The sequence below is a fragment of the Budvicia aquatica DSM 5075 = ATCC 35567 genome (assembly GCF_000427805.1).
GTDB lineage: Bacteria > Pseudomonadota > Gammaproteobacteria > Enterobacterales > Enterobacteriaceae > Budvicia > Budvicia aquatica.
The window spans coordinates 115,343-173,013 of record NZ_ATYS01000002.1 but is presented as its reverse complement, the minus strand read 5'-3'; the positions used below and the strand labels follow the sequence as shown (position 1 = coordinate 173,013).

Genomic DNA, 57,671 nt, shown 5'->3' with positions numbered 1-57,671 from the left:
GTTAGCAATGTTAAAACTCATTAGCTTAAAACTCCTTGTTTTGGATTATTTGATGACGGGTTGTTGGTAGGACCAAACTGGCTCACCTTATAGAAAGGCACTTCGCCTAAGCCGGAGACGTTAACCAAGGCCGAACCACCCTCTAATGGAATGCGGACGTTATTCACCGTTCCCGCGATTTCCACCGGAACATTTTCTTCCCCTATGTCGGTAACCACGCTAATGGTGTACTCACCGGGCGCAAGACCCAGCTCTTTCGGATTAATAGTGAAGTCCACGCTTCCTGATTCTTGTTTACCCAGTTCAATCTTATGCTGCACGCCGGCAGAATCTTTGACTGTGACGGTAACCACGTTGGCACTCTGGCCCAGCGTTAAACGACCATTAATTTCTTGGTCCTCAACCTGAATGGTATCGGTCTGAACCATCACTGACTGACCAACTAATCCGGCGGTTGATAACACTTGAAGGTTATCCATCAGCACTGAATTGTTTTGCATCAGCTTAGACATAGTTTCCATTGACTGGACCTGAGTCATTTGAGCTAGCTGCCCGACATACTCGGTCCCGTCGGTTGGATTTAGCGGATCCTGATTCTGGATCTGTGCAACAAGTAATGTCATAAACAGGTTGTTGAGTTCACCCGCACCGTTATTCTGAACACCCGCGCGCTCATTGCCTGAACCACTATAGTTGCGCGTGTTGTCGACATTAAGATCCATTACCCTTCTCCTAATTTAAGTAAGCTTTGCTGCATACTTTTCACACTGTTTAAAACTTCAACGTTAGTTTCAAAGCTACGTGAAGCCGACATCATATCGGCCATCTCTTCTACTACGCTGATGTCCGGGTAATACACATACCCTGCTTGGTCGGCCATCGGATGACCGGGTTCGAAGCGTTGTACCGCGCCACCGGTCTCTATCACATCCAACACCTGAACGCTGGCGCCGGCAGGGCGACCGTTGGTCATCAGTTGGCTATTTTCATAAACGGCAGAAAATACCGGACGACGGGCTTTATACACCGCACCTTCTGTTTCTGCCGGAGACTCAGCATTGGCCAGGTTACTGGCAATGGTATTGAGTCGAATGGTTTGAGCCGTCATGGCCGAACCAGATACCCGATAAATCGAGGAAAAGGACATTATTACTTCCCTTCAATCGCTTTTTTTAACCCACCCAATTTCATATTGAGAAAAGTTAAGCTGGTTTGATAGTCCAGGCTGTTTTCTGAAAAGGCAGCCTGTTCAACGTTTAACGCTACTGTATTGCCATCCTGAGACGGCTGGTGAGGTATGCGATACATCACTTCCGGAGAACTCCGCATGCCTGATGAAAATTTTGTACGTTGCATTTCTGCGGCAAAATTTATATCTTTAGCCTGAAAGTTGGGCGTATCCACATTGGCCAAATTCGTAGACAGTAACTCAGCCCTGACAAGACGAAGTTGTACTGCCGACGGATGAACACCCAATGCTTTATCAAAACTTATACCCATTTTTGTCTCTTCCTGAAGATGTTGTTATGCAAGGACTGCCATATATAAAGCAATATGTGTGCCACTTTTATAACGCCATGAATAATAGGAACTATATGTATAAGTTATCCCTAAAGCGGAAATCTCTTTTCCTCCCTACTAGGAAAAGCACCAATGGCGGAAATCGTTTCCTTTTCCTGCTATTGTCCAGCGTCAGTGTCGCGCTTTTTTTAGCCAGCATGATGTCACCGGCCTCAGCTGCACCGGCACAAACCACCGCGCGTAAACAGGTTTACAATAAGGCCGTTGAACAGGCTCAGTCTGATATTGAGCAAATAGCCCGCCGCAATAGCTGGCAGGGCCACAACTCCAAGGTGAACGTTTTTATTCCTAATGAAGTGAGTCAGAATCAAGCCTGCCAGCGGCCATTGACCGCGTCATTACCTGCTGGGAATAAGCTGGACTTAGCCCGCCTGCGCTACGATATTCGCTGTGATGATGCGAAAAGTTGGGAAGTTGCGGTAACCGTTAAGCCGGACATTTACCTTCCGGTGCTGGTGGCAAAAAATACCATTGAGCGCGGTGAAAAGATCACGGCTAGCGATATAGAAATGAAAAAGCGCAATATCTCTAATTCCCGCAATGGCCATATTAGTAATCCGGATGAAGCCGTTGGCCTGACCGCTAAGCGCCGTATTCGTCCTTTACAGCAAATTACGCCTTCACAGCTTGAGCAACCTATTTTGGTGACGCGTGGACAAAAAGTGATCATGATTGCCTCGCAGGATGGTATTGAAGCTCGCACTATGGGCGAGGCAATGAAGGCCGGGCGCAAAGGTGACTTGATTAATGTGAAGAACATTAATAGTAAAAAGGTCGTCACTGCGGTAGTTGATGATATTGGCGTGGTAAGAATGCTCTACGCCCCGGGTCAGTAAATACCGACTATAATTAGGTTATCGGGCGCCTCATTTGAGCGCTTTTAGCTAAAATAAATTTTTTAATCAAAAAGCGTAAAAAAGATTAAAGTTTTAGCTCCTTCGTGCCGCTTAGATTGAGTATGAAGGAAATCTTCCCTATCGAGCGGATGGTTTCAGGAAAAGTTTCGATTCATATGTGCGACGCAAGGCATGCGAGATTAGTGATAAACAGTACGTTAAGTACGCCGGACATCACCCACAGCCGAAACAAAACGCATAGTGCTTATGCGCTATGAGAACGCTTTATAGATATTAAGAAGCGCGTTAAGTTGCAGAACAACACATGAAGTGAAATTGATTGGTCACCGGTTTTCCGGCTGAGTATTCACAACATTTAGTGCAACACGTGGTCAAAACTATGCGAAATAGCTCCAGAGGAAGAGTAATGAAAATTAGCCATGCTCAAATGAATCATCAGCCTTTGACAACAACGCAAAGCCAGCAATCTCAGGCCAGCGCTGCAGTTACGTCAAAGAAAGAAGCATCAGCAACCAATGAGCCGCTATCAGAGGCGCTGAAAAGTGCGCAACAACAGTTGGCAGCGCTGCCGGATGTAGACATGCAGAAAGTGGCTGAAATAAAAGCCGCTATTCAAAACGGACAAATTGAAATTGATGCGGACCAGATCGCTGCAGCAATGCAAAAGTACTATCGGGGATAATAAAAAGTGAATACGTTGCAGGCACAGGTAAGGGAAATACTGTCGGAGATCCAAAAGGATCGCAAATATTATATTAAGCTTATTCATTTGCTCAAGCAGCAGCGCACGATGATCATCGAGCGCAAAGTAGAAGCCATGGAAGAGCTTAACCAGAATATGGCGAAGATCTATCAACTGCTCTCTGAATCAGCCAAAAAACGTATTGCCGCGCTAAAAGATATGTGTATTCCGCCTCATGCTGAAGGAATGCGTTTTCTATTCTCCCGCTTACCGGCCAATCATCATATTCAGGCCAAAGCATTATGGGAAGACTTAGAACAGCGGGTTCTTGAATGCAAAGAGCTGAATGAACGCAATGCTAACCTGCTGACGATGCAGCAAGAGATCCTAAATTCAATTCTGGGCAATGAGCCGGATTTGATCTATCAGCGTTAATCTAACGTTGATTACCTGCCGTTAATCAATAATAAAATCAATTTAAACGGTTTAGCCGGGTATATACCCGGCTTAGGTATAGGGTAAAAATCAATCATTAACTATCAGGCCTAAAACCTGGCGTTTAGCATGACTCCGCTGTTATTTCATGTTTTACAGTACCATTCTGCTCATTCATTTCTGAAAATCCCAATCTTGTTTTATAAAAATCACTTCAATAAGAACAAACGTTTGCATTACACTGCTATCACCAGTGCCATATAAGATTGGCCTATGTATGTTTTAAAGGTGACACAATGAAAAAATTACTTTTGGTTTGCGCATGTGCAACTCTTTTAATGACAACCAATGCCAGCGCTATCAGTATTCACGGTCAGGCCGGTGAAAATTATACTAATGTCCAGGTGGGAATCGGCACGGAATCCACCGGGTTGGCAGCAACGGCAAATTGGGCCCGTAGCGATCATGACGGCGACGTTGTTGGCTTAGGTTTAGGCGTCAATCTTCCGATAGGTCCGATGATGGCGACAGTGGGCGGTAAAGCACTGTACCTCAGCCCGGATCGGGGTGATGACGGCTATGCCGCAGCCGTCGGTGGTGGCCTTAGATGGCCAGTAACCTCAAATATCTCCCTGTATGGTGAAGGCTATTATGCGCCAGAATCACTGACCAGTGGCGTTCATGACTACTACGAAGCCGCCGGTGGCGTACGCTTAAGCGTTATTCGCCCTATCAGCGTGGATGCCGGCTACCGTTATATCAAGCTGTCCGGTAAAGAGGGTAACAGAGATAACGTGGTGGCCGATGGCCCTTATCTCGGTGCCAGCGTAAGCTTCTAAAATATTCATTTATCCTATGCCGGAGCGATAACGGTTCCGGCATATTGATTTTATTATCATATCCCTATTTGCTGATTTTCTTACTTTCTGCCATTATTTTCAGTAAATTAGGGATATGATTCAGATAGCTGTTTCTTCGTCCCCCCCATAATTCAGGATAAGTGAATATGAAAATCAAGCATCTCGCGTTTGCTCTGCTGATGTTACAGCCGCTTAGTTATGCTTACGCAACGACCTCTATTGCCGATGAAATTGCCGTTTTGAAAGACAGTGCTCAGGAAGGTGATGCAGAAAGCCAATACGATCTTGCGGTTATTTATTACACCGGCAATGTAGCACCACAGGATTACAAACAGGCATTCAGTCTGTTTACCCAATCGGCTGAACAGGGATTTGCTCAAGCGCAGCACGCTCTCGGCGCAATGTATGAAAAAGGCAACGGCGTACAACAGGATAATAAACAGGCCTGGGCCTGGTATTCAGTCGCTGCATTAAGTGGCAGAGAAAATATTGCCATGGACTTGAGTTCGCTGGAGAAGAAATTATCACCGGCAGAGCTAAAACAGGCTCAAGAACTGGCTAAGCAGTACCACGATAAATACCGCAAGAAATAGTCAATACCATTACGCTGTGGGTTGAATAACCAAGCAACCCACACCACAACGTCTGTTCAGGCATCTGATATTTTTAAAGGAAGAAAGATATGCCTCAGTCGGGTAAAAAAATCACCTTATCGCTAAGCAAAATAGCCACAGCGCTGTTATTCACTTTGTCCGTTATTCATTCTGCAAATGTACAGTCAGCCATCAAGGAAGTGCCTGAAACACCAGAAGAACAGGCTGACCGTCTAAATAACATTGCACAGACTGTTAAAGAGTATCAGATCAATGTGAATGAGAAATTTATCTACCAGGGTGACGTGCCTGAAGCGCCTAACTTGCAGGTAAAAAGTATTGTTTACCGGGATTACTCTTCCGCTAATCCAAACCAGTATGTGTATATGAATAGTTACGGTAATAGAGCACTATATCAATTACCGGCAATAACCGTTTTACCCTTAAGCCAAACAGAGAAAAGCGATTACCCTGCGCGCATCAGCCGTTATATATTGGAAAAAGATGCTGAAAACTCAAGAATCCGTAAGTATTACGGCGATAAATATGATGATTATTATCAGCAAAAAATTAAATTTGTGAAAAAAATCATCGACAGCGACAGCTGCGACACCGTGATAAGTGCAGATGCCTACAGTTTCGGTGAACACTACTTTTCAGCCACCTGCGGTGATAGAAGTGAAATAAAGCAGACCATTGATGAGATTAATCAAAACAAGCCTATCGATAAAACCATCAAAAAAACCTATATCACCGTACCCGAAGAAACCCTGAAAAAATTACGTAGCGGGCAACCAGCTGAAATATCGACCGACAAGGCAGAGTAAATGCTGAATTTCTTTACCCGCTGAGTTAATCAATCAACCTCGCCGCTCAATAATGGCTTGAATATCATCATCCTGGCCGCTCTCGGCCAGATATTGAGTCACTTCATTAATCCATACTGACTCATCGGCCAGTATCGCCCGACTTTTGGTCACCGGCATCAATATAGGACGGTCGTCAAACGCCGCCATAACCACCTGATTAAGATGTTCAACCGGGATCGATTTGTGCTTTGGCCTGGGGGAAAACAGCGAATCTACTATCTGCTTTTGTCGCTCTTGATCCATGGCGTAATGCAATTCATTGACCGATGAGATCACAATAAATTCCGCGGCAATATGTTCCAGCATCGCCGCTCGCAAACGATAATGCCCGTCCATAATCAGATAGGCATCGAAACAACGTAAATACCAGACAAACACCGGTGGCAACGTCCCTTCCCGCGCTTTCTTCCTCCACCATTTTAATCGGCCTGAATATTCATCCACCGGATGAAGGGCGATAACACCGCCGTTCCAATCCCACCAATCTACCCACTGCACAGCTCGGTGGCTAAAAGTATCGAGCAACCCTGCGCCGTAAATAGCCCAGCGTGGAAAATGGCTATCTGTCGGGCCCCGGTCTTTGAATATCCATTGGTCAATGGGATTATGATGCAATCTATCACGGGCACGATATTGTTCAGTCGGATGCGGGTAAAGAGCGGTTAACAGCCAGTGACCTGAATAGAGAAAAGTCGAATCAGACTGAGCGGCCCGATCGGCAAAAAATCGGCACCACGACTTCAATTTTTCTTCTTCAGCCAAATGAATACGAAATTGAATATCTTCTGAGGTTATAGGGGGAATAACGGGCAACTCGGTATTGGTTTGACGTTGCGGATTGATTACCCAGATACCTTCATACCCCAGCGCCGGCGTGGCCCAAAGTAAGGTGTTATCGCCGTTAACCAGCTTAATGCGACCGTTATTACCGCTGATAATCTGTATTGATGGCCTGATGTCGGGCGGTGAGCTGACATTCAGCATTAATCCGGCAACAGAGCCGTCAACATGTTGAATATCTTTCCAATAAATATCTCGCATAACCCTACCTTTGCCATTGGCCGAAAAGATTATTGCTGAATATCGTTGAAATAACTACCCGCAAATAGCCTTCTGCTTTTATTTTGGCTCAGCGACCGCGCAGCCAGCACTGCGTTGACATGGCATCGGTGATTTTTTGCTGCTGACGTTCCTGTTCGGTCGCAATTTCTGCCTGCTGATCTTCCAGCACTAACTCAACCGTTTTTTCCCGGCAGGCTTCTTTAACCAAGTTGGTCTGCAAGGTTTGAGCCTGTTTATCGGCCATGGCAAACTCTTGCTGCTGCCAGTTGATCAGATGACGAAGGTGCGTTTTGTAGTGTGACTGGTTATGCATCAGCGCAGCAGTATCGCCCGACTGAATCTGGCTGCCTTCGTTCAACGAGGTCAATGCATCAATATTATTTTGATAACGCTGGCATAGCTGCTTTTGCTGGGAAAGCTGGCCGGTTAGCTCGGAAACAGATCGATTACGCATCTGTTTAAGCAGTTGGAGCGTTTTTATCGTTTGGTCCATAGCGGACTGATTCCTGAATTAAGCTTCAATATATTAAGTGGCATCTATTTCACCGCCCCGACGGTTCCCTTTGTCCTTTGCCCTGAATAAATCAGGCACAAAGATCTGGCCGAAAGTCTCGTTCAGCAGGCCAGAAATGATTTAACCTAGCCCACTGCGCTGATATTTCCCAACGCCTGTATAACATCGTTAAGCGGGGCTGCCTCATCCGTTTCCTGACAAAGAAAGCTATTAATTGCCGGATTAAGATTAACCGCCCGATCGGCAGCCGGATCGGCACCGGGAACGTATCCGCCCAGCGGAATCAACGGTTTTATTCCCATATAGGTTGAATAAAGCTGTTTCAACGTTCGGGCTGATTTCTGATGATCTTTTTCAGTAATTTGGCTCATGCAACGGCTTATCGACTGGCCGATGTCAATGGCCGGATAGTGGCCGGCCTCAGCCAGCTTCCGCGACAGCACGATATGGCCATCAAGTACTGCACGAGCACAGTCAACAATCGGATCCTGCTGGTCATCGCCCTCAGCCAAAACGGTATAAATTGCCGTCATTGAGCCAGAGCTATCACTGTTACCGGCACTTTCAACCAGCTTAGGAATAATACCAAAAGCTGACGGCGGATAACCTTTGGTTGCAGGAGGTTCGCCAAGAGATAGCGCTATCTCTCGCTGAGCCATGGCATAACGGGTTAATGAATCAACCAGCAGCAAAACATCCTTACCTTTGTCACGAAAATAAGCGGCAATGGTGTGACAAAGCTCAGTGGCTTTAATCCGCATCAGCGGTGATTCATCGGCCGGTGCGGCAATAACAATTGATTTCGCCATACCTTCGGCCTTTAGCGAGTGGTCAATAAACTCTTTAACTTCCCTTCCTCGCTCACCGATAAGCCCGACTATCACCACCTCAGCCTGAGTCTGGCGGGTAATCATGCCTAACAGTACGCTTTTACCTACGCCACTGCCGGCCATCAAACCAACGCGTTGCCCCTTGCCAATGGTCAGCAATCCGTTGATTGCTTTAACGCCAACGTCCAGAGGTTCAATCACCGGTTGTCGCGTTAGCGGGTGAATTTGAGTCGGTTGAGTTGCCAGTGGCGTATCGCCTCCGAGCTTACCTTTATTATCTATTGGCTCGCCTAAACCATTAACGACTCGCCCCAGCCAGCTATCGCCAATCTGGATATCCTGCTCTTTTTCACAGGGAAACACTCTGGCACCGGCAATCAGGCCAACCGGTGACTTAAATGGCATCAGGAAAGTGACATCACGGTCGAAACCCACCACCTGCGCATCAATCAGAGTATGGTCAGAGCCTTCAACCCGGCATCGCTGGCCGATAGCTAAACGGCAGCCGACTGATTCCAGCAAAATGCCGTTAACCCGCACTAATCGACCGGCAACCCGGGCAAGATTAATGCCTTCAATGGATTTCAGCGCTTTTTCCAGCGAAGAGAAATCAGTCATTGGTTATCTCCGGTTTATGATCCGCATCTGATGGCAGCAAGTTATCTTTCAGCACGTCCATACATTGATCTAAACGATGCTGGCAGCCAATATCAATTTCGGTAGTATCCGTTGCCACACGGCATTCACCGTGTTCCATTGCAGGATCCGGCGTCAGCCCCCATTCGCGCACCTTTTCAGGCTCTGCATCATTCAGGCGGGCGTACTCTTCCGGATTAACGAATACTTTAATCTGCTTTGGCATTTCCGGTAGCGCAGACAGCGCTTCTTCAACCAAGGCTAAAAGCTGAGTCGGTTGCAGAGCTAATTCACAGCGAATGACCTGCCGTGTGACTTTATCAACCAGCTGTAGCAGCTCAGCCCGGCGCTGAACTTCGTAGTTATCTAAGAAAGCCTCAAGTTGCTGAGTCATGGCATTTAATGGATCGGCAGCCAGTTCAAACACGGCTCGCCCCTCAATCAGTCCCTCTTTCTTACCCTTACTTAGCCCTTCTTCAAACCCGAGACGCAGGCCTTCCTGATAGCCTTCGTCTTTGCCTTGATTAACGCCCTGCTCAAAACCTTTATCCAGTCCTTCTTGAAAACCGTTCATTAACTGTTGCTGATATTCAGCCGGCTCCAGCGTCTGGATCTCATTAGATGACGACATTTCCCAGCGTTTACGCAAAGGCGGAAACTGGTGCACGCGGTACTTACCGGTATTCCGGCTAGTATGCTTACTTAACAAACTTAATTTATCGCGGCTATCATCCATCTCTTCCATTACTCCATCGTCTGCTCAGAGAATAGCTGAATCTGGATTTCGCCTTCTTCTGCCAGCTCCCGCACTGTGGCCATAATATCTTTACGCACCTGATCGATACGACTGACCGGCACCGGACCTAAGCGGGTGGTATTTAACTGCAACTGTTGAACCTGACGTTTTGGCATCACATTATAAATTGACTGACGAAGTACCGGCTCGGTACCTTTCAAGGCAACGGCCCAGTCTTCCATTGGAATTTCATCCAACAGGCGCTGAATGGTAGCTTCAGTCTGACGGCTAAGAATAAAGAACTCATACATTTCGTCCTTCAATTCATCAACCACGTTTTCATCCCGCTCCCGCAGTTGGTCTAACAAATGCTGCTGGTTATTCGGAATCCGGTTAACAATATTGGCAGCCTGCTTAATGCCTTTAACCTTCGAGCCATGTTCGGATAATACCGCGACACCACGTTCAATAAGGCGGTCAAGTTCATCTACCACGTCACGATTCACATCATCTAACTTGGCGATGCGATACAGGATCTCATCCTGACGCTCACCTTCAATAAACGACAGTACCGTAGCCGCTACGTCCGGCGGTAAAAAGGCTAAGAATACCGCCTGAAGCTGCAAGTGTTCTTGGTCAATAAGCGCCGCTAGCTGACGAGTATCAACCCACTGTAAACGCGCCATGCGATGGCGAATTTCATCGCCATAAATACCGTTGATAACGCTGGTGGCAATTTCGCCGCCTAAGGCTTTATCCAGAATGCTTTGCAAATAAGAACGTGATGCACCGTTGATGCCACTCTGTTCACGATAATCCTGAAAAAAGTTATTCATTGCTTGGCGGGCCTGAGTGACTTTAATTCCATGCAAGCGGGCCATGGTTTCACTCAGGCGAATCACCTCTTCGCGAGATAGCTTTTTCATTACCGTTGCAGCGGCTTCTTCCCCGACGCTAAGCAGTAAGATAGCCGCCTGCTCCAGACGATTACGCGTATTATTCGCGCCGTTGGCTGGTTTACTACTCTTGCTTGGTGTTTGTGTTGCTTCGGTCATTGCTGTTAATCCACTGTTTAATTACTTCCGCTACCCGGTCAGTCTCGCTTTGAGCCAATAATTGTAAATATTCGACTTTAGTTTCTAGACCAGAGCTGAGCGGAGGAAGATTGTCTTCGCCCTGGAAGGTCGAACGCGGAAGTTCAAGACCTTTGCCTGAATCATGCCCTTCTTCGTCATCGCCCTCATCACGGCCAGACAGAACCGGCTTGGTCGGCACCTTACTTTCTTTGTTCGTCAGTCGCTTAATCAACGGATTCAGACCAAAGAACAAGAACAACAGCGCTAATAAACCGATACCACCCATCTCAACCCAACGCATAATCATCGGGTCTTGCCACAGCGGAATCTCTTCATCTTCAAAAGGTACCGGAGCCGTGAAGGCCATCATATTTAACGTCAGAGAATCACCACGGGCGTGATCGATACCGGCGGCGTCTTCAACCAGCTTGTTCAGTTTCGCCAGTTGCTCATCATTCCAGTCCGCCAAAGCCGGAGCATCTTTGTTCAAAATAATGGCGACGGTCATTTTCTCTAATTTGAAACCCGGATGATTGATGCTCCGGATATCTCGGTCGTAAAGAAACTGACGCTGAGCCTGACTGCGCACCGGTTGTTGATCCGCAGGCCGATCGTCCGCTGGCTCATTATTCGGATTGGCATTAGCATTGGCGTTAGGCTGCTGCCCTGCCGGGCGATTGCTCAACGCACCGGGAACGCCTTGAGCAAGATCGCTGGTGGCATTCTCTTGCTGAACATTCTCGCTACCAATACGAGGTTCCCCCAAATAACGCTCCTGAGTTTCACTGATGTCACTTAAGTTGAGCTGTGGCATCACGCTCACCCGGTAGTTATTACTGCCTACCAGAGAAACCAGAATATGAGAAACGTTCTTCTCAATATCATTTTGCAGTCGGGTTGTAATATCAGTCCGATTTTTTAGACTGGATAGTCCTAAATTATTCGACTGGTAGCTTCCTGACAGCAGGCTACCTTCCTGATCGACAACCTGAACATTATTGGTTTTTAACCCCGGAACGCTGCCGGAAACTAAGTGAATAATCGCGGCAATCTGCTCGTCTTTAAGCGTTTGCCCGTACCTAAGGCGCACCACAACCGATGCCGTACTCTCAGGTTTGTTATTCACGACGAAGGAGCTGCTTTCGCTCAAGCCCAAATGAACCCGGGCCTGAGAGATAGGATCCAACGCCATAATGCTCTGGGCCAGTTCACCTTCCAGGCTACGCTTATAGCGTACATTCTGGATAAACTGGCTGCTGCCTAACAGCGACTCTTTATCCATCAGTTCAAAACCTGATGGAATAATGACCTGAATTCCTTTAGCGGCCAGCGCCATACGGGCTTTAGCCAGCTTATCTTCAGCGACCAAAATCTGGCCACCGTTAGGATCGATACGATAACTAATTGATTCTCCACCAAGGACTTCAACTACTTGTGCAACCGGGACGTTCTCCTGAGCACCAAACAGAGCAACATAGCCCTGAGTACTGCGCCATAAAGAAAATACAATCATCCCGGTAATCACTGCCGCAGCGATGCCACCGATAAGAATGCCCTGATTCTTACTTAGCTTTGTGGATAACAATTTTTGTTTAAGTTTTTCTAGCACAGCCGTTTGCCCTACAGCGAGATATTCATCACTTGATCAAGTGCATTAGTTAATTTATTGCGAACTTCCAACATGGCAGAGAACGCAATACTGGCTTTCTGACTTTCAACCATGGTTCCCATGAGGTCGTCACTGGTTCCCATATCGATGGCGGTCTGCATCTCACTCGCTTTATGCTGCAGGCCGTCAACATGATTGATGGCGTTGTTAAACACCTGCGAAAATGCAACGTTGCTCCCTTGTCCGCTGGCTGAGATAGGATTAGCCGTCGGCGTTAGCGAACTACCGGACATCGCTGACATCCGCTGCATTTCCTGCATCACCTGAAGTTGAGAACGTTGAATTCCCACTGAATCAATTTTGTCCATACTTAGTTACTTCCTTCTAATAGATAGCGGCCTAGTTTCTGACTTAAGCCATTGGAAATCGGGTTTATGAAAAGCATTCGACATCAATGCCCTGCTCACGCATAGACGCTAAACGATAACGTAGTGCCCGCGGCGTTATGCCAAGAAACTTGGCTGTCTTGGATTTGTTACCCTGATGACGTTTTAATAAATCGACAATGTACTGATATTCAGCAATTCGTCCGCGCACTTTAAGGTGGCGAGCTGGTTCATTGGTCGGTTGGGAAATCATCTGGGGTTCAATGGCATCAGATACGGCATCAAGCACTTTATCCAGCCCAAGGTCTTGAGCATGAATAACACCGTTATTGCTCATAATTATGCCGCGCTGAATCACGTTTTCTAATTCACGTACGTTGCCCGGCCACTCGTACATCTGTAATGCACGTTGCGCATCTTCCGATAAGCCAACGCTATTAGAAGTGAACATGCCGTACTTACGAATAAAGCGGTTAGCTAAAGGAAGGATGTCTTCACTACGTTCACGCAGTGGAGCAATATGGATAGGTACAACAGAAAGACGATAAAACAGATCTTGTCTGAATCGTCCCTCTTCTATTTCAAGTTCTAAATTCTTATTGGTGGAAGCGATCAGACGTATATTTAACGGGATCTTTTTATGGCTGCCTAAGCGCTCAACTTCTTGCTCTTGTAATACTCGCAATAATTTGGCTTGCAACGCTAATGGCATGTCACCAATTTCATCAAGTAATAATGTTCCGCCATTAGCCTGCTCGAATTTACCGGGAACGCTGGTTACGGCACCGGTGAAGGCACCTTTTTCATAACCAAATAGCATGGCTTCCAGCATACTTTCAGGAATAGCAGCACAATTAAGGCCCACATAAGGGGCACCACTGTCCTGAAATGCATAATGATGGATGTATTTAGCAACACACTCTTTACCCGTTCCAGTTTCGCCAGTGATCAATACAGGAACATTATATTTTGCAACTCGTTTAGCTAAAGAGAATAAGCTAACGCTAGAGGGTGCGCTTGCAACAAAGTTCGTTTCATTATTAGAAACACCTGAATTTAGATTCATAATTGTCTGCCCAACTCCAAACCGAATAATTCGATTCTATTAATTAGCCGACTTAAATATGAAAAAAATAAAAAAAGTATTTATCAATTTAAAAACAGTGATTAACTTTTCATTAACTTATTCTTTTCAATTTCGAAGCATTATAAAATGATGCGCTCAATGCTCGTCAGCAACTCTTTAATTAAATATTGTTGGCAGTATACGGATCTAAATCTTGTTGTATCGCTTTATTTGAATATTAAAAAATAAATCTTTATTTATCATATAATTAATAAATAAATAATATTTTTATCCGGAAATTAATAATTGATTAATAAGTCCCTAACCATTGATTAGAGACCAAACAGAGAGTCTAATTGCAACACTTATAAATAAGGGCGAAGTCATGGTACTCTCTTCCATTATCTTCGTTACACAAGAGAAGCGGCACACAAGTTTTAAAACTTAAATCTTTTTTCGCTTTTTCTTGAAAATTTTTATATTTGACTTTTAACACACTATAAAAGCTCAGGTGAACTCTGCTACTGCCGTGAAGAATTCAGTAATTGATACGAATTTAAGCAGGTGATGGCGCAACGAGCAATTGGATACAGAGATGCTAAATAAACGGCAGAAGAGTAGAATTTTTCATATTCATAACTTGCCTAAGATAATGACGTTGGAAGTGAATAAATTAGGTCGACCTTATCATAAGGTCCCTAAAATATTCACCGGCAACTTTGATATTTTAGATGCAAAGATTAGCACCTATTTTCTGAAAAAATATCGTGTCAACGTTGCGCTTGATGATATTAACTTCCAAATGGACTGTGAGCATAAGCACGCTCAAATATTTACTACCCCCTACGGCAATATCGCATTTGATATAGACCGGATGCTATTGCTACATATCCTTAATGATTATTATGGATTAGGTAAAGATAACGTCCAGATACACCCGGATGTTCAAACACCGGTAACAAAAACAGAAGAACGTCTTAAAAATAAACTAGGCCTGGAGTTGTCATCTCTGGTTCTGCATCCCGGTATTTTTGGTCAGGAATTGGAGATCAAGAACGACTACTCCTCCATTATTAATAAATGGTCATATAAAATCACGCTTTCGCTAGAAGGTTATGGCGAAGGTAAATTCCATATTCTTCTTGATAACCAGCATGTCGATCGCTTACTCGCGACGCTGCGTAATCCAAATGAAAACGAGCGTAAAGAGACTGAAAGCCTCTCTGGTGAACAGTTTGAACGCATGATTAACTGTTTGCCGATTCGCCTGGTTGGTCGTCTTTCAAGTTCTCAGCTCACCGTCGCTGAACTCATGACATTAAAAGCCGGAGATATCGTACCGGTGTCACTCCCTAACCGCTTCCCGCTACTGGTCGGAAAAGAACAGCTGTTTAACGCTGTGATTGCCGAAGACCGGGGAAAATTATTCTTTTCTGAATTTAACGAAAATATCAACGAGACAAAACATGATTGATAATCACGACGACAGCCATAACGACTTAGATTTTAACTTCAATCTCGATGATGACATGCTCGCATCAGATGAAGATTCACTATTAGCCGCCGCAGCTCCGGCCACGATGGATGCCGCACAGACTGAAAAGAAACGCAATATGTCTCTGTTCAGCCGAATCCCGGTCACCATGACGCTGGAAGTTGCCTCAGTGGAAATCTCACTGGCAGAGCTGATGTCTATCTCCGGAGATTCAGTGATTGAACTGGATAAACTCGCCGGTGAGCCTTTGGATATTAAAGTCAACGGCATCCTGTTTGGTAAAGCAGAAGTCGTGGTACTTAACGACAAATATGGTTTACGCATTATTGAGTTCAACAACAAAAATCTGGGCGATCTGACACTATGATATCCACAGCATCAGCCTCACTGGTGGAGGCTTTTCCCCGACCATTGTTACGTCAAAACCGTCTCCGGTTAGGGTTGATATTGTTATCGCTGCTTATCGCAGTGCTGTTCTCGCCAAAGCTTTTAGCTGCCGGTGGAGATCTGACGCTGTTTACCAGCAATACCACCGAGAACGGGCAAGAGTTTAACGTCAAGATTCAGATTTTAATTCTGATGACCCTGCTTGGCCTACTGCCAATCATGGTTTTGATGATGACCTGTTTTACCCGTTTTATTATTGTGCTGGCTATTCTGCGTCAAGCCTTAGGCCTGCAGCAAAGCCCGCCCAATAAGATCTTAACCGGTATAGCACTGGCGTTAACCCTATTAGTTATGCGCCCGGTATGGGATCAGGTATATACCACTGCGCTGGAACCTTTTCAGAATGATGAGATCACCCTGAATCAGGCGCTAAGTAACGCATCATCACCGTTAAAGCAATTTATGCTGGCACAAACCAGCACTAAAGCCATTGAACAAATAATGGATATCGCTAAAGCCACTGGCGAAGCGAAAGATCAGGATCTGACCATTATTATTCCGGCATTTGTGCTCAGTGAGCTGAAAACAGCATTCCAGATAGGGTTTATGATTTATATCCCCTTCTTAGTTATCGATATGATCGTCGCCAGCGTACTGATGGCGATGGGTATGATGATGCTATCACCGCTGATTGTTTCGCTACCGTTTAAATTAATGCTGTTCGTGTTATGTGACGGATGGGCATTAACGGTAGGCACACTCACCTCAAGCATACAGGGCATGTAGCTATGATGACGATTGATCTAGCTTCAGACATTGTTTCACGCGGTATTTATTTAATATTAATTATCTGCGCCGTGGCCATTATACCTAGCCTGCTGGTCGGCCTGTGCGTCAGTATTTTTCAGGCTGCAACTCAAATTAATGAACAAACGCTAAGCTTTTTACCGCGTTTGGTTATGACGCTGGTGGTATTAATCTTTGGCGGAAAATGGATGTGGCTCAAGTTGACTGACTTTACGGTTGATATGTTCCATCAAGCCGCCGGTTACATAGGATAACGCAGTATGGGCATCGATATTAACGCATTGATTACACCTATGTTAGCCATTTGGCTTCCGTTTGTGCGTATCTTATCGTTTTTCCATTTTTGCCCTATTTTCGATCAGAGCTCATTTCCGGTTAAGGCCAAAGTCTGTCTGGCCATGTTTTTATCCATCGTGATGACACCGATGATTGCCAGCAACGTCGTGCTTAATGACCTGATCTCTGTACGTAGCCTGTTATTAATCAGCGAACAAATTCTATGGGGGCTGATTTTTGGTTCCCTAGTGCAGTTGGTGTTTGTTGCGCTGCAAACTGCCGGCCATATTCTTTCTTTTAATATGGGTCTGGGTATGGCTGTGATGAACGATCCGGGCAGCGGCGCGTCGACAACGGTGATCTCTCAGCTGATTTTTATATTTACCGCCCTGCTGTTTTTATCAATGGACGGACACCTGCTGTTTATCACTATTTTATTTAAAGGTTTTAGCTATTGGCCTATCGGTCAGGCAATTAACGACCTGTCGCTGAAAACGCTGGGGCTAGGACTGGGCTGGGTTATCTCGTCAGCGGTGTTACTGGCGTTGCCAACCACACTGATTATGTTAATTGTTCAGGGTGTCTTTGGCCTGCTTAACCGCGTATCGCCGACGCTTAATCTGTTTTCGCTGGGTTTTCCTATCAGCATGCTGTTTGGATTACTGTGTCTGATGCTGCTGTCTACTAACATTCCAGACCATTATCTAAATCTCACTAATACGGTGTTGGATCAACTCGATAAGCTGAGGGTTCAGTAATGTCAGGGCAAAGCAGCAGCGGCGAAAAGTCGGAAAAACCTACCGCAGGGAAACTGCGTAAGGCGAGAAATAAAGGGGATATCCCCCGTTCAAAAGACGTCACGATGGCTGCGGGCCTGGTCGTCTCTTTGATGACCATCAGCAGCTTCTTCCCGTATTACGGCAAGCTGGTTGAAGAGTCATTTGAGGCGGTGGGCGTTATGGCCGGTAAGCTGGATGACAATGAGGCAATGGCGCTATTTCTAATGACTAACGTCATGATCATTATTAAATTTTTAGCCACCTTGGTTCCCATTCCGGTGGCGTGTTTTATTGCCACGCTGGTACCGGGCGGCTGGTTATTTACCCCTAATAAATTAATTCCGGACTTTAAAAAACTCAATCCTATCAGCGGGATTAAGCGATTAGTTTCAGCCAGCCATTTGACCGACGTTCTGAAAATGTTAGTCAAGTGTGGCGTTTTACTTTACCTGCTATATGTCATGATCCGCGGTTCTATCGGCGAGATGATGCTGCTTCAGGGGCTACACCTTAATGACGCAATCAAAAAGGGATTGGGCGATTACTACAGCATCATGGTCTATTTTATTATCACCATCGCCGTATTTGCCTTTATTGATATTCCTTTAAGTAAGCACCTGTTTACTAAAAAAATGAAAATGACCAAGCAGGAAGTTAAAGAAGAATACAAAAATAGTGAAGGTAAGCCAGAGGTTAAAGGCCGAATTCGTCAGCTGCAGCGCCAGTTTGCTATGGGCCAGATTAACAAAACCGTGCCCGGTGCCGACGTTATTATTACCAACCCGACGCACTTTGCCGTGGCATTAAAATATGCGCCGGATAAAGCGATGGCCCCTTATGTGGTGGCTAAAGGCGTTGATGAAGTGGCGCTCTATATACGAGAAGTCGCCCGAGCAAATCAGATTGAAATTGTTGAATTGCCCCCGTTAGCCCGGGCGATTTATCACACTACGCGCATTAACCAACAGATTCCGGCACAGCTTTACCGCGCCATTGCCTACGTACTGACTTACGTATTGCAACTGAAATCATGGCGGGCAGGCCAGGCGGCTGATAAACCTAAATTAAACACCCAAATATCTATCCCCAATGAGGTATTGAAGCAGTATGAGTAAGTTTTCCTTAAAAGGCGTATTTTCAACGCTAAGAGCAGGACATATTGGCGTGCCAATTTTGCTGCTGTGCGTATTGGCAATGGTTATTCTGCCACTACCTCCAATCGTGCTGGACGTACTCTTTACCTTTAATATCGTCTTAGCTATTTTGGTGTTATTAGTCAGCGTCAACAGTAAGCGACCGCTGGACTTCGCCATTTTCCCGACCATATTGCTGATCACCACGCTGATGCGTTTAACCCTAAACGTGGCATCAACCCGAGTGGTATTACTTAACGGTCATGAAGGGGTCGGCGCAGCCGGTAAGGTTATCGAAGCCTTTGGTCAGGTTGTTATCGGTGGTAACTTTGTCGTCGGCTTCGTGGTGTTCGTCATTCTGATGATCATCAACTTTGTGGTTGTGACTAAAGGTGCCGAGCGGATTTCAGAAGTATCGGCTCGCTTTACGCTTGATGCCCTACCGGGCAAGCAAATGGCGATCGATGCTGATTTAAATGCCGGACTAATTAATCAGGATCAGGCAAGAATCCGCCGTAAAGACGTTTCTAACGAAGCCGATTTCTATGGTGCAATGGACGGAGCCTCTAAGTTCGTTCGTGGTGATGCTATCGCCGGCATCATGATTCTGGTGATCAACGTCATCGGTGGTATTTTAATTGGTATCTTTAAACATAATTTAGATGCCAGCACCGCATTTGAACAATATGTTCTGTTAACCATCGGTGACGGCCTGGTAGGCCAGATTCCGTCGCTGTTACTGTCAACTGCGGCGGCTATTATTGTTACCCGCGTCAGCGACAGCGGCGATATGTCTGATGAGATCAAATCTCAACTTTTGGCATCACCAACCTTACTGTATACCGCCGCTTTGGTTATGTTTATTCTGGCCATTGTTCCGGGCATGCCTCATATGGCCTTCCTTACCTTTACCGGCGTACTGGTCTTTGTCGCCTGGAAGAGAAGTAAAGCGATAGAAAAGCCGGCGCCGGAAGAAGATATTGCGGCAGTCAGCAGTGCCATGGTTGAAGATACCGCCCAAACGGTAAGCTGGGATACTATTCCGGTGGTTGAGCCTATTGGCCTGAACTTGGGTTATAAACTGGTGACGCTGGTCGATCAATCTAAAGGCAATCCGTTGACTCAGCGGATACGCGGGGTACGCCAGGTAATTTCTGAAACCTGCGGCGTATTACTGCCTGAAGTTCGAATCCGCGAGAATTTCCGCCTTAAGCCGGCGCAATACGCTATTCATATTAATAGCGTTAAGGTTGCTACCGGCGAAGTTCATGCCGATAAACTGATGGCGATCCCGTCAACAGAAACCTATGGCGAGATTGACGGTGTGTTAGATAACGATCCGGCTTATGGCATGCCGGTTACTTGGATTACTCCGGAACAAAAGCCTAAGGCATTAAACCTGGGCTATCAGGTTGTTGACTGCGCCAGCGTGGTAGCAACTCACGTCAATAAAGTGGCCCGCCAGTGTTTGCCGGATCTGTTTAATTATGATGACATCACTCACCTGCACGAACGCCTGTCATCGATTGCACCTAAGCTGGCTGAAGACTTATCCTCTGCCCTTAACTTTAGCCAGTTACTGCGCATTTATCGTCAGCTATTGGTGGAACAGGTTTCACTTAAAGATATTGTAACTATCAGCTCTACGCTGTTAGAAAGCTCAAGCGTAACCAAAGATCCTATTCTGTTGGCTTCTGACGTTCGCTATGCCTTACGTCGCGCTATTGTTTATGGGCTCAATCAGGACCGTAAAAAACTGGCCACCTATACTATCGACAATACGCTGGAAAACATGCTGCTTAGCTCCTTAAATCAGGCTCAACAATCGAGCAAGGTGGCGTTGGACAGCTTCCCGGTCGATCCTAATATTCTAACGCAACTCCAGACCAATATGCCGGTGATCAAAGAGCATATGAAAGCACAGGGCTGTGAGCCTATTCTGCTAGTAACACCGCAGTTGAGACCATTACTGGCGCGCTATGCTCGCCTGTTCGCCCCGGGCCTTCACGTGCTGTCTTATAACGAAGTACCGGATGAAAGCGAACTGAATATCGTTGGCTCTCTGGCCTAATTTGCATTTAGTGATGCCATTATTATAATGGCATCACTATTTACTTTTTTATTTCACCCGCGCCTTCCCTGCCAATCAAACCCCCGAATACATTCCCCCGATAAAAAGCCACTTTCTGCCATGATAATTTCGGTGTGAATGGGTACTATCGTCCCCTACCGGTCTTGCATATAAATGATCAAATAAGGTGAACAATGATGATAGGTCCGTTAATTAACGGTGCCGCCATTATGATTGGTGGTGGATTGGGTTTACTGCTTGCGCCCTTTATTCCAAAACGCCTACAGGAGGGTTTACCTTCCGCTTTTGCCATGGTTTCTATTGCCATGGGCATTACTTTAATTATTAAAGTTCAGCAACTTCCGGTAGTCGCACTGGCGATAATCCTTGGCGTAGCGATAGGTGAGCTGTGCTATATGGAAAATGGCGTGCAAAAATTTGGTGGTTTTGTTCAACGCACGCTGGCCCGGGTTGTTCCGCCACGTAAGCATGGTTTATCGGCCGAACTCTACAACCAGAATTTTACCGCACTTATCGTTTTATTCTGTGCCAGCGGCACCGGTATTGTCGGTTCACTGACCGAAGGTATGACCGGTGATTACCAACTGCTGGTAGTAAAGTCTGCTCTGGATATTTTTACTGCCCTGATTTTCGCTATTTCGCTAGGGGCGGCCGTCATGTCTATCGCCATTCCCCAGTTTATTATTCAGGCCCTGCTGTTTTTATCTGCCCGATTAATTATGCCTTATATGACCGAGGTATCACTGGGCGATTTCTCAGCCTGTGGCGGCCTGATTATGGTCGCCGTCGGACTAAGAATTGCCCAAATCAAGATCTTTGCCGTGGTTAACTTCCTGCCGGCCTTAGTGATTGTCATTCCACTGTCGCTGTTTTGGCACAGGTTAATCGGCTAGCTGGCCTATAACTGGTCTATAAGTAGTTAGCCGGCCATATCGTCGGCAATTCTTTTAGCTAATGCCTCTCTGTGCTGCTGAAAAGCACGGGTCGATTGTCTAACCTGAGCAACAATCTCCGGTTCAGCCTTAGCCGGAGATCCGCAGGTAAACGGCGGGGCAGGATCGTACTCCAGAGACAGCTGAACTTTCTTAGCACTTTCAGCGCCGAAAAGTTCGCCACACAGGGTAAGGGCAAAATCAATGCCGGAAGTAACGCCTGCGCCGGTAATCCGGTTGCGATCGATGACGACTCGCTGATTAACCGGCTCAATGCCAAAGTAGGCCAGCTGGCTCAGTGAAAGCCAGTGGCAGGTTGCCCGATAGCCTGTCAGCACCCCCGCAGCAGCCAGAACCAACGACCCGGTACATACTGAAGTAACATAGTCAGCCTGCTCCGCCTGCTGTTTCAGAAACGTCAGTGTGTCGGCATCTTCCATCAGAGTGACCTGTCCCGGCCCGCCCGGCACAAATAAAATATCAGCCTGCGGACAATCAGCCATAGTGACAGAGGGAAGTATTCTTAACCCGCCGGCATCCTCAACCGGATCCAGTGTTTTCCATACTAGATGAACAGTCAGCTGTTTAAAACGAGAAAAAACCTCCAGCGGGCCGGTAAGATCTAACTGCGTCAGCTGTGGGTAAACAAGCATAACCAGATTCATGATGGATCTCCTGAAATACTCTAGCGCTCAATGCCGAATCAATTAAATTACAGAAGAATATAAAACCAGTCCATGACTATAAAATAATTTCCATACCGTTATCAGGGAGATTGGATCAGGCGAATAATCTACTTCCCCACATCTCTAATAGCCTCTACAATGACCCCTTCTCAACGGGGTGCTGCTAAGCTGAGAATGTGTTTATGTTATATAAACCTTACCCGTCGAACCTGATCCGGTTAATACCGGCGAAGGGATTTGAGAGTGAATCTGATTGAGGATCGGTATTCCCGTTCTTTGTTGAACATTCAACCTGCTCAAAGACCTTTGCCCACTGTTTAGGAGCGCAAAGTGTTTAAACAATTCATTGCTGTGGTATTGGTGTTAATCACGTCACCTATGCTGATTAATGCAGCTAGTGCAAAACCTACCCTGACCGTCTATACCTATGACTCTTTTGCCTCTGACTGGGGTCCCGGTCCAAAGATAAAACAGGCTTTTGAAGCTCAATGTGAGTGCGAGCTAAAATTTGTTGCGCTGGCTGACGGTGTATCGCTGCTCAACCGTTTACGCATGGAAGGCAAAAATAGCAGTGCCGATCTGGTATTAGGTTTAGATAATAATCTGCTTACCGCAGCGGAAAAAACCGGCCTGTTTGTACCACATAATATTGATATAGCCACTCGCTCACTCACACTACCGGGCGGCTGGAACAATTCCACCTTTATTCCTTACGACTATGGTTATTTTGCCTTTGTCTACAATAATGAGTCGCTAAAAAACCCGCCTAAAAGCCTGCATGAGCTGATTGAAAGCCCGGAATCCTGGAAGGTGATTTATCAGGATCCGCGTACCAGCACTCCCGGACTTGGCTTATTACTTTGGATGCAAAAAGTCTATGGGGATAAAGCGCCTGAAGCCTGGCAGAAGCTGGCAAACAAAACCGTCACCGTCACCAAAGGATGGAGCGATGCTTATGGCCTGTTCCTGAAGGGGGAAGCCGATTTAGTCCTCAGTTATACCACTTCCCCGGCTTATCATGTGATAGAAGAGAATAAGCATCAGTATGTTGCTGCACCTTTCAGTGAGGGCCACTACATGCAGGTAGAAGTGGCAGGTCAATTGGCTTCAAGTAAACAGCCAACGTTGGCCGCTGAATTTATGAAGTTTATTACTACTCCGGCCTTCCAGTCACAGATTCCAACCAGTAACTGGATGTATCCGGTCATAGATATCCCGCTACCGCAGGCATTTACCCAAACGGTAAAACCGACCAATACATTGGAATTCACTCCACAGGAAGTTTCAGACAACCGAGCTGCATGGATTCAATCATGGCAACGCGCCGTCAGCCAGTAATCCCTCATTGGCTGTGGCCCGGCATCATCGCTGCAACGCTGATCCTAAGCGTTGCTTTTTTTGCCTTTGCTGCCCTTTGGATATATTCCCCGCCCGGTGATATTAAAGCGCTGCTGAGTGATAGCTATTTATGGCACGTGGTGGGTTTCACATTTTGGCAGGCCTTTCTGTCGGCGGTTATCTCACTGGTACCGGCTATTTTTGTCGCCAGGGCACTCTATCGCCGACGTTTTTTCGGACGAACCCTATTATTGCGCCTGTGTGCCATGACGCTGGTCTTGCCGGTTTTAGTTGCGGTATTCGGTATCCTCAGCGTTTATGGCCAGCAAGGGTGGCTGGCAAAGTGCCTTAGTTCCATTGGCATTCGCTATAACTTCTCACCTTATGGACTTCAGGGCATTTTGCTGGCCCATGCGTTTTTTAATCTGCCGCTGGCAACCCGATTATTGCTGCAATCTTTAGAAGGTATTGCCGTTGAGCAGCGCCAGTTGGCCGCTCAGTTAGGCATGAATGCCTTACAGCGTTTTCGCTTTGTTGAGTGGCCGGCACTTCGGCGACAAATATTGCCTACCGGGGCACTCATTTTTATGCTGTGCTTTGCCAGCTTCGCCACAGTGCTCTCCCTCGGCGGAGGTCCTAAAGCAACGACCATCGAACTCGCTATCTATCAGGCTTTGCACTACGACTTTGATCCTCAGCGGGCTGCCCTGCTTGGCCTAATTCAACTATGTTGTTGTCTAGCTATAGTGATGCTCAGCCAGCGCTTAAATCCGTCCCTGCCGGTTGGTCACACATACGGGCAAAAGTGGCAGGACAATCAGGATTCGCTACGGGAAAAAATTGTCGATAGCCTGCTGATTGGCTTTACATTGATACTGATGCTACCTCCGCTGCTGGCCGTCGTTATTGATGGCATCAATAGCTCAGTCATCAGCGTCCTGAGTCAATCTGCCGTCTGGCGGGCATTAGGCACCTCGCTGCGCATTGCGTTAGGCTCTGGCCTGCTAAGTATTCTGTTAACCATGATGCTGTTATGGAGTAGCCGGGAACTCAGGTTACGCAACAATCGCTGGGGATCCCGGATAGAGATGAGCGGCATGGTTATTCTGGCGATGCCCGCCATTGTTCTGGCTACCGGATTCTTTCTGCTGTTAAATCACAGCGTTGGACTACCGGAATCCGCTGATGGCATAGTCATCGTAACCAATGCATTAATGGCGATCCCTTATGCTCTGAAAGTGCTGGAAAATCCGATGCGCGATCTGGCAGAACGATATTCTTTGTTAAGCCAGTCTTTAGGACTTTCGGGCTGGAATCGCCTGCGCTGGATCGAACTAAAAGCGTTAAAGCGACCGATAGCTCAGGCACTGGCCTTTGCCAGCGTATTGTCTATTGGTGACTTTGGCGTGATTGCTCTGTTTGGTAATGAGCAGTTCCGTACCCTGCCTTATTATCTCTATCAGCAGTTAGGTAACTATCGCAGCGAATCAGGTGCGGTGACCTCGCTTCTGCTACTATTACTCTGTTTTTTGCTATTTACTCTGATTGAACGACTTCCCGGACGCCATGATAAATCTGAATAAACTGAGCTACTTATATCCTCCGGTTTCGATGTGCTTTGATCTTAATATTAAGGCAGGGGAACGTGTGGCTATTCTCGGCCCCAGCGGAGCAGGAAAAAGCACCCTGCTCCATCTGATTGCCGGTTTTGTGATGCCTGAAAGTGGTGAACTGACATTAAACGGCGTTGAACATAGCCATACTCTCCCGTCCCAACGCCCGGTATCGATGCTGTTTCAGGAAAATAACCTATTTGCTCATTTAACCGTTGAGCAAAATATCGGGTTAGGGCTAAATCCGGGTTTAAAGCTCAATCGCCAACAGCAGCAAAAAAAACGGGATATATGCCAGCGTGTCGGCCTGATAGATTACTTAGACCGCCTTCCGGCCCAACTTTCCGGAGGCCAGCGGCAAAGAACGGCCCTCGCCCGTTGTTTAGTCAGAAATCAACCTATCTTATTGTTAGATGAACCTTTTTCTGCGCTCGATCCGGCGTTACGTTATGACATGTTAGATTTAGTTGAAAATGTTTGTAATGAGCAACAGTTGACGCTGCTTATGGTCTCGCATAACCTTGACGATGCTGCGCGTATTGCTCCGCGAACGCTATTAGTGGTCGAAGGTAATATTGCTTATAACGGCCCGATGCAGGATTTACTTGATGGTAAAAGCGCCTCAGCCAGCATTTTAGGGGTTTTGCATCAGGAATAAATCCGCAGTGAGTTGAGTTATTATGCCCACCCAATGATTAAGTGTTAATTGTGCATAGGGAGAAAGCGCTGCTCACCCTGAGCTATCGCTTATCACAAATATATTTTATGAATGACAAAGGAAATACGATGAACATGAAAAAAATGGCTACCGCGATTGCATTACCACTATTACTCACTTTAAGTGCAGGCTATGCCAGCGCTGCCGGTAATGATTGTTCTGCTAAGCGTACAGAAATTGAGAATCAAATTGCGCAGGCCAAAGCGCACAATAATGCCAATCGTGTTGCCGGGCTTGAAACTGCGCTGTCGCAATTAAATGCAAACTGTACCACCGAGGGTTTAGTTGAAAACGCTCAGGATAAAGTGGCTAAGCTACAAGAGAAAATTGCTGAGAAGCAGGCTGATATCACCAAAATAGAGGCTGAGCAGCAGGAAGCCCGCGCTAAAGGCGATCAAAAGAAAGTCGCTAAATACGACAAAAAAATTGCCGAGAAAAAATCAGATATAGCCGATCTTGAAGTCGAACTCAGTACGGCTAAAAAAGAGTTGGATGGCTTAAAAGGCTGAAAGTTGTCATTAGGCTAATTATGCCTAAATACTCTCCCGGCCATCCCGTTAAAAACGGGATGGCCGCATAGCTGCTCAATATGATATATAACTCGCATTAGGGCGATAGTCCGCGCAGCTGCTGGTACTATATCCCGCCGGTATCCACGGCACATGAAGGCCCTTCATATCGAAGCTTACTGTCGATCTGGTTAAGCCTTTCCGCCTCTTCCTGTACTTTATTCAGTACGTCACTAAAGGCAGAAACCGGCTGTGCTCCGGAAACGGCATACTTATTATCAAAAATAAAAAATGGCACTGAAGTAATTTTTAGCTGTCTGACAAAAGCCTCATCGGCCCGCACCTTATCGGCATACTGGTCTGAAAATAAAACACCGTTAACCCGCTCGGGATCTAAACCTACCTCGGTAGCCAGCCTGATTAAAATCCCTTTATCGGCAATATTATTTGAATCGGTAAAATAGGCCTTAAATAAGCGTTCGGCCATTGGTTCACTCAGGCCTTGGTCACAAGCAAAATGCAGTAAACGGTGTGCATCGAACGTATTGGCTGGAATCAGATAATCAAAATTGAAATCAAGCCCGGCCAGCTTAGCCTGCTGAGTTATCCTCGTGGTCATCTCCCTTGCGTCATGTAGGCTCATGTCATATTTTTCTGACAGGTGAGCATGAATATTAGTATTGCCGCTAACCGGAGCATTAGGATCCAGCTCAAAGCTGCGAAAAATAATTTCGACGCTTTCCCGACCAGAAAAGGCATCCAACGCCGACATAAGATGATGTTTGCCGATATAGCAAAACGGGCAAGAAAAATCAGACCATATTTGTATTTTCATATTATATCTATCCTTTACAACCTATAAGTGTTGCTGGTTTAGAACAATATCAGGGCAAATAAGGCAATATACCGCGCGCTCAAAAACGCCTACCTCAATTCCCTAAGCGACAGACTTTTTCTGATTAATACCTCAACCTAATAAATATCATTAAGATAAGAGGAATATACCCAAGACTATAAGTGTTTATGATGTTTAATAAAATTATTCTCTTATTTAAAGATAGAACAAAAATCCACCATTTCGCAAAAAAATAAAATAGACAACACCTGTATGGATATACATACTGAATATTATTCTAAGCAATCAATAGTCAATCAGCAGGCAAACATACGGTGAATTCAGCACGACAAGGTTTTATCCTGACCCGACACTGGCGGGATACGCCTTCAGGCATTGAGATCGACTACTGGCTGGCAACGGACAGTGGCCCTCAACGAATTCGCTTACCGCTACAGCAGGCCGTTGCCTTTGTGCCCGCCATGTATAACGCCAGAGTCACCGCGCTGTTATCAAACGAGCGAGGTTGGAGCCTGCGTCCGCTGGCCATGCAAGACTTCAGCTGCCGGCCGGTTGAAGGCCTTTACTGTCGCCAGTATCGCCAAATTCAACGTATTGAAAAAATCCTGACCGAATCTGAAATCTCCCTATATGAAGCAGATATCCGTCCGCCGGAACGCTATCTGATGGAGCGTTTTATTACTGCCCCGATCTGGTTTCAGGGAGAAGCGCGGCCTGACGGCAGTCTGATTAACGCACAAATTAAGGCCGCGCCGGACTATCGCCCTACCCTCAAGTCGGTTTCGCTGGATATCGAAACCACGGCTCAAGGTGAACTTTACTCCATCGGTCTGTACGGCTGCGGCCAACGTAAGGTCTATATGCTGGGGCCGGAAAATGGTGATTCTAAAAATATTGATTTTGATTTGGAGTACGTTGCCAGTCGTCCTTTACTGCTGCATAAGCTCAATCAATGGCTGGCAGAGCACGATCCGGATGCCATTATCGGCTGGAATCTGGTGCAGTTCGATCTGAGAGTGTTACAAAAACATGCCGAACGTTACCAGATCCCTCTCGCATTTGGCCGGGATAAAAGCCCGCTGGACTGGCGGGAACACGGTTTCAAACAGGGGCACTTTTTTGCATCAGCCAGCGGCAGGTTAATTATTGATGGCATTGAAGCGCTAAAAAGCGCTACTTGGAACTTTCCTTCCTTCAGTCTGGAAAACGTTGCCAGAGAGCTGCTGAACGAAGGGAAAGCTATTGATAACCCCTATGACCGAATGGCTGAAATTAACCGGATGTTCGCTGAAGATAAGCCCGCTCTGGCCCATTATAATTTGATGGACTGCATTCTGGTTACCCGTATCTTTGAAAAAACGCAGCTTATGACCTTCTTGCTGGAACGGGCCACGGTAACCGGTCTGGCGGCCGACCGCAGCGGAGGTTCAGTTGCCGCATTTACTCATCTTTATTTACCTAAAATGCACCGTATCGGCTACGTCGCGCCGAACTTAGGTACCCTGCCAGAAGAACATAGCCCCGGCGGATACGTGATGTCATCCACCCCCGGCCTGTATGATTCGGTGGTCGTTCTGGACTATAAAAGCCTGTACCCCTCGATTATTCGAACCTTCTTGATTGACCCGGTAGGTCTGATAGAAGGGACGCTAAAAGAGACGGATGCAACGGCAGTCGCCGGCTTTCGCAATGCCCGCTTCTCACGCACACAGCACTGTCTGCCCGACATTGTGAAACAGATCTGGCAAGGCCGTGAAGAGGCTAAACGCACTAATAATAAGCCGTTATCACAGGCGCTGAAAATTATTATGAACGCGTTTTATGGCGTTCTCGGCTCCAGCGGATGCCGCTTCTTTGATCCCCGGCTGGCATCTTCCATTACTCTGCGCGGCCATGAGATCATGCTACAGACCAGAAAGCTGATTGAAGAACAGGGCTATCAGGTTATTTATGGCGATACTGATTCAACCTTTGTCTGGCTAAAACAGGCTCACAGCGATAGCCAGGCAGAAGAGATTGGACGCTCCTTAGTCAGTGTCGTGAATCAATGGTGGAAAACCTCTCTTCGAAAAGAAATGGGGCTGGAATGTACCCTTGAATTGGAATACGAAGCCCACTATCGGCGTTTTTTAATGCCGACCATCAGGGGGGCCGAACAGGGCAGTAAAAAGCGTTATGCCGGATTAGTCACCCAAGCCGATGGCAGCGATGAAATGATCTATAAAGGGATGGAAACCGTACGTACCGACTGGACCCCCTTGGCCCAACGCTTCCAGCAGGAATTATACAGCCGGATATTTCATAATCAGCCCTATCAGGACTTTATTCGTGAATACGTGCAAAAAACGCTGGATGGCGAGTTTGATCAACTGCTGATTTACAGCAAGCGCCTGCGTCGCCGTTTATCTGAATATCAGCGTAATGTTCCCCCCCATGCCAGGGCGGCTAAAATGGCCGACGAATACAACCATTCGCAAGGGCGTCCGTTGCAATATCAAAACGGTGGAACCATCCGTTATTTGATCACTTTACAGGGTCCTGAACCGCTGGAAAATTTACAATCCCCTATTGACTACCAACATTATATCTCCCGCCAGTTGGAGCCCATCGCCGATGCTATACTTCCGTTTATGCATGATAACTTTGATTCACTGATTACCGGTCAAATGGGGTTGTTTTAACCGAGCGCGATCATTACCATAACGCCCTTGTCTGTATTTCTAGAACTACCACAGCAATAACCTTTTAACCGTTACCCGGAAATCACCCCAAGTGATAGCCGGTTTTGACAGTCTTTATTGCTGTGGCAACAATGAGAAGCCAATAAATATATGTCCTTTACCTTAGGCCAACGCTGGATTAGTGACACGGAAAGTGATTTAGGACTGGGAACAGTCGTCGCATTGGATGCGCGTACCGTAACATTATTATTTCCGGCAATTGGTGAAAATCGCCTGTACGCCCAAAAAGATTCTCCTATCACCCGCGTGATGTTTAATCCCGGCGATACCATCACCAGCCATGAAGGCTGGCAACTGTTGGTTGAAGACATACAAGAAAATAACGGTGTTCTGACCTATATCGGACGTCGCTTAGATACCGAAGAAGATAACGTCAGCCTGCGCGAAGTAATGCTCGACAGCAAACTGACCTTCAGTAAACCGCAAGATCGTCTGTTTGCCGGTCAAATAGACCGCATGGACCGCTTTTGTCTGCGCTATCGTGCCAGAAAATTCCAGAGTGAACAGTTTCGTATGCCGTGGAGCGGCTTAACCGGCGTGCGCGCAAGCTTAATACCGCACCAGCTCCATATTGCAAATGAAGTCGGGCATCGTCATGCCCCCCGCGTACTGCTGGCCGATGAAGTCGGATTAGGTAAAACAATTGAAGCCGGTATGATTATTCACCAGCAACTGTTAGCCGGCAGAGTTGAACGCGTATTAATTGTCGTACCTGAAACCCTGCAGCATCAATGGCTGGTTGAAATGCTCCGCCGTTTTAACCTCCATTTTTCGCTGTTTGATGAAGAGCGTTATGCCGAAGCTCGGATGGATTTCAGTAACCCGTTTGAAACCGAACAGTTGGTTATCTGCTCGCTGAGCTTTGTCTGCCAAAGCAGGCAGCGTCTGGATGATTTAGTGGATGCAAACTGGGATATGCTGGTGGTGGATGAAGCCCACCATCTGGCATGGAGCGAAGATGCACCAAGCAAAAACTACCTGTCTATCGAGCAGTTGGCTGAGCAAACCCCAAGCGTATTATTGCTAACGGCAACGCCTGAGCAATTAGGTCAAGAGAGCCACTTTGCTCGTTTACGTCTGTTAGATCCCAGCCGTTTTCATGACTATCAGGAATTTGTTGCCGAACAGCAAAAATATCGCCCGGTGGCCGATGCCGTCAGCCTGCTGGTCAGCGGAGAAAAATTGGATAACACCGCGCTGAATCTGCTGGGTGATTTGATTAACGAACAGGATATTGAACCGCTGCTCAAAGCGGCCAATCTGGACACTGAAGAGAGCGAATCAGCCCGTACTGAATTAGTCAGTATGCTGATGGACCGACACGGTACCAGCCGCGTTCTGTTCAGAAATACCCGTCAGGGCGTGAAAGGCTTCCCGATTCGCTATCTTCATCAAATTAAACTGGCCTTGCCCGCTCAATATCAGACCGCGTTTAAAGTGGCTAATCTGATGAACAGCAAAAAGCCGGTCGAAGTGCGCGCCCACGACATGCTCTATCCGGAACAAATATTTCAGGCCTTTGAAGGCGATGGCGTTAGCTGGTTAAACTTCGATCCTCGCGTCGAATGGCTGATGGAATACCTGAAGCAGAATCGCCACGAAAAAGTGCTGGTGATTTGTGCTCAGGCCGCAACGGCACTGCAACTGGAACAAACCCTGCGCGAGCGTGAAGGTATTCACGCCGCGGTGTTCCATGAAGGTCTGTCTATTATCGAACGCGACCGCGCAGCCGCCTATTTTGCCACTGAAGATAACGGTGCCCAGGTATTGTTATGCTCAGAGATTGGTTCTGAAGGTCGTAACTTCCAGTTTGCCAGCCGTCTGGTGATGTTTGATTTGCCGTTTAATCCCGATCTGTTAGAACAGCGCATTGGCCGTTTAGATCGTATTGGTCAGGTCCATGATATTCAAATTATCGTGCCTTATTTAGAAAATACCGCACAGGCGATTCTGATTCGCTGGTTCCATGAAGGATTAGATGCTTTTGAACATACCTGCCCGACCGGTCGACCAGTATATGACGCAGTACGAGATGAGCTGATGACCTATCTGGCGAATCCATCAGAACAGGAAGGGTTCAATGAGTTTATTCAACGTAGCCGGACTCAGCATAACGCGTTAAAAGCTCAGCTTGAAAATGGCCGCGACCGCCTGCTGGAAATGAATTCAAACGGTGGTGAGCAGGCTCAGGAGCTGGTTCGGGTTATTTCAGAACAGGATAATAATGTTGATCTTATTGGCTTTACGCTGAATCTGTTCGATATTGTCGGTATTAATCAGGAAGATGACAGCGATAACCTGATGATTCTGACGCCGTCTGACCATATGCTGGTGCCGGACTTCCCGGGCATTCCACAGGATGGCTGTACCATTACGTTCGATCGAGAGAAAGCACTGTCGCGTGAAGATGCGCAGTTTATCAGTTGGGAACACCCGATTGTCCGCAACGGTTTAGATCTTATTCTGTCGGGCGACACCGGAAGCTGTGCGGTTTCATTACTGAAAAATAAGGCTCTGCCGGTCGGTACCATGCTGATGGAACTGATCTACGTGGTTGAAGCTCAGGCCCCGAAGAATCTTCAGCTTACCCGCTTCTTACCGCCAACGCCGATTCGACTGATGCTCGATCGTAAAGGGACCAATCTCGCCTCTCAGGTTGAATTCGAAAGCTTTAATCGCCAGCTAAGCGCTGTCAATCGCCACACCTCAAGTAAACTGGTGAATGCCATACAGACGGATATTCATGAGATGCTGCGCATGGGTGAAACTGAAGTTGCTAAGCAGGCACAGGCACTTATTGATATTGCCAAGCAGGAAGCCAGCACCACGCTGACGACCGAATTGGCTCGGCTCAGTGCGCTTAAAGCGGTTAATCCGTCAATTCGCGATGATGAGCTGGAAGCTATTGAAGATAACCGCAATCAAATTCTGGAGTGCCTGCAGCAGGCAAGCTGGAGGCTTGATGCACTTCGCTTGATTGTCGTGACACATCAGTAAATAACGTCCAGACTGCGTTGTTATCGCTAGCCAAAGCCGTTATTTTGACCTCGCCATCCTATACCTCTGCAGGATGGCGACCAAAAGAGTTAATCAAGCCGAGAGGCTCCGGAGAGCACCATGGAACCCTATAATCCCCCCACCGAGCCTTGGCTATACATTTTGTACCAGGACGAGCACATTATGGTGGTCAATAAGCCCAGCGATTTGCTGTCCGTTCCGGGAAAAGCACCTGAGCATTACGACAGCGTGATGGCGCGCGTTCAGCGGGATTTTCCGGCGGCGGAATCTGTACACCGATTAGATATGGCTACCAGCGGCGTTATTGCAGTTGCGTTAAATAAACCCGCTGAGCGGGAACTTAAGCGCCAGTTTCGCGAGCGTGAACCTAAAAAATCTTATATTGCCCGGGTCTGGGGCCATTTAGAGAAAGATGAAGGGCTGATTGATTTACCGCTGATTTGCGACTGGCCTAACCGCCCGAAGCAGAAAGTATGTTATGAAACCGGGAAGAGTGCTCAAACGGAATATCTGGTACTTAGCCGCGACCATGATGGTTCGACCAGGGTTAAGTTGATGCCGATTACAGGCCGGTCTCACCAACTCAGAGTCCATATGTTAGCCATGGGACACCCTATTCTTGGGGATCGATTTTATGCTCACCCTGAAGCTAAAGCGATGGCACCCAGACTTCAGTTACATGCGCAAGAGCTGATGATTACTCACCCTGCCTTTGGCACGCCGATGCATTTTCGCTGTGAGCCGGACTTCTAGTTAAGCTGGCAGGTTAATCACAGGTTTGCAGATGCTGTAGCAGTTCATCAACGCAGCAGCAGAGAGTCTTTCCAGCCGTATCCACAATAATTCGTGGTCGTTGCCATGGCTGATATTCGTTTTCAGTCACTTTTTTCCAGTCAGGCAGCACCAGCCCCGGAATATCCACCTTACGCGATTCCACCCGATGGCGGTGTTCCTCAAGATCCGAACATATTATTTCAACTTCTAAGCCGGCGACTCCGGCCTCAGTTGCCACCGCCATCCACGTATCCCGTGACCAACAAACCGGATTTACGCAGTCAGCAATCACTGAGTGCCCTAATAAAAGATTGTCTTTAGCCAACGCACAACAGGCGCTATAGCCGGAAATGCCAACGTCATCACGCAGTACGTTAGAACAACGGATAGCCTGCTCAGCAGAATCAATACGTAAATAAACTGCCGACGTCTTTTTCGCCAACTCTTTGGCAATTGAACTTTTACCCACTCCGGGTAAGCCACTAAATACAATGAGCACGTTAGCCTCCTTTATGATTAATTCATCGTTCAGGCACCGGCGAATTTCGCCTTATTTCGTGATTACTTTTCAGCATATTCTGATGAAGGCTGCCATTCTCAGTCACGATATCATCAATAAGCCAAGCGCCATTTTTAGCTTTCAAGAGAAAAGTTTGGCTGACCTTCTTAGTACTTTCAGCAAAGGGGCGAAATATCACCTGAAGCCGTGATGTCTGATTATCGTTGGATATCACTGTGATATCTTCAACAACAAGGTTCTGGTAGTCCTGACAGTGACAAATAGGATCATAGCCCAGATATCCTATCTCCCCGTTGGCTAATTCACTGTCTTGCTCGACAACGCGCAGAAATTCATCGGACAAAATCTGCTTATCCCCTTTGTCATCCAGCCGTACCGCATCAAAGCCAGAGGCGTAAGAGCGATAAATTTTTTGCAAAAATAGAGCCGGATCCTCCAATAAAGGAGCAGCAGCCACGCCGGATGAAACCAGTACTAACAACAAAAATAGCCGCTTGAACATCGTGATTAACTCGCTTGTCTGGTGGTTTTTGAACGGTTTATGGCAAATCAATCACTAGGGGTAAGGTCTTACCATTAGATGACCAAGTTCCCTGATATATCCCGTCTTTTAACCTTAGCTCAATTTGTTCAGCGGCAATATCGCCGGAGGCCGTGGTCATAGTATAAGACTGGTTACTGTCACTTTGGCACTTACCGTTAAGCTCAATCGGCGCACCATATTGGGCATAAAAGTAGGCTCCGTGAATATAGTTATGCGAGCAGCTAACGCTGAGTACGATCGGCGTTTTGCTCCCCAACGTGCCGTATAGAGTACGGCCACTTAACTTGGCGGGTGGGGAAACGCTTGTCTTTGCTCGATCGATAATCAGATTTTGACCAAATGGCGTGAACTTCCCGGTCAGCTCGGAAACAGGGATTTTACTGGTAAACTCACCTAAATCATCCAAAGCCCGGCTGGCATGGTTACTACAGCGTTCATTGTTAAAAACCAATTGCCCGTTATCTAAGAAAAACTTATTAACAAAGCTGACATCATCCATGGTCATCGCCCAACAATCGGCATAAAACTGCTGATAGTCAACGACTTCACCTTCATCCTTCACTTTCTGCTCTAACGGGAGATTGTTTTGAGCCTCAATAAAAGCGGTAATTTGATGACGAATATCAGACTTTATCTGTTGATTTAGCTGAGTAACCGTTGGCGGAGAAATAATATCATCAAGGTCGATATTGGCCCCGGTCGTTAAATCAAAGCTGGTGTAGTTGCTGTAAGTTTCACAATAAGCTCCACAGCCTTCAGCGATGATATTGATGGTCAGAATGTTATTCTTATTATTGACCAATTCAAAATCAAGGCTGGCGGTTTGTTCAATCCCCTGTTGCCCTATGCGATTAAGCGTTGCCTGAGGATCGGCTCCCGGAAGCTGCTGAGCAAAGCGGCTAAATATAAAGTCATTAATGCGTTTTGCTGAAGCTGGATTATCATTCTGAATGACCCAAGGTAAGCGATACCGATTATATGACTCCCCCTGCTGTTTATAGACAACTTCGCTAACCGTTGCTGGCCCGGCTATAGCCAATGAAGACAATAGTAATGAGGTAATGCCAACTAACCACCCTTTCATCAACAGCTCCTTATCATGCACGTTATTCAGCTAACATAGAAAACTAACTTATTTAAAACCTTTTTCTCGCTTAATCAAATCATAAGCCCCTTGAATTTCCTGCGCTTTCTGTTTAGCCATTTCCATCATTTCTTGTGGCAGGCCTTTAGCAACCAGCTTATCCGGGTGGTGTTCAGTCATCAGCTTACGGTAAGCCCGTTTAATGGTGGTGCCATCATCCGTTGTTTTAACCCCTAAGACCTTACAGGCATCCGCCAACGTTGGGCCCGATGCTGAACGATACCCGCCCTGCTGTCCGTGCCATCCTCCGGATTGACCAAATTGGCGGCCGCCTTCAATCATGCTTAGCAACTGTTCAAGCTGGGCCCGCGAAATGCCCAGTTCCTCACCAATAACATACAACACTTGTCGCTCATTAGGATGCAGTACGCCATCGGCAAACGCAGCCTGAAGCTGAATCTCTAAAAACATCCGAATAAGATCGGCGCGGCCAAAGCAGATAGTTCTCAGCTCTCTCAATTTTTCACGCAGCGGGTACCCGGTCTGCTTGCCTTCACGAAAGGCCTGCTGGGCATCATTGCGGCGGGAACCATGAATTTGCATTTGATCCATAATCATTGAGGCATTCTGAATATCGACTTCCGTTACTCGCCCTTTGGATTTGGTTAAATGTCCCATAACCTGAAAGGTTGTGCGGAAAAAAAGTGCCTGCCGGGTCTGCTGGTTGGCAAAAAAACCGCTTCTGCGCGGACTTCTTACTCTATCGACCATATGGCCAACAAACAGCCCTAAAACCACGCCCCAAAAGCCTCCGCCGGAGACCAGAGCCAAAATAACACCCAGGATTTTTCCCCAATACTGCATATGATCCTCAATTGGCAATGCCGTCAGCGACAAATTGCATTATCATACCCGCCAACGATTCAACCACCTAACGGTGATGATAAGATTTAACGCTGGTGTAACAGGGATGAGTACGATAATCTCATCGAGTTTGCTTCTGCATAGCCGCAACTGACGGAATACCAAAAATAATCGTATGAAAAAACGTTATCCCACACTGCTAGCCTCCACAATTTGGATGGCACTTTACAGCCAGGGTGCTCTGGCTTCTTTAGCCGAGCAATGTAAGTTCGGAATACCTGTTTATGAGCGCCCGCTCGTTACCGGCGATCCAAACTCATTACCCGTTCGTATTGAGTCTGATGATAGTGAAGTCAATTATCCTGCCAGCGCAGTATTTACCGGTAATGTCGTTATTGAGCAAGGTAACCGTCTGTTACTTGCCGATCGAGCTGAAGTCAACCAAACGCCGATTGACGGCCAAGAAATACCTCTGCGCACCGTAACCGCAACGGGTAACGTGCGCTATGATGACAACATGATCAAGCTTAACGGGCCAAAGGCTTGGTCTAACCTGAATACCAAAGATACCGATGTGTATGAAGGCGACTATCAAATGGTTGGGCGTCAGGGCCGGGGCGAAGCCAATAAGATGAAGCTGCGGGAAAGTAACCGCTATGCCATTCTTGATAATGGTACTTTCACCTCTTGCCTGCCGGGCGACAGCAGTTGGAGCATCGTCGGCTCAGAAATCATCCATGATAACGAAGAAGAATTAGCCGAAATCTGGAATGCCCGTTTTAAAATCGGTCCGGTGCCGGTTTTTTACAGCCCATATTTGCAGATACCTACCGGCAATAAACGCCGTTCCGGTTTCTTAATACCAAGCGGTAAATACGGCAATAATGGCGGCATTGAATTTAGCCTGCCTTACTACTGGAATATCGCCCCGAACTTCGATGCCACGTTAACCCCTCACTATATCGGCGAACGGGGCATGCAGTACCAAAATGAATTCCGTTATTTACTGGCTCCGGGTACTGGTACCATGGCCTTTGACTGGTTGAAAAACGACCGGCTATATAAAGAAGATATGGCTAAGTCAGGAAAACCCGTTGATGACGCTGACCGCTGGTTATTCTATTGGGGTCATAATGGGGTTATGAATCAGTTTTGGCGTTTTAATATCGACTACACCAAACTGAGTGATAGCCGTTATCTTAGCGATCTCACTAGCCTGTACGGCTCCAGTACCGATGGTTATGCAACCCAAAAATACAGTGCGGGTTATGCTAACCAAAACTGGAATGCCACCGTCGCCATGAAAAAATTCCAGATCTTCACCGATGCGGGTAACGCTAACGCCTATCGGGCTGAACCGCAGATTGATATGAATAACTTCCAGTATGATATCGGCGGTTTTGATATTCATACCTATGCTCAGGTGGCTAAATTCTCCAGTGAAAATCATCTTAACCCGACGGCCACGCGATCACACTTAGAACCAACCTTTAACTATCCGATTGCTAACCGCTGGGGAAGCCTGGACAGTGAATTCAAACTGATGGCCACCCATTATCAGCAAGATTTCCCTGATACTTCCCCTAAAAGTAGCCAGCTCGCTGAGTCAGTTAATCGGGTTCTTCCGCAGTATAAAGTTACAGGCAAGGTTGTTTTTGACCGACCGATGGATAGTTGGCAAGATTTCACCCAAACGTTGGAACCAAAAGTACAGTACTTATATGTACCTTATAAAGACCAAAGTGATATCAATGTCTATGACTCCACGCTGCTACAGACTGACTACACCGGCCTGTTTCGCGATCGTACCTACAGCGGTCTGGACCGAATTGCTTCAGCTAATCAGGTTACCACGGGACTGACAACGCGGGTTTATGACGATCGCCAGACTGAACGTTTTAATGCGTCCGTCGGGCAAATTTACTTTTTTGAAGACTCCCGTACCGGTGATAATAACAATAGCTTTGATGATAAAAAAAGTACCGGCAGCGTAGTCTGGGCCGGTGACAGCTTCTGGAGAATCGATCCTAACTTCGCCCTGCGCGGAGGCCTTCAATATGACACCCGTTTAGATAATTTCGCCGTGGGTAATGCCGTGGCTGAATATCGTAAAGACAGCGAGCGGGTGATTCAGTTAAGCTATCGTTATGCCAGTAAAGAATACGTTTCTGCGATGACGACTAATATCTCGAACGGTTATACCGCCTATAATCAAGATATCTCTCAGGTCGGTGGTATTGCTACTTGGCCAATTGCCGACCGATGGGCAGCAGTAGGATCTTATTACTACGATACGAAACTAAAACAGTCTGCCAGTAGTCTAATAGGTTTTCAGTACAACACATGCTGTTGGGCTATCGGCGTTGGCTATGAAAGAAAGATTATCGGTTGGAATAACACCGGCAATTTCCGAAGTGATTATGACGACAAGGTATCGTTTAATTTTGAACTTAGAGGCTTAAGTAACAACTATAGCTTAGGGGGAAGTAAAATGATGCGTACGGGTATTCTGCCATATCAGCGTGCTTTCTAATCGCTAACAACCACTTATGAATGTTAGTGCGATTTTAATGATTAACCGCTAAGAGGCGGATAGGACTATATGGGAAAAGTAATGAAAAACTGGAGATCGCTTGCCGCAAGTTTGGCGCTCTGTGCATCAGTCACATCAATGTCACTGGCTTCACACACTGCCTTAGCTGCTCCACAGGGCCAGTTCGTTGATAGCGTTGCTGCCGTTGTAAATAATGGTGTGGTATTAGAAAGTGACGTTAATAACCTGATGTCTTCAGTTAAAAGCAACGCTAAGCGTGCCGGGCAACAGTTGCCTGACGATGCAACGCTGCGTACTCAAATTACTGAACGTCTGATTATGGACAGTATCATCACGCAGTTAGGTGCCAATTTGGGCATTAAAATTGATGATGCCAAACTTGACAGTGGTATCGCTGATATCGCTCGTCAGAATCGCATGACGCCGGCACAGCTTCGCAGCCGTCTTGCTGCAGAGGGTATGAACTACAACAGCTACCGCGAACAGATCCGTAAAGAGATGCTGCTGGCGGAAGTTAGAAATAATGAAGTTCGCCGCCGGGTTTCCGTTCTGCCGCAAGAAGTCGATGCCATGGCCAGCCAGATTGCCAATCAAATTGGTTCCGGTGCTGAACTGAATCTGAGCCACATCATGATTCCTTTACCGGAAAATGCATCTCAACAACAGGTTGAGAAGGCACAGGCATTAGCCCAGAGTCTGGTAGAACAAATTAATGCCGGAGCCGACTTCGGCAAACTGGCGGTGACCTATTCCGCTGACCCTCAGGCATTAAGAGGCGGTCAGATGGGCTGGGGTAAAATGGAAGAGCTACCTTCTATTTTTGCCAGCCAGCTTCAGTCATCGAAGAAAGGCAGCATCGTCGGCCCTATCCGTTCCGGCGTTGGTTTCCATATTTTAAAAATCAATGATATTCGCGGTGAACAAAAAGCGATTTCGGTGATGGAAGTTAACGCTCGCCATATTCTTTTACGCCCGTCCGTTGTCATGACTGATGCGCAGGCCGAAGCAAAACTGGCGTCTATCGCGGCAGATATTCGCAGCGGCAAGGCTGATTTTAAAGATATGGCTCGCCAATATTCAGAAGACCCGGGTTCAGCTCAACAGGGTGGTAATCTGGGATGGGCATCCCCTGAGAGCTACGATCCGGCTTTCCGTGAAGCATTGATGCGCTTACAGAAAAACGAGCTTAGTGCTCCGGTTCGTTCATCTTTCGGCTGGCACTTAATTCAGTTAATGGATACCCGCCAGGTTGATAAAACTGACGTAGCTCAGAAAGATCGGGCTTATCGCATGCTGTTTAACCGTAAGTTTGCAGAAGAAGTTCAGAGCTGGATGCAAGAACAGCGCGCCAGTGCTTACGTTAAGATCATCAATGGCAACAGCAACAAAGATGCTCAATAAATATCAAAGAGTGGTTATCACGCCGGGTGAACCTGCCGGCGTTGGCCCGGACTTAACTGTCCGGCTGGCACAGCAAGATTGGCCGGTTGAACTGGTCGTTTGTGCCGACCCTGCGTTGCTTGAACAAAGAGCAGCCCTTCTCGGGCTGCCTTTGCAATTAATACGCTATGACCCATTAAAACAACCGAAGCCTCAGGGTAAAGGCACGCTCACCGTTGTTCCCGTAGAGCTAAACGCACCAGTGATTGCCGGTGAGTTAAATCTGGCCAATGGTAGCTATGTTGTGAATACCTTAGCCCGGGCCTGTGACGGCTGTCTGAGTGGCGAATTTGCCGCACTGATTACCGGACCGGTACATAAAGGCATTATCAATGATGCCGGCTTTGCCTTTACCGGCCATACCGAATTTTTTGCCGAACGAAGCCTTCGCCCGCGGGTTGTTATGATGCTGGCGACCGAGGAACTTCGGGTGGCGTTAGTGACAACGCACCTCCCGCTGTCTGACGTTTCGGCGGCAGTTACCCCGCAAAGCCTGACTGAAACTATCACGATATTAAATCATGATTTAATCAATCAGTTTGGTATCAGCCAACCTCAAATCTATGTATGTGGACTTAATCCTCATGCGGGTGAAGGGGGTCATATGGGGCGTGAAGAGATCGATATTATTATCCCTACGTTAGAACAATTACGTCAGCAAGGAATTAGCCTGATTGGGCCACTTCCTGCCGATACCCTGTTCCAGCCGAAATATCTTCAACACGCAGATGCGGTACTGGCGATGTATCACGATCAGGGATTGCCGGTATTAAAGTATCAGGGCTTTGGCCGCGCAGTAAATATTACCTTAGGCCTGCCTTTTATCCGCACATCAGTGGATCATGGTACAGCACTAGACCTTGCAGCTACCGGAAACGCCGACGTTGGCAGCTTTACGGTAGCCCTTAATCTCGCTATTAAAATGATAAATAATCGTAATGAATAATCGTGTTCACCAAGGCCATTTTGCTCGTAAACGTTTCGGGCAGAACTTTTTAAGCGATCAGTATGTGATCGATAATATTGTTTCAGCTATTCATCCTCTGCCCGGTCAGGAGATGTTAGAGATCGGCCCCGGCTTAGGCGCCTTAACTGAGCCGGTTGCGGATCGGCTCGATCATATGACCGTAATCGAATTAGACCGTGATTTAGCCGCTCGTTTAGAGACTCATCCTAAGTTAGGCAGCAAGCTGACTATTTATCAGCAAGATGCAATGACCTTTGATTTTGCTGAACTGGCAAAAGAAAAAGGCCAGTCACTGCGGGTATTTGGTAACTTACCTTACAATATTTCTACGCCGCTGATGTTCCACCTTTTCAGCTATACTAATGCAATAAGTGATATGCATTTTATGCTGCAGAAAGAGGTTGTTAACCGCTTAGTCGCAGGCCCTAATAGCAAAGCCTATGGCCGATTAAGCGTAATGGCACAATATTACTGCCATATTATTCCGGTTCTGGAAGTGCCGCCAACGGCGTTCCGCCCGGCACCAAAAGTAGATTCTGCGGTTGTCCGCTTAATACCTCATGCAACAATTCCATATCCTGTTGATGATATTCGTATATTAAGCCGTCTGACCACAGAGGCATTTAATCAACGGCGAAAGACTATCCGCAATAGCCTTGGCCACCTGTTTACGCCAGAGCAACTGACGGAATTAGGTTTAGACCTGTCTATGCGGGCAGAAAATATCTCCGTTGAGCAATATTGCAAACTGGCGAATTGGCTTTCAGTCAATAGAGCATCGCAAAAGGCTGAACAGGAGTAACCACCGTGATTGATCAACCCCGGGTATTTATTCAGGCACAGAGTTTTTATGTAGAAACCCAATCTATGCCGGACGAAGAACGTTTTGTTTTTGCTTATACCATGACATTACGTAACCTGGGGCGGACTCAAGTTCAATTACTGGGTCGTTACTGGCTGATTACCAATGCTAACGGTAAGCAAACTGAAGTTCAGGGTGAAGGTGTTGTGGGTGAGCAGCCAATTATTGATATCGGCGGCGAGTACCAATATACCAGCGGAGCGGTTCTTGAAACTCCGCTAGGAACAATGGAAGGCCACTATAAAATGGTCGATCATCTGGGCCAGCCCTTTCAAGTCATTATTCCGGTATTCCGTCTGGCGATTCCGTCGCTGATTCATTAATCTATACCCTAAATAATTTACCTTGCGATAAGCGTTTCCCGCTGCAAGATGAAAGATACGGATATAATAATAAAAAAGGCTAGCCGCTGCTTATGGCAACACTTTTAGTTGGTGACGTTCACGGTTGTTTTAACGAACTACAGGCGCTCTTATCTCAGGCTGATTTTAATCCTCAATACGATACCCTTTGGCTAACCGGTGACTTAGTTGCCCGCGGTCCCGACTCGCTTAAAGTCTTACGCTATGTTCGCTCTTTAGGCGATTCAGTGCGCCTGACGCTGGGTAATCACGATCTTCACCTGTTAGCTATCTTTGCCGGTATCAGCCGTAATAAGCCTAAAGATAACCTGTCTGAGCTGCTTGAAGCGCCTGATGCAGATGAACTGATTAATTGGCTGCGTCGCCAGCCCGTGCTGCAGGTGGATGAAGAAAAAGCGTTAGTAATGGGCCATGCCGGCATTAGCCCGCAGTGGGACATTGATACCGCCAAGCGCTGTGCCCGTGAAATTGAAGCGATTCTTTCCAGCGATAGCTATCCTCTGTTTCTGGACTCGATGTATGGCGATCTGCCAAACTGCTGGAGTGATGAACTGTCAGGCCTGCCGCGCTTACGCTATGCAACCAACGCCCTGACCCGTATGCGCTTTTGCTATCCGAACGGATGTCTGGATATGATCTGCAAAGACGTCCCCAAAAAAGCACCCGCACCGCTAAAGCCTTGGTTTGATATCACCAGTACCATAACCGAAAAGTACTCAATTGCCTTCGGCCATTGGGCATCGCTAGAAGGAAAAGGCGCTCCGGAAGGCATTTATCCTCTGGATACCGGCTGTTGCTGGGGAGGCGAACTGACGATGCTGAGATGGGAAGATAAGCAGTACTTCCGTCAGGCTTATCTCGGGCAGGAAGCTGATGCAGAGTCGTAGTTAAGCTGCCGCTATCATACGGCCGTCACGCCAGCCCAAAATGGCGTGACGGCACCGGACAATCATTTCCGTTCTAATATTTCAAACCGGTATGGGTATTGATTGTTTTCATCCGCAGGGTGCGGTTCATCCAATGTTTGCGTCCAGCCATACTGCTGGTAGTCAGGAAAATAGGTATCCCCTTCCAGTTCGGCCTCAATATGAGTGAGATAAAGGCGATTTGCCAGCGTCAGAGCCTGTTGGTAAACACGTCCCCCACCGATAATCATTACCTCATCAACCTCTCCCGCAGCAGATAGAGCCTGTTCTAAAGAGCTTACCCAAGTCACCCTCTCGTCTGACTGAGGCTGGCGGCTAATCACAATATTTAAGCGTCCGGGTAACGGCCTGCCGATAGATTCATACGTGTTACGCCCCATAATAATGGGTTTTGCCAGCGTGTTACGTTTGAACCAGGCCAGGTCAGCCGGCAAGTGCCACGGCATCGCATTATCAGCACCAATAACCCGATTTTCAGCCATAGCGGCAATTAAACTAATTATCATAAAAATATCCTGAAGCCGTTTTTTGTCCGTTGTTATCTATTGTTATCATCGTAGGTCGAGCGGTATCCGGTGTTTCGGCCTATACGCTTGGCTTGCGACGATAAAGCCACAAAGCCGGTAAAGAGAGCCCTATTGATAAGGCGCCGACAATAAATGATGCCCTAAGGAAATAGGTAATCATGGTTTCAAACAGCTCAGTGGTGTAACCCAGATGAGAAATTTCCACCATCGCAATCATCGCCTTATAGGCAAAAACGCCGGGAAACATCGGAATAACAGCGGCAACGGTAAACACCTTTGGATGAGCAAGAAAGCGTCGAGACCAATAGATACCAATACTACCAATTAAAATTGAAGCCAATAACGTGCTCCATTCAATCGGCAAATGATACTACATCAGAATCGTTTTAGTCCCATAGCCAATTGCCCCTAAAAGCGCGCAGTATTTCAAGGCTTTTACCGGCACGTTAAATACCAGGGCAAAACCAACCGCCGGAATAGCCGCCAGTACCATTCCCTGAATAAGCGCAAGAAGTAAACTCATAACCAGCTCCTGAATCCCCATACTGACATGGCAACAACCACGCCAATACAGGTCGAAAGCGTAAGTAAACTGGCCATCACCCAACGGGCAATCCCGGTATTGATATGCCCTTTAAACATATCGGCAACTGCATTAATCAAAGGAAAACCGGGAACCAGCAGCAACACGCTGGAAGCCATCGCAATTGACGCCGTGGGTATATCAATCCAACGTACCAGCCATCCGGCTGCGGTAGTTGCCACAAAGGCCGTCGCGAAGAAGTTAATCAATGGGTTCATCTGAATCGAGGTCAGCAGTTGGCGGGCATACATTGCCACACCGCTGGCAAAAAAGGTCACCATGACCGCATCCCAGCCGCCGCCGGCCAGTTTACAAAAGCTGGCGCAGGATAATCCGACCATCAACACCATCAGCCAACGCGGGTAACGCAGTGGCTTAATATTATCTAAACGCTTTTGAACATCATCAATATCTAATAATCGATGCTCCGCCAGAATAACAATGCGCTGAACTTCGGTAACCATATGCATATTTATGCCACGGTCAATATTCTTTCTGGTCGAGGTCAGGCAATGTCCGTGATGAACGGTGCTCAATACAACGGCATTAGCTGAGATAGAACTCTCAACGTTATCGACGCCTAATGCTTTACCCAAACGAAAGGATAGCTGTTCAACCAGCGTACTTTCTGCACCGTGCTGAAGTAATAGCAGAGCACACTGAATACACAATCGGGTGATATCCCGCTGACGCGGCTGAATTTTATCAGACTCCACTTTATTTTTACCTGAGTGATATAGAGAAGAAAATAAACGGGATAAGTTCACCGCTTAGCGCGCTAGGATAACATCGATGTTGAAATCGCTCCAAACGCTCAACACCTATTTTTATACCGAACATCATTCGAGGCGCAAAAAGTCGGCACACCAATCTGCAGCTTAAGCATCTCGAACATCTCTTTTATTCAAGCTTAGCCAGCAATAATAAAACCCGCCAATAGTCAGCTATTGGCGGGTTTTAACTCAGTTAATCAAATACATTACTTAGTGAGTAACTGATGCATTTCCTGTACTGAAATAACGGTCTGAGTCGGATCGGCGCTCATTGCCATGGTGGTTGCAAAACCGCCATTCAGCGTCGTATCGTAGTGAACTTTATACTGAAGCGCGCTACGGCGAATCAGTTTAGAATCCTCTATTGCCTGACGTCCTTCGGTGGTATTCACGATATAGTTATACTCACCGTTTTTGATCCGATCTTGAATATGCGGGCGACCTTCATGCACTTTATTCACCAGGCGCGGATTAATACCCGCCTCACCCAGCACCACTGCCGTACCGTGTGTCGCATCCAGCTCAAAGCCATGCTTAAGCAGCTTAGCGGCTAAATCCACCACCTTAGCCTTATCACCTTCACGTACCGATAGTAGGGCTCTGCCTTTTGGCATTTTATGCGGGCTGCTACCAAGCATCGCTTTGGCAAAGGCTTCAGCAAAACTGCGGCCAACGCCCATCACTTCACCGGTTGAACGCATTTCAGGCCCGAGGATCGGGTCTACACCGGGGAATTTATTAAATGGCAGAACCACTTCTTTTACCGAGTAATAAGGCGGAATCACCTCTTTGGTCATACCCTGTTCAAGCAGAGATTTACCCGCCATAACGCGAGCAGCCACTTTCGCCAGTTGAACACCGGTGGCCTTAGAGACAAAAGGAACCGTTCGGGCCGCCCGCGGGTTAACTTCAATCAGGTAAACATCATTATTCTTAACCGCAAACTGAACGTTCATCAGGCCTCGAACGCACAGTTCAAAGGCCAGTTTCTCAACCTGCCTGCGCATTTCATCCTGAATTTCCTGACTTAAGGTATAGGCCGGCAGAGAACATGCCGAGTCACCGGAGTGCACCCCAGCCTGTTCGATGTGCTCCATAATACCGCCGATTAGCACCCGCTCACCGTCGCAGATAGCATCGACATCAACCTCAATGGCATCGTCTAAGAAGTGATCCAGCAGAACCGGAGCGTCATTAGACACGCTTACTGCATTTTGGAAGTAGCGACGTAAATCAACTTCATCGTAGACAATTTCCATTGCCCGACCACCCAGCACGTATGACGGGCGAACCACCAGCGGATAACCAATGCCAACGGCTTTTTCGACTGCCATTTCAATTGTCGACACCGTGGCATTAGCCGGCTGTTTCAGCCCTAAGCGATTTACCGCCTGTTGGAAACGCTCGCGGTCTTCTGCACGGTCAATGGCGTCAGGTGAGGTGCCGATAACCGGCACGCCGGCGGCTTCTAAAGCGCGTGCTAATTTAAGCGGAGTCTGGCCGCCGTACTGAACAATCACGCCCGTAGGCTGTTCGATACGTACGATTTCAAGCACGTCCTCCAGCGTTACCGGTTCAAAATACAACCGGTCTGAGGTGTCATAATCGGTAGAAACAGTTTCAGGGTTACAGTTGACCATAATGGTTTCGTAACCGTCTTCCCGTAGGGCGAGGGAAGCGTGTACGCAACAATAGTCAAACTCGATCCCTTGACCAATACGGTTTGGTCCACCGCCCAACACCATAATCTTCGGCCGATCGTTGGTCGGATTAGCCTCGCACTCATCTTCATAAGTTGAATACAGGTAGGCAGTATCAGTCGAAAACTCAGCCGCACAGGTATCAACCCGCTTATATACAGGAAATAAACCATGCTTATGGCGTAGCTTACGCACTTCAGCCTCAGAAAAGCCGACCAGCTTAGCTAAGCGAGAATCGGCAAAGCCTTTACGCTTTAAGGTGCGCATAAAGTCAGCGTCCAGCCCGATGAATCCACGTTCAGCAACCTGTTCTTCCAGGCGAATTAGCTCTTCGATTTGAACCAAGAACCAGCGGTCAACGTTGGTTAAATTGAAAACGCCGTCGACTGACATACCGGCACGGAAAGCGTCGGCGATATACCAAATTCGGTCGCTGCCGGCTTCTTTTAATTCGCGGCGAATACGCGTTAAGGCATCGGCATCATCCAGATTAACTTTAGGGTCAAAACCGCTAACGCCGACTTCTAATCCCCGCAGGGCTTTTTGTAATGACTCCTGCTGCGTACGGCCAATGGCCATCACTTCACCAACGGATTTCATCTGAGTGGTCAGGCGGTCATTGGCACCGGCAAACTTCTCAAAGTTAAAACGCGGGATTTTAGTCACAACATAGTCAATGGAAGGTTCAAATGAAGCCGGCGTTTTGCCGCCGGTAATATCATTCATCAGCTCATCAAGGGTATAGCCGACGGCCAGCTTGGCAGCTATCTTGGCTATCGGGAATCCGGTTGCTTTAGATGCCAGCGCAGATGAGCGGGAAACCCGCGGGTTCATCTCAATAACAATCAGGCGGCCATTTTTTGGATTCACCGCAAACTGAACGTTTGACCCACCGGTTTCAACCCCGATTTCACGCAGTACTGCCATCGAAGCGTTACGCATGATTTGATATTCTTTATCAGTCAGCGTCTGGGCCGGAGCAACGGTAATTGAGTCACCGGTATGAATGCCCATGGCATCAAAGTTTTCGATGGAACAGACGATAATGCAGTTATCATTCTTATCCCGTACCACTTCCATCTCATACTCTTTCCAGCCAATCAGCGATTCATCGATCAATAGCTCTTTGGTCGGAGAAAGGTCTAAGCCACGCTCGCAAATCTCTTCAAACTCTTCACGGTTATAGGCAATACCGCCACCGGTTCCGCCCATAGTAAAAGACGGGCGAATGATGCATGGAAAACCAACGTCAGCGGCAACGGCATGGGCCTCTTCCATGTTATGGGCAATACCTGAGCGGGCGGTATCAAGTCCGATTTTTTTCATCGCAATGTCAAAGCGGCGACGATCTTCAGCCTTATCAATCGCATCGGCCGTAGCACCAATCATGGTGACGCCAAACTCAGCCAACACGCCCTGACGCTCAAGTTCTAACGCACAGTTGAGCGCTGTTTGTCCGCCCATAGTGGGCAATACCGCATCAGGGCGCTCTTTTTCAATAATTTTGCGTACCACTTCCCAATGAATCGGCTCAATATAGGTTGCGTCAGCCATTTCCGGGTCGGTCATAATGGTTGCCGGGTTGGAGTTAACCAATACCACCCGGTATCCCTCTTCTCTCAAAGCCTTACAGGCCTGAGCACCAGAGTAGTCAAACTCACAGGCCTGGCCGATAACGATAGGACCAGCACCAAGAATCAGGATACTTTTAATATCAGTACGTTTTGGCATTATTAAGGGCTCCTGATTTATTTAGCGGTAGAACGATAAGATTCAATCAGTTCGATAAAGTGATCGAACAATGGCGCTGCGTCATGCGGACCGGGGCTTGCTTCAGGGTGGCCCTGAAAACTGAAGGCCGCTTTATCGGTACGGTGAATACCCTGCAGAGAGCCATCAAACAACGACTTATGGGTCACCCGTAAATTTACCGGTAAGCTTGACTCATCTACGGCAAAACCATGGTTTTGTGCAGTAATCATTACCGTATTATTATCGAGGTCTTTTACCGGATGGTTGCCGCCGTGATGACCAAACTTCATTTTGACCGTTTGCGCCCCGGATGCCAGAGCCAGCAACTGGTGGCCAAGACAAATTCCAAACACCGGAATATCTGTTTCTAATAGCTTTCCGATAGCGTTAATCGCGTAATCGCAAGGCGCAGGATCTCCCGGCCCGTTTGATAAGAAAATGCCATCCGGATTGAGTTTTAGCACCTCTTCAGCCGAAGTTTTCGCCGGAACAACCGTTAAACGACAGCCGCGATCGACCAACATTCTTAAAATATTGCGTTTAACACCGTAATCGTAAGCAACCACGTGATAAGGCAGCTCTGACTCTTTTTTCGCTGCGGGTAAATCGTTTTCCAACGTCCAACTTCCCTGAGTCCAGCTATAAGATTCGTGAGTAGTGACCTCTTTGGCTAAGTCCATCCCCTTCAACCCGGGGAAGGCCCGAGCCTTGTCCAAAGCCAGTTGTGCATCAGCAGCGTCACCAACGATGATACAGCCGTTCTGTGCTCCTTTTTCGCGCAGTATTCGAGTCAGTTTACGGGTATCAATATCGGCAATGGCCACAATGTTATGGCGCTTAAGATATTCGGACAGCCCTTCTTGATTACGGTAATTACTGGCAATCAGTGGAAGATCTCTGATAATCAAGCCTTGGGCATGTACCGAGGCTGATTCTTCGTCGGAGGAATTTGTACCAACGTTTCCGATGTGGGGGTAAGTAAGAGTTACAATTTGGCGGGAATAAGATGGATCAGTGAGGATTTCTTGGTAACCGGTCATTGAAGTATTAAAAACAACTTCCCCAATTGCCGTTCCGTTAGCCCCGATGGCCCGACCATGAAATTGGGTTCCGTCTTCGAGAACCAGTAGCGCTGTCTTACTCAAAACACCCTCCTAGAATAAACAGTCACAAAAGTTGCATATTAATTCACAACTATACCTTCTAAATAAACACAAAAAAAGCCTTATTAGCAAGTTTTGGGCAAATTGGGCGCATTCTAATGATCCGATGGTTTGTTGTCTATAAAAAAACGATTTTTATGTTACTTTTTTACAAGATTGGCTTAAAAAAGTGAGCTTAGGCATAAAAACCATAACTAAAGTCATATAAGAAACCGTTTGCTATAAGATTTATGTCTAAAAATGATAATAGCAAAGAAAAATAGAGGAGAAAGATGAATAACCAGAGATAAAAATGAAAAAAAACCAAAGAAAAGTGAAGTTTAAACCACAAATTAAATAAAAAATCACCAAGCAACATAAAAACAGATAAAACAACTTAAAAAAACAATAAAATCAAATAACTAAAAATTAAACCCTAACACTTACAAATGAATAATAAGTAAGTGTCAGGTGATTAAAGTGACTTATTTAATCATTTAGAGATAATACATCCCTCATGCTAAATAATCCCTTTTTATGCTGACTTAACCAGCCAGCTGACCTGACTGCTCCGTTAGCAAACGTCATACGACTGGAAGCCTTATGGGTTATTTCAACCCGCTCACCGATATCAGCAAACATTGCCGTATGCTCACCAACAATATCTCCGGCTCTTAAGGTTGCAAAACCGATAGATTGGCGATCGCGCTCTCCGGTATAGCCTTCACGCGCATAGACTGCACAGGTTTTTAAATCTCTGCCAAGCGTGTCGGCAATAACCTCTCCCATGGCTAAAGCCGTGCCTGAAGGGGCGTCAACCTTATGGCGGTGATGGGCTTCAATAATTTCAATATCCGTGTAATCCCCCATGACTTTGGCAGCCTGTTCCAGTAATTTCAGCACTAAATTAACCCCGACGCTGAAATTAGCCGCGAAAACAATCGCAATCTCAGTTGATGCCTGCTGTATAGCGGCTTTTCCGGCATCATCAAAACCGGTCGTGCCGATAACCATCGCTTTATGATGTTTACGACAAAATTCGATATGAGCTAAAGTACCCTCCGGACGGGTAAAATCGATAAAAACGTCGAAATCATTGGCCACAGCCTCTAAATCATCACTGACCCGAACGCCCGACTGACCTATAGCCGCAAGTTCACCGGCATCGACACCAATAAGTGACGAACCATTGCGCTCCAGGGCGGCACCTAAAACAACGCCTTCGGCCAGTGCGACTGCCTGAATAAGCTGACGCCCCATACGGCCGCCCGCACCGGCAATAGCCACTCTAACTTGCTTACTGGTCATAATAATCCTCTGATTTTTTTATTCTGTTATACAAAAATATCTTCTACTTATCAGGGTATCGTTCACCCGTAATTCTGACAAATATATTTACTTATAATTATTCACCACAAAGCAGCAAAGCTAATCAAAAATAATATCTATGGGTATTATCGAACCTCTAAGTTAAAACAACTTTCCCCCTGCGAACATAGCCACTGATAGAATTTTGCTTGCGAGCTACTATCATTAAATGATTCAGGAGCAAGAAGATAATAGGCTGAACCATCTTCAATAAAGCCAAACGGTGCATCCAGTATCCCACTGTTAAAATCATCGCAAACCAAATACCATGAGCCTATCGCAACACCTAATCCGGCAATAGCCGCCTGTAAACTAAAATAAAAATGTTCATAAGAGTGAGAATCCATGCCATCCAGTCGGCTTGCGGTTAAGTGCGCCCAATTTTGCCAAGCATCAGCCCGAGTATAGGTATGCAATAGTTTGATATCGGAACGCAATTGAACAGTTCCTTGATCTGATATCTCAATCATTCTGGCACGTTCAGTGGAGCGAAAAACAGGACCAATTCGTTCATGAAATAGAAAAGACGAAAAATAGTGTGGTGGCCAAATAAAATCATTTCGACGTATAGCCAGATCAATTCCCGGAGTCAGGGATACGTCACCGCCTCCAGCTTGAAGCTGTATATTGATCTCCGGGTGTTGCAAATGAAAATCAGATAACCGAGGAATTAACCAACGCATCATTAGGGTAGGCTCACATGAGATCACCAGAGAAGCATCATTTCTTTGTTTATGTAACTCATATATTGCCCGACCAATAACATCAAAACCCTGTTGTACCGCTCGAAAAAGTATTTGACCGGACTCCGTCAGGAAAACTCGTCGATTACGGCGTTCAAATAAAGTGATACTCAGTTCATTCTCAAGCATGCGAATGGCCCGACTCACAGCACCATGAGTTAAATGTAGCTGATGGGCTGCGCGCGTAAAGCTTTCCTCGCGGGCAGCAACTTCAAAGCAGCGCAGTCCATTAAGCGAGGGTAAACCAGGTATTTTTTTATGTGAGTTTTTCTCACCTATATCGCCAGAATTCATCGTTATTTTCCATCTGAAATATCCATTATGATTTTTGCTTACTAACATAACATATGGATATTTCTATGACAGAATTGATTGCCGTAATCACTATCACTGTATTTGCCGTTATCAGCCCGGGACCTGACTTCGCGATGGTATCGAGAAACAGCTTAACCTTGTCACGCCAGGCAGGAACCTTGACTGCAATCGGTATCGGATTAGGGGTAATGGTACACGTCACCTATACCATTATGGGTATTGGAGTCATCATCCATCAATCGTTAGTTTTATTCACACTACTCAAGATAGCCGGCAGTCTTTATTTAATTTGGTTAGGTATAAAGATGATTAGGGCTAAGCCACAAACAGAGGGCATTGATAAACCACTGAACGTACCCAATGGCTTGGTCGCAATGAAAATGGGATTTATGACCAATGCGCTGAACCCTAAAACATCGATATTTATCGTCAGCTTATTTATGCAAGTTGTGAAGGTAGATACGCCGTCAACCATATTAATCAGCTATGGCCTGCTAATCGCAATAATCCATATTATTTGGTTTGCATTGGTCGCCCGCTTTTTCTCTACACCAACGATTCGCAACAAAATGATAAAAATCCGTTGTTGGATCGATCGTTTTTTTGGTCTGTTACTTATCAGCTTTGGTGCGGCTATATCTGCAACAATCGTCAAATCTTGAACAGCAGAAAAAAAGGAAAATGGCTAAAGAGGAAGCAGCACTACAAAAAGACAATGGGCCGATATATTCGGCCCATTACAAGAAGGTATTCTAGCGAGTCGTTATTGCGTATCAGTCGATTTGCTTAACCCGCAACTCTTTCGGAACTTCAAACACAATATTCTCTTCCCGCCCGTCCATCTCTTCGGCCGGTAAACCACCGAGTGAACGCAGGCGCTCAATTACCGCTTGAACTAATACATCGGGAGCCGATGCGCCGGCGGTCACACCAACAGAACTCAGGTTCTTTAACCAACCTTCCTGAATATCATCGGCAGTATCAATTAAATAGGCGGGTTTCCCAATCCGTTGAGCCAATTCAGCCAAACGATTAGAGTTCGACGAGTTCTTAGACCCGACGACCAGCACTACGTCAGACTGTAGCGCCAAGTTACGCACCGCTTCCTGACGATTGGTTGTCGCATAGCAAATATCATCTTTGCGTGGCCCGATAATGTCAGGGAAACGTTGACGAAGCGCATCAATCACATCGGAGGTATCGTCCACCGATAAGGTTGTTTGCGTCATAAAGCAGAGGTTCTTTTCATTTTTTACGCTGAGCTGCCAGACATCTTCAGGCGACTCAACCAGATACATGCCGCCCTCAGCATTGCTGTATTGGCCCATAGTGCCTTCGACTTCCGGATGCCCAGCATGGCCAATCAAAATCGCCTCACGGCCTTTACGGCTAGCTCTGGCAACCTCCATATGGACTTTCGTGACCAGCGGACAGGTGGCGTCAAATACCGTCAAATCACGGGCTTTGGCTTCCGCTCTGACCGCTTGAGAAACGCCGTGCGCAGAAAAGATTAATATCGCGCCGTCCGGCACTTCATTCAGTTGCTCGATAAATACCGCACCGCGTTCACGAAGGCTGTCTACCACATAGCGGTTATGCACCACTTCATGACGAACATAGATTGGCGCGCCATAAATTTCTAAGGCGCGCTCAACAATGCTGATGGCTCGGTCTACACCGGCACAGAAACCGCGCGGATTAGCCAACAATATTTGCATCTTTACTCTCCAAATGGCGTAAAGGTCGCGCTATTTTTACCTGCTTATTGCTTATTTCAGGTAAAAACGCGCGTCCGGTTACTTAATCTCTTTTTTCTGGTCTTTCTTTGAGAAAAGAAATCCTTCCAGAATAATCATTACGGCACCGATACAGATTGCACAGTCGGCAATATTAAAGGTTGGGTAGTGCCAGTTACCGATAAAGAAATCAAAAAAGTCGACCACAAATCCGTGATATAAGCGGTCGAACAGGTTACCCAATGCACCGCCAATAATTAACGCAAAAGCGATATTATTCCATTTGGCCGTTGCTGCCGTCTTGTACATCATTACCATCAATATAACCGTAATGGTAATAGCGACGGCGGCCAGCGCCCAGCGTTGCCCCATAAAGGAGCTAAAGGCTGCGCCGTAGTTTCGCGCATAGTACAAGTTAAAAAATGGCAGCAACTCAACTGAATCACCCAGTTCAAAGTTTCGGATCACCCAGAACTTACTGATGATATCGGCGACAAACACCAGAACCGCCAGCCAAAGCCAGCGTAATCCTGTAGAACAGATAGATTTACTCATCAGGCGAATTTACGCTCTTCACCATTGCCGGCAACGTTAGTTGCGCAGCGACCACAAAGATCCGGATGAGCAGCATCATGGCCGACATCCAGCGTATAGTGCCAACAGCGAGGACACTTAGTTCCCGGTGCTTTGGCGAACCCAATCTTCAGGCCCTTGATGATTTCACTTTGCTGTGCGTCAGCACCAGCCTGCCCGATAGGCTCAACCTTAGCGCCGGAGGTCAGCAGTACAAAGCGAAGTTCATTGTCTAATGCGTTCAGGCTAGTGGCTAGCTCAGGCTCAGCATACAAAGTCACTGCCGCTTCCAGAGAGCCGCCCAGTAATTTATCATTACGCGCCTGCTCCAGAACTTTATTGACTTCACCGCGAACTTTCAGCAGCTCAGCCCAATAGCTATCACTCATGCTTTCATTGTCAGCCAGGCCAAACAGCCCCTGATACCATTCACCGGTAAACACAAACGGGTCACGTTCACCCGGCAGGTAATTCCAAATTTCATCGGCAGTAAATGACATAACTGGTGCCATCCAGCGAACCAACGCTTCAGCAATATGGTACAGCGCGGTCTGACAGCTACGACGGGCTAAACTGTCCCCTTTGGCCGTGTACTGGCGATCTTTGATGATGTCTAAGTAGAACGAGCCCATCTCAATTGAACAGAACTGCATTAAACGCTGAATAACAACGTGGAAATCATAATTATCATAGCTGTCAGCGATTTCTGCCTGTGCAGCCATTGCACGCCCTACTGCCCAGCGGTCAAGCACCACCATATCTTCCGGTTTAACCATATCTTTAGCCGGATCAAAACCATTCAGATTGGCCAGTAGGAAACGCGCGGTATTACGGATACGGCGATATGCATCAGCTGAACGCTTTAAGATTTCATCAGAAACGGCGATTTCGCCGGTGTAATCCGTAGAAGCAACCCATAGGCGAAGAATATCACCGCCCAATTTGTTCATTACATCCTGTGGACTAACGGTATTACCGATAGACTTAGACATTTTACGCCCCTGACCGTCAACGGTAAAACCGTGAGTCAGAACCTGACGGTAAGGCGCTTTGCCCTTCATCGCTGTCGAAATCATCAGCGATGACATAAACCATCCGCGATGCTGATCCGAACCTTCCAGATACATATCTGCACTGTGGCCGTTGAACTCAGGGCGAACGTCTACAACCGAGGCGTGAGTCGATCCTGAATCAAACCAAACGTCTAACGTATCCGGGACCTTAACGTAATTTTCAGCATCTTCACCTAATACATCTTTAGGGTCTAAATCCCACCATGCCTGAATGCCGTGCTCTTCAACGCGCTGAGCCACCAGCTCCATAATTTCTAAAGCGCGTGGATGCAGTTCATCGGTATCTTTATGCACAAACAGAGACATTGGCATACCCCAAGTCCGCTGGCGTGAAATACACCAATCAGGGCGGTTTGCTACCATGGTTTCAATACGAGCCTGACCCCAATCTGGGATCCAGCGAACCGCTTTGATCTCTTCCAGCGATTGCTTACGCAGCCCGTTCTGATCCATGCTGACAAACCACTGAGGCGTAGCACGGAAGATGATTGGTGACTTGTGACGCCAGCAGCACGGATAGCTATGCAGCACTTTCTCTACGTGCAGCAGTGCACCTTTTTCACGCAACAATTCAACAATAACATCGTTAGCTTTAAACACGTTTAAGCCATCGAGGGTCGGGTATGTTCCGGCTAAATAGCAGCCGTCAGCACCAACAGGGTTGGCAACTTCTAAATGATATTTTTGACCAATCACATAGTCATCAGGACCGTGGCCCGGAGCGGTATGAACAGCACCGGTACCGGCATCTAACGTCACGTGATCGCCAAGAATAAGCGGTACATCAAAGGATAAGAACGGATGGGTAAAACGCATCAGTTCAAGATCGGCACCTTTAGCGCTGCCTAAGACTGTCCAGCTATCAATCCCGGCACGCTTCATCACGCTTTCAACCAGCTCAGCGGCTAAAATCAATGCTTCATCACCGGCCTGAACTAACTGATACTCAAATTCCGGGTGTAAAGAGATCGCCCGGTTGGCAGGTAAAGTCCACGGCGTTGTTGTCCAGATAACCGCAGAGATAGGACCTTTAACGTTTGAGGCACCAAACTTAGCGGCCACGGCTGAAGGATCTGCGGCGTTAAAACGCACATCGATAGACGGTGACGTTTTATCGTAATATTCAACTTCGGCTTCAGCCAGAGAAGAGCGGCAGTCGATACACCAGTGCACCGGCTTAGCCCCTTTATGCAGGTGACCATTGCCAATGATTTTTGCCAAAGAGCGAATAATATTGGCTTCAGTTTTAAACGCCATGGTCAGATATGGGTTATCCCAATCGCCAAGCACGCCTAGTCGGATGAAGTCCTTTTTCTG

Annotated in this window: 55 protein-coding genes, 1 pseudogene and 1 riboswitch (2 of these 57 running past the window's edge); of the genes and pseudogenes, 28 read left to right on the top strand and 28 right to left on the bottom strand. The window is 46.9% G+C overall.

Going from position 1 to position 57,671, the window contains the following annotated elements:
* The 4 genes in view from flgE to flgB are tightly spaced (at most 2 nt apart) and all read right to left on the bottom strand, a layout consistent with a single transcriptional unit that may run on beyond the window.
* Window positions 1–21: the start of a flagellar hook protein FlgE gene (flgE, locus tag YWE_RS0102445; protein ID WP_029093082.1), read on the bottom strand. It extends 1,167 nt beyond the left edge of the window; the window shows 21 of its 1,188 coding nt (coding positions 1–21); it begins with the start codon at window positions 19–21; its stop codon lies beyond the left edge, outside the window.
* Window positions 21–722: a flagellar hook assembly protein FlgD gene (gene flgD, locus YWE_RS0102440; protein ID WP_029093081.1), complete on the bottom strand. Its 702-nt coding sequence runs from the start codon at window positions 720–722 to the stop codon at window positions 21–23. The genes flgE and flgD overlap by 1 nt, the downstream gene beginning before the upstream one ends.
* Window positions 722–1,147: a flagellar basal body rod protein FlgC gene (gene flgC, locus YWE_RS0102435; RefSeq protein WP_029093080.1), complete on the bottom strand. Its 426-nt coding sequence runs from the start codon at window positions 1,145–1,147 to the stop codon at window positions 722–724. Before flgC ends, flgD begins: the two co-directional genes overlap by 1 nt.
* A 2-nt stretch (window positions 1,148–1,149) precedes the next feature.
* The gene (flgB, locus tag YWE_RS0102430) at window positions 1,150–1,500 is read right to left on the bottom strand and encodes a flagellar biosynthesis protein FlgB (RefSeq protein WP_029093079.1); all 351 of its coding nucleotides are present in this window, start codon (window positions 1,498–1,500) and stop codon (window positions 1,150–1,152) included.
* 95 nt (window positions 1,501–1,595) lie between these two features.
* On the opposite strand from flgB, the gene flgA reads away from it, so the two are divergent.
* The 6 genes from flgA (at window position 1,596) to YWE_RS0102400 (ending at window position 5,835) form a co-directional block, all read left to right on the top strand.
* Entirely contained in the window at window positions 1,596–2,417 is an 822-nt protein-coding gene (flgA, locus tag YWE_RS0102425) for a flagellar basal body P-ring formation chaperone FlgA (RefSeq protein WP_169720473.1), read from the top strand.
* A 427-nt stretch (window positions 2,418–2,844) separates the two neighbouring features.
* Complete coding sequence (gene flgM / locus YWE_RS0102420) at window positions 2,845–3,120, top strand: flagellar biosynthesis anti-sigma factor FlgM (RefSeq protein ID WP_051323145.1); 276 nt, start codon at window positions 2,845–2,847, stop codon at window positions 3,118–3,120.
* A gap of 6 nt (window positions 3,121–3,126) precedes the next feature.
* On the top strand, window positions 3,127–3,555 hold the full coding sequence (flgN, locus tag YWE_RS0102415; RefSeq protein WP_029093076.1) for a flagellar protein FlgN: 429 nt from the start codon (window positions 3,127–3,129) through the stop codon (window positions 3,553–3,555).
* 296 nt (window positions 3,556–3,851) lie between these two features.
* Window positions 3,852–4,394, top strand: a complete 543-nt coding sequence (locus tag YWE_RS0102410; RefSeq protein WP_029093075.1) for a YfaZ family outer membrane protein — start codon at window positions 3,852–3,854, stop codon at window positions 4,392–4,394.
* 167 nt (window positions 4,395–4,561) lie between these two features.
* Window positions 4,562–5,008: a tetratricopeptide repeat protein gene (locus YWE_RS26400; protein WP_051323144.1), complete on the top strand. Its 447-nt coding sequence runs from the start codon at window positions 4,562–4,564 to the stop codon at window positions 5,006–5,008.
* Window positions 5,009–5,097: 89 nt separating this feature from the next.
* Complete coding sequence (locus YWE_RS0102400) at window positions 5,098–5,835, top strand: hypothetical protein (protein ID WP_029093074.1); 738 nt, start codon at window positions 5,098–5,100, stop codon at window positions 5,833–5,835.
* 33 nt (window positions 5,836–5,868) lie between these two features.
* Here the strand turns inward: YWE_RS0102400 and YWE_RS0102395 are convergent, their stop codons facing one another.
* From YWE_RS0102395 to YWE_RS0102360, 8 genes are all read right to left on the bottom strand, one after another.
* Window positions 5,869–6,918, bottom strand: coding sequence for a hypothetical protein (locus tag YWE_RS0102395; RefSeq protein WP_029093073.1), 1,050 nt, complete (start codon window positions 6,916–6,918; stop codon window positions 5,869–5,871).
* Window positions 6,919–7,006: 88 nt separating this feature from the next.
* A complete protein-coding gene (fliJ, locus tag YWE_RS0102390) occupies window positions 7,007–7,432 on the bottom strand; it encodes a flagellar export protein FliJ (protein ID WP_029093072.1) in 426 nt (141 codons plus the stop codon).
* A gap of 146 nt (window positions 7,433–7,578) precedes the next feature.
* Window positions 7,579–8,901, bottom strand: coding sequence for a flagellar protein export ATPase FliI (gene fliI / locus YWE_RS0102385; protein WP_029093071.1), 1,323 nt, complete (start codon window positions 8,899–8,901; stop codon window positions 7,579–7,581).
* Window positions 8,894–9,628, bottom strand: coding sequence for a flagellar assembly protein FliH (gene fliH, locus YWE_RS0102380; RefSeq protein WP_029093070.1), 735 nt, complete (start codon window positions 9,626–9,628; stop codon window positions 8,894–8,896). Before fliH ends, fliI begins: the two co-directional genes overlap by 8 nt.
* A 35-nt stretch (window positions 9,629–9,663) precedes the next feature.
* Window positions 9,664–10,710, bottom strand: coding sequence for a flagellar motor switch protein FliG (locus YWE_RS0102375; RefSeq protein WP_029093069.1), 1,047 nt, complete (start codon window positions 10,708–10,710; stop codon window positions 9,664–9,666).
* A complete protein-coding gene (gene fliF, locus YWE_RS0102370; protein WP_029093068.1) occupies window positions 10,676–12,340 on the bottom strand; it encodes a flagellar basal-body MS-ring/collar protein FliF in 1,665 nt (554 codons plus the stop codon). The genes YWE_RS0102375 and fliF overlap by 35 nt, the downstream gene beginning before the upstream one ends.
* An 11-nt stretch (window positions 12,341–12,351) precedes the next feature.
* A complete protein-coding gene (gene fliE / locus YWE_RS0102365) occupies window positions 12,352–12,708 on the bottom strand; it encodes a flagellar hook-basal body complex protein FliE (RefSeq protein WP_029093067.1) in 357 nt (118 codons plus the stop codon).
* A 64-nt stretch (window positions 12,709–12,772) separates the two neighbouring features.
* A complete protein-coding gene (locus tag YWE_RS0102360) occupies window positions 12,773–13,795 on the bottom strand; it encodes a sigma-54 interaction domain-containing protein (RefSeq protein WP_029093066.1) in 1,023 nt (340 codons plus the stop codon).
* Window positions 13,796–14,387: 592 nt separating this feature from the next.
* On the opposite strand from YWE_RS0102360, the gene YWE_RS0102355 reads away from it, so the two are divergent.
* The 8 genes from YWE_RS0102355 to YWE_RS0102320 all read left to right on the top strand — a co-directional run bounded on the left by YWE_RS0102355 (window position 14,388) and on the right by YWE_RS0102320 (window position 21,654).
* Complete coding sequence (locus YWE_RS0102355) at window positions 14,388–15,266, top strand: FliM/FliN family flagellar motor switch protein (RefSeq protein WP_029093065.1); 879 nt, start codon at window positions 14,388–14,390, stop codon at window positions 15,264–15,266.
* Window positions 15,259–15,654, top strand: coding sequence for a flagellar motor switch protein FliN (fliN, locus tag YWE_RS0102350; protein WP_029093064.1), 396 nt, complete (start codon window positions 15,259–15,261; stop codon window positions 15,652–15,654). Before YWE_RS0102355 ends, fliN begins: the two co-directional genes overlap by 8 nt.
* Window positions 15,651–16,460, top strand: coding sequence for a flagellar type III secretion system pore protein FliP (gene fliP / locus YWE_RS0102345; protein ID WP_084166943.1), 810 nt, complete (start codon window positions 15,651–15,653; stop codon window positions 16,458–16,460). Before fliN ends, fliP begins: the two co-directional genes overlap by 4 nt.
* Before the next feature lie 2 nt (window positions 16,461–16,462).
* Window positions 16,463–16,735: a flagellar biosynthesis protein FliQ gene (fliQ, locus tag YWE_RS0102340; RefSeq protein ID WP_029093062.1), complete on the top strand. Its 273-nt coding sequence runs from the start codon at window positions 16,463–16,465 to the stop codon at window positions 16,733–16,735.
* A gap of 6 nt (window positions 16,736–16,741) precedes the next feature.
* Window positions 16,742–17,515, top strand: coding sequence for a flagellar biosynthetic protein FliR (fliR, locus tag YWE_RS0102335; protein ID WP_029093061.1), 774 nt, complete (start codon window positions 16,742–16,744; stop codon window positions 17,513–17,515).
* Complete coding sequence (gene flhB / locus YWE_RS0102330) at window positions 17,515–18,651, top strand: flagellar biosynthesis protein FlhB (RefSeq protein ID WP_029093060.1); 1,137 nt, start codon at window positions 17,515–17,517, stop codon at window positions 18,649–18,651. Before fliR ends, flhB begins: the two co-directional genes overlap by 1 nt.
* Entirely contained in the window at window positions 18,644–20,740 is a 2,097-nt protein-coding gene (gene flhA / locus YWE_RS0102325) for a flagellar biosynthesis protein FlhA (protein WP_029093059.1), read from the top strand. The genes flhB and flhA overlap by 8 nt, the downstream gene beginning before the upstream one ends.
* A gap of 197 nt (window positions 20,741–20,937) precedes the next feature.
* Window positions 20,938–21,654, top strand: a complete 717-nt coding sequence (locus YWE_RS0102320; protein ID WP_029093058.1) for a DUF554 domain-containing protein — start codon at window positions 20,938–20,940, stop codon at window positions 21,652–21,654.
* A gap of 26 nt (window positions 21,655–21,680) precedes the next feature.
* Here the strand turns inward: YWE_RS0102320 and YWE_RS0102315 are convergent, their stop codons facing one another.
* Complete coding sequence (locus YWE_RS0102315; protein WP_036014779.1) at window positions 21,681–22,358, bottom strand: DJ-1/PfpI family protein; 678 nt, start codon at window positions 22,356–22,358, stop codon at window positions 21,681–21,683.
* A 164-nt stretch (window positions 22,359–22,522) separates the two neighbouring features.
* Window positions 22,523–22,633, top strand: a riboswitch (TPP riboswitch).
* Between the two features lie 124 nt (window positions 22,634–22,757).
* Here YWE_RS0102315 and thiB point away from each other — a divergent pair.
* From thiB to YWE_RS0102295, 4 genes are all read left to right on the top strand, one after another.
* A complete protein-coding gene (thiB, locus tag YWE_RS0102310; protein ID WP_051323160.1) occupies window positions 22,758–23,717 on the top strand; it encodes a thiamine ABC transporter substrate binding subunit in 960 nt (319 codons plus the stop codon).
* Window positions 23,693–25,300 carry a thiamine/thiamine pyrophosphate ABC transporter permease ThiP gene (gene thiP, locus YWE_RS0102305; protein WP_029093055.1) on the top strand — a complete coding sequence of 536 codons (1,608 nt, stop codon included), beginning with the start codon at window positions 23,693–23,695 and terminating at the stop codon, window positions 25,298–25,300. Before thiB ends, thiP begins: the two co-directional genes overlap by 25 nt.
* Entirely contained in the window at window positions 25,284–25,988 is a 705-nt protein-coding gene (gene thiQ, locus YWE_RS0102300; RefSeq protein ID WP_029093054.1) for a thiamine ABC transporter ATP-binding protein ThiQ, read from the top strand. The genes thiP and thiQ overlap by 17 nt, the downstream gene beginning before the upstream one ends.
* Before the next feature lie 128 nt (window positions 25,989–26,116).
* A complete protein-coding gene (locus YWE_RS0102295; RefSeq protein WP_051323143.1) occupies window positions 26,117–26,557 on the top strand; it encodes a DUF1090 domain-containing protein in 441 nt (146 codons plus the stop codon).
* Window positions 26,558–26,684: 127 nt separating this feature from the next.
* Here YWE_RS0102295 and YWE_RS0102290 read toward each other — a convergent pair whose 3' ends face one another.
* Window positions 26,685–27,392 (bottom strand): DsbA family oxidoreductase, encoded by a 708-nt coding sequence (locus YWE_RS0102290; RefSeq protein WP_029093052.1) that lies wholly within the window; start codon window positions 27,390–27,392, stop codon window positions 26,685–26,687.
* Window positions 27,393–27,727: 335 nt separating this feature from the next.
* Here YWE_RS0102290 and YWE_RS0102285 point away from each other — a divergent pair, with 335 nt between their 5' ends.
* From YWE_RS0102285 to rluA, 3 genes are all read left to right on the top strand, one after another.
* Window positions 27,728–30,094 (top strand): DNA polymerase II, encoded by a 2,367-nt coding sequence (locus YWE_RS0102285; protein ID WP_029093051.1) that lies wholly within the window; start codon window positions 27,728–27,730, stop codon window positions 30,092–30,094.
* Between the two features lie 150 nt (window positions 30,095–30,244).
* Window positions 30,245–33,151 carry an RNA polymerase-associated protein RapA gene (rapA, locus tag YWE_RS0102280; RefSeq protein WP_029093050.1) on the top strand — a complete coding sequence of 969 codons (2,907 nt, stop codon included), beginning with the start codon at window positions 30,245–30,247 and terminating at the stop codon, window positions 33,149–33,151.
* 120 nt (window positions 33,152–33,271) lie between these two features.
* On the top strand, window positions 33,272–33,925 hold the full coding sequence (gene rluA, locus YWE_RS0102275; RefSeq protein WP_029093049.1) for a bifunctional tRNA pseudouridine(32) synthase/23S rRNA pseudouridine(746) synthase RluA: 654 nt from the start codon (window positions 33,272–33,274) through the stop codon (window positions 33,923–33,925).
* Window positions 33,926–33,938: 13 nt separating this feature from the next.
* On the opposite strand, the gene YWE_RS0102270 is transcribed toward rluA, so the two are convergent.
* From YWE_RS0102270 to djlA, 4 genes are read right to left on the bottom strand one after another with little or no spacing between them, the layout of a single operon-like run.
* The gene (locus tag YWE_RS0102270; protein ID WP_029093048.1) at window positions 33,939–34,445 is read right to left on the bottom strand and encodes a P-loop nucleotide/nucleoside kinase family protein; all 507 of its coding nucleotides are present in this window, start codon (window positions 34,443–34,445) and stop codon (window positions 33,939–33,941) included.
* A gap of 22 nt (window positions 34,446–34,467) precedes the next feature.
* A complete protein-coding gene (locus YWE_RS0102265; protein WP_029093047.1) occupies window positions 34,468–34,968 on the bottom strand; it encodes a DUF3828 domain-containing protein in 501 nt (166 codons plus the stop codon).
* A gap of 37 nt (window positions 34,969–35,005) precedes the next feature.
* On the bottom strand, window positions 35,006–36,094 hold the full coding sequence (locus YWE_RS0102260; protein ID WP_029093046.1) for a hypothetical protein: 1,089 nt from the start codon (window positions 36,092–36,094) through the stop codon (window positions 35,006–35,008).
* Window positions 36,095–36,142: 48 nt separating this feature from the next.
* On the bottom strand, window positions 36,143–36,958 hold the full coding sequence (gene djlA / locus YWE_RS0102255; RefSeq protein WP_029093045.1) for a co-chaperone DjlA: 816 nt from the start codon (window positions 36,956–36,958) through the stop codon (window positions 36,143–36,145).
* Between the two features lie 175 nt (window positions 36,959–37,133).
* On the opposite strand from djlA, the gene lptD reads away from it, so the two are divergent.
* From lptD to apaH, 6 genes are all read left to right on the top strand, one after another.
* Window positions 37,134–39,491, top strand: coding sequence for an LPS assembly protein LptD (gene lptD, locus YWE_RS0102250; protein WP_029093044.1), 2,358 nt, complete (start codon window positions 37,134–37,136; stop codon window positions 39,489–39,491).
* A gap of 81 nt (window positions 39,492–39,572) precedes the next feature.
* A complete protein-coding gene (gene surA / locus YWE_RS0102245) occupies window positions 39,573–40,913 on the top strand; it encodes a peptidylprolyl isomerase SurA (RefSeq protein WP_029093043.1) in 1,341 nt (446 codons plus the stop codon).
* Window positions 40,885–41,898, top strand: a complete 1,014-nt coding sequence (gene pdxA / locus YWE_RS0102240; protein WP_227659929.1) for a 4-hydroxythreonine-4-phosphate dehydrogenase PdxA — start codon at window positions 40,885–40,887, stop codon at window positions 41,896–41,898. The genes surA and pdxA overlap by 29 nt, the downstream gene beginning before the upstream one ends.
* Window positions 41,891–42,721: a 16S rRNA (adenine(1518)-N(6)/adenine(1519)-N(6))-dimethyltransferase RsmA gene (rsmA, locus tag YWE_RS0102235; RefSeq protein WP_029093041.1), complete on the top strand. Its 831-nt coding sequence runs from the start codon at window positions 41,891–41,893 to the stop codon at window positions 42,719–42,721. Before pdxA ends, rsmA begins: the two co-directional genes overlap by 8 nt.
* A 5-nt stretch (window positions 42,722–42,726) precedes the next feature.
* Window positions 42,727–43,104: a Co2+/Mg2+ efflux protein ApaG gene (apaG, locus tag YWE_RS0102230; RefSeq protein WP_029093040.1), complete on the top strand. Its 378-nt coding sequence runs from the start codon at window positions 42,727–42,729 to the stop codon at window positions 43,102–43,104.
* Between the two features lie 92 nt (window positions 43,105–43,196).
* Window positions 43,197–44,030: a bis(5'-nucleosyl)-tetraphosphatase (symmetrical) ApaH gene (gene apaH, locus YWE_RS0102225; protein WP_029093039.1), complete on the top strand. Its 834-nt coding sequence runs from the start codon at window positions 43,197–43,199 to the stop codon at window positions 44,028–44,030.
* A 62-nt stretch (window positions 44,031–44,092) separates the two neighbouring features.
* Here apaH and folA read toward each other — a convergent pair whose 3' ends face one another.
* The 7 genes and pseudogenes from folA to YWE_RS26390 all read right to left on the bottom strand — a co-directional run bounded on the left by folA (window position 44,093) and on the right by YWE_RS26390 (window position 52,951).
* Window positions 44,093–44,575, bottom strand: coding sequence for a type 3 dihydrofolate reductase (gene folA, locus YWE_RS0102220; protein ID WP_029093038.1), 483 nt, complete (start codon window positions 44,573–44,575; stop codon window positions 44,093–44,095).
* A 79-nt stretch (window positions 44,576–44,654) separates the two neighbouring features.
* Window positions 44,655–45,140: pseudogene (locus YWE_RS26395) on the bottom strand (threonine/serine exporter).
* Window positions 45,116–45,895: a threonine/serine exporter family protein gene (locus tag YWE_RS0102210; RefSeq protein ID WP_029093037.1), complete on the bottom strand. Its 780-nt coding sequence runs from the start codon at window positions 45,893–45,895 to the stop codon at window positions 45,116–45,118. Before YWE_RS0102210 ends, YWE_RS26395 begins: the two are co-directional and overlap by 25 nt.
* Window positions 45,896–46,158: 263 nt before the next feature.
* Window positions 46,159–49,383: a carbamoyl-phosphate synthase large subunit gene (gene carB, locus YWE_RS0102205; protein WP_029093036.1), complete on the bottom strand. Its 3,225-nt coding sequence runs from the start codon at window positions 49,381–49,383 to the stop codon at window positions 46,159–46,161.
* Between the two features lie 17 nt (window positions 49,384–49,400).
* Window positions 49,401–50,549: a glutamine-hydrolyzing carbamoyl-phosphate synthase small subunit gene (carA, locus tag YWE_RS0102200; protein WP_029093035.1), complete on the bottom strand. Its 1,149-nt coding sequence runs from the start codon at window positions 50,547–50,549 to the stop codon at window positions 49,401–49,403.
* Between the two features lie 486 nt (window positions 50,550–51,035).
* On the bottom strand, window positions 51,036–51,854 hold the full coding sequence (dapB, locus tag YWE_RS0102195) for a 4-hydroxy-tetrahydrodipicolinate reductase (protein WP_029093034.1): 819 nt from the start codon (window positions 51,852–51,854) through the stop codon (window positions 51,036–51,038).
* Between the two features lie 146 nt (window positions 51,855–52,000).
* Window positions 52,001–52,951, bottom strand: a complete 951-nt coding sequence (locus tag YWE_RS26390; RefSeq protein WP_051323142.1) for a LysR family transcriptional regulator — start codon at window positions 52,949–52,951, stop codon at window positions 52,001–52,003.
* Window positions 52,952–53,016: 65 nt separating this feature from the next.
* Between YWE_RS26390 and YWE_RS0102185 the strand changes: the two genes are divergently transcribed.
* Window positions 53,017–53,634 carry a LysE family translocator gene (locus YWE_RS0102185; RefSeq protein ID WP_029093033.1) on the top strand — a complete coding sequence of 206 codons (618 nt, stop codon included), beginning with the start codon at window positions 53,017–53,019 and terminating at the stop codon, window positions 53,632–53,634.
* Window positions 53,635–53,745: 111 nt separating this feature from the next.
* On the opposite strand, the gene ispH is transcribed toward YWE_RS0102185, so the two are convergent.
* The 3 genes from ispH to ileS form a co-directional block, all read right to left on the bottom strand.
* Window positions 53,746–54,690 (bottom strand): 4-hydroxy-3-methylbut-2-enyl diphosphate reductase, encoded by a 945-nt coding sequence (gene ispH / locus YWE_RS0102180; RefSeq protein WP_029093032.1) that lies wholly within the window; start codon window positions 54,688–54,690, stop codon window positions 53,746–53,748.
* A 78-nt stretch (window positions 54,691–54,768) separates the two neighbouring features.
* Window positions 54,769–55,263 (bottom strand): signal peptidase II, encoded by a 495-nt coding sequence (lspA, locus tag YWE_RS0102175; protein ID WP_029093031.1) that lies wholly within the window; start codon window positions 55,261–55,263, stop codon window positions 54,769–54,771.
* Window positions 55,263–57,671 carry the 3' portion of an isoleucine--tRNA ligase gene (ileS, locus tag YWE_RS0102170; protein WP_029093030.1) on the bottom strand. It continues 408 nt past the right edge of the window, so only the last 2,409 of its 2,817 coding nucleotides appear in the window; the start codon falls outside the window, past its right edge; it ends in the stop codon at window positions 55,263–55,265. The genes lspA and ileS overlap by 1 nt, the downstream gene beginning before the upstream one ends.

Bases quoted from the DNA above. Each gene is read 5' to 3' on its own strand.
- flgD (WP_029093081.1), bottom strand. From the start codon at position 722: ATGGATCTTAATGTCGACAACACGCGCAACTATAGTGGTTCAGGCAAT.
- flgC (WP_029093080.1), bottom strand. From the start codon at position 1,147: ATGTCCTTTTCCTCGATTTATCGGGTATCTGGTTCGGCCATGACGGCT.
- flgB (WP_029093079.1), bottom strand. From the start codon at position 1,500: ATGGGTATAAGTTTTGATAAAGCATTGGGTGTTCATCCGTCGGCAGTA.
- flgA (WP_169720473.1), top strand. From the start codon at position 1,596: ATGTATAAGTTATCCCTAAAGCGGAAATCTCTTTTCCTCCCTACTAGG.
- flgM (WP_051323145.1), top strand. From the start codon at position 2,845: ATGAAAATTAGCCATGCTCAAATGAATCATCAGCCTTTGACAACAACG.
- YWE_RS0102410 (WP_029093075.1), top strand. From the start codon at position 3,852: ATGAAAAAATTACTTTTGGTTTGCGCATGTGCAACTCTTTTAATGACA.
- YWE_RS26400 (WP_051323144.1), top strand. From the start codon at position 4,562: ATGAAAATCAAGCATCTCGCGTTTGCTCTGCTGATGTTACAGCCGCTT.
- YWE_RS0102400 (WP_029093074.1), top strand. From the start codon at position 5,098: ATGCCTCAGTCGGGTAAAAAAATCACCTTATCGCTAAGCAAAATAGCC.
- YWE_RS0102395 (WP_029093073.1), bottom strand. From the start codon at position 6,918: ATGCGAGATATTTATTGGAAAGATATTCAACATGTTGACGGCTCTGTT.
- fliJ (WP_029093072.1), bottom strand. From the start codon at position 7,432: ATGGACCAAACGATAAAAACGCTCCAACTGCTTAAACAGATGCGTAAT.
- fliI (WP_029093071.1), bottom strand. From the start codon at position 8,901: ATGACTGATTTCTCTTCGCTGGAAAAAGCGCTGAAATCCATTGAAGGC.
- YWE_RS0102375 (WP_029093069.1), bottom strand. From the start codon at position 10,710: ATGACCGAAGCAACACAAACACCAAGCAAGAGTAGTAAACCAGCCAAC.
- fliE (WP_029093067.1), bottom strand. From the start codon at position 12,708: ATGGACAAAATTGATTCAGTGGGAATTCAACGTTCTCAACTTCAGGTG.
- YWE_RS0102355 (WP_029093065.1), top strand. From the start codon at position 14,388: ATGCTAAATAAACGGCAGAAGAGTAGAATTTTTCATATTCATAACTTG.
- fliN (WP_029093064.1), top strand. From the start codon at position 15,259: ATGATTGATAATCACGACGACAGCCATAACGACTTAGATTTTAACTTC.
- fliP (WP_084166943.1), top strand. From the start codon at position 15,651: ATGATATCCACAGCATCAGCCTCACTGGTGGAGGCTTTTCCCCGACCA.
- fliQ (WP_029093062.1), top strand. From the start codon at position 16,463: ATGATGACGATTGATCTAGCTTCAGACATTGTTTCACGCGGTATTTAT.
- fliR (WP_029093061.1), top strand. From the start codon at position 16,742: ATGGGCATCGATATTAACGCATTGATTACACCTATGTTAGCCATTTGG.
- flhB (WP_029093060.1), top strand. From the start codon at position 17,515: ATGTCAGGGCAAAGCAGCAGCGGCGAAAAGTCGGAAAAACCTACCGCA.
- flhA (WP_029093059.1), top strand. From the start codon at position 18,644: ATGAGTAAGTTTTCCTTAAAAGGCGTATTTTCAACGCTAAGAGCAGGA.
- YWE_RS0102320 (WP_029093058.1), top strand. From the start codon at position 20,938: ATGATAGGTCCGTTAATTAACGGTGCCGCCATTATGATTGGTGGTGGA.
- YWE_RS0102315 (WP_036014779.1), bottom strand. From the start codon at position 22,358: ATGAATCTGGTTATGCTTGTTTACCCACAGCTGACGCAGTTAGATCTT.
- thiB (WP_051323160.1), top strand. From the start codon at position 22,758: ATGCTGATTAATGCAGCTAGTGCAAAACCTACCCTGACCGTCTATACC.
- thiP (WP_029093055.1), top strand. From the start codon at position 23,693: ATGGCAACGCGCCGTCAGCCAGTAATCCCTCATTGGCTGTGGCCCGGC.
- thiQ (WP_029093054.1), top strand. From the start codon at position 25,284: ATGATAAATCTGAATAAACTGAGCTACTTATATCCTCCGGTTTCGATG.
- YWE_RS0102295 (WP_051323143.1), top strand. From the start codon at position 26,117: ATGAACATGAAAAAAATGGCTACCGCGATTGCATTACCACTATTACTC.
- YWE_RS0102290 (WP_029093052.1), bottom strand. From the start codon at position 27,392: ATGAAAATACAAATATGGTCTGATTTTTCTTGCCCGTTTTGCTATATC.
- rapA (WP_029093050.1), top strand. From the start codon at position 30,245: ATGTCCTTTACCTTAGGCCAACGCTGGATTAGTGACACGGAAAGTGAT.
- rluA (WP_029093049.1), top strand. From the start codon at position 33,272: ATGGAACCCTATAATCCCCCCACCGAGCCTTGGCTATACATTTTGTAC.
- YWE_RS0102265 (WP_029093047.1), bottom strand. From the start codon at position 34,968: ATGTTCAAGCGGCTATTTTTGTTGTTAGTACTGGTTTCATCCGGCGTG.
- YWE_RS0102260 (WP_029093046.1), bottom strand. From the start codon at position 36,094: ATGAAAGGGTGGTTAGTTGGCATTACCTCATTACTATTGTCTTCATTG.
- djlA (WP_029093045.1), bottom strand. From the start codon at position 36,958: ATGCAGTATTGGGGAAAAATCCTGGGTGTTATTTTGGCTCTGGTCTCC.
- lptD (WP_029093044.1), top strand. From the start codon at position 37,134: ATGAAAAAACGTTATCCCACACTGCTAGCCTCCACAATTTGGATGGCA.
- surA (WP_029093043.1), top strand. From the start codon at position 39,573: ATGAAAAACTGGAGATCGCTTGCCGCAAGTTTGGCGCTCTGTGCATCA.
- pdxA (WP_227659929.1), top strand. From the start codon at position 40,885: ATGGCAACAGCAACAAAGATGCTCAATAAATATCAAAGAGTGGTTATC.
- rsmA (WP_029093041.1), top strand. From the start codon at position 41,891: ATGAATAATCGTGTTCACCAAGGCCATTTTGCTCGTAAACGTTTCGGG.
- apaH (WP_029093039.1), top strand. From the start codon at position 43,197: ATGGCAACACTTTTAGTTGGTGACGTTCACGGTTGTTTTAACGAACTA.
- folA (WP_029093038.1), bottom strand. From the start codon at position 44,575: ATGATAATTAGTTTAATTGCCGCTATGGCTGAAAATCGGGTTATTGGT.
- carB (WP_029093036.1), bottom strand. From the start codon at position 49,383: ATGCCAAAACGTACTGATATTAAAAGTATCCTGATTCTTGGTGCTGGT.
- dapB (WP_029093034.1), bottom strand. From the start codon at position 51,854: ATGACCAGTAAGCAAGTTAGAGTGGCTATTGCCGGTGCGGGCGGCCGT.
- YWE_RS26390 (WP_051323142.1), bottom strand. From the start codon at position 52,951: ATGAATTCTGGCGATATAGGTGAGAAAAACTCACATAAAAAAATACCT.
- YWE_RS0102185 (WP_029093033.1), top strand. From the start codon at position 53,017: ATGACAGAATTGATTGCCGTAATCACTATCACTGTATTTGCCGTTATC.
- ispH (WP_029093032.1), bottom strand. From the start codon at position 54,690: ATGCAAATATTGTTGGCTAATCCGCGCGGTTTCTGTGCCGGTGTAGAC.
- lspA (WP_029093031.1), bottom strand. From the start codon at position 55,263: ATGAGTAAATCTATCTGTTCTACAGGATTACGCTGGCTTTGGCTGGCG.